Origin of the sequence: Aeromonas salmonicida subsp. salmonicida (assembly GCF_001643305.1) — a bacterium.
Classification (GTDB): Bacteria; Pseudomonadota; Gammaproteobacteria; order Enterobacterales; family Aeromonadaceae; genus Aeromonas; species Aeromonas salmonicida.
Genome location: NZ_LSGW01000056.1, coordinates 1 through 57,671, shown reverse-complemented (window position 1 = coordinate 57,671; position 57,671 = coordinate 1). Strand labels below are relative to the sequence as shown.

Genomic DNA, 57,671 nt, shown 5'->3' with positions numbered 1-57,671 from the left:
GTGCGGGCCGCCTGATAGAGGCTGTTGGCCCGACGGAGCAGCTTTTGATGCTCCTGACGGTGAGTGTCCAGCTCGGCGTACTCCAGCTTGGCCAGAATGGCCTCTTCGTTGTTGAAGTGGCTGGCGGCCAGGGCCAGCAGGGCCTCGAAGTTTTGATGAAACTGGTCTGTATCCTCTTCCATGGTCAGCACACCGTTGAGCAACTGATTGGCCAGGGCAAACAGCTGGCGATGGTCATCATCGATCTGCGGGTGGCCGCAGTCGTGGCTCTGTTTCCAGCCCAGCTGTATCTGGTGGACTGCCTCTTGCGTGATCCCGCCCGCCATCTGGGGCGTGAACAGCTGGATGCGGTTGCGCCCCGCCTCCTTGGCCTGATACATGGCCTGATCGCCGTGATTCATCAACTGCTTCTGGGTGGTGCCGTGCTGCGGATAGAGGGCCACACCGATGCAGCTGGAGATATGGAAATGGAGCGCATCCGTCATGGCAAAGGTCTGGTTGAGACTCTGGTGGATGGCCTCGGCGATGGCGATGGCCCCCGCCTCTCCCGTTATCTCGGGCAGCAGCACCATGAATTCATCCCCGCCGATCCGGGCGACCGTGTCCCCCTCCCGCACACAGTGCAGCATGCGCTTGGCGACGGTGGCCAGCAGCCAGTCGCCTGCCTCGTGCCCATGCTGATCGTTGACCGGCTTGAAGTGGTCGAGATCGATGAACAGCAGGGCCAGCGGCTTTCCGTCCGCCTGTTGCAGTGAATGTTGCAGCCTGTCTTGTAGCAGACGACGGTTGGGCAGGTGAGTGAGGGGATCATAAAAAGCGAGCTGGCGCATCATCTCCTCGCTGGCTTTGCGATCGCTGATGTCCCGGGTTACGCCGAGCACAGAGACGGGGTTGCCATCCTTGTCGGCATGCAGCGTGGTGACCACTTCTGTGTGGATGAGGTGCCCATCCTTGTGAGGCTGATCCACCAGGGTGACTCGCTTGGTATTGATGTGATCCCCCGCCGCCCAGGTTGCCAGCGACTCCTTCATCTGGCGGGCGATGCGGTTGGCAGATTCAGCCGTCATCAGCTCCTCGCCCGTCTGGGCCAGCACCTCCTCGACGGTGAAACCACGCAGGTGCTGCACCGACGGGCTCAGGTAGGTGAAGCGACCACTCTGGATATCCATGGTCCAGATGACGTCGGCACTGTTCTCCGTGATGAAGCGGAAGTGGCGCTCGTTGTCGGCTATCTCCTGGCTTAGCTGATGGCGTGCCTTGCTCTCTTCCCGCAGACGGCGGTTGAGACGAAGGAAGATCATAAGCAATATCAATAGGAAGGCGGTGACCAGCAGGCCGATGGCGATGCCCTGATAGATCATCAACTGCTGTTGATGTGCTCTCTCTTCCTGCTGGCTGTAGAGGAAACTATCCAGATCCGGCATGGCAGTGAGCAGGCCGAGGTCCATATAGGTTTGCGCTATGTGTTGCCAGCGGCCGGGATACATGTAGCCCATCTCCACCAGATCGGCGCGGATCAGCGGCTGCATCTGCTTGGCTTCAAACAGCAGCTTGTTGCGGTCCAGGGCCGGATTATTGGTCGCCGGATATTGGGTGAGGATCCAGGCCACCACCTCTTCCGGATGCAGCATGGCGTAACGCCACCCCTTGAGGCTGGCTTCGCGAAAGGCTCTGACTCTCGCCCCGTGGTCGCGCAATTCACGCTCGGAGGTAAACAGGTTGTCACCGTAGAAGTCGATACCGGCGCTGCGGGGAGTAAAGGTCTGATAGGGCACACCGCTGCGCTGCAATGTGTAGGTTTCATCCGTGTTGTAGGCGCTCATGGCATCCACTTCGCCCCGAATTAGCGCATCTGCGCTCAGGGTATGGGGCTGGCGATGGAGCAACCCAAGTGCAACCCCTTCGTGTTGCAGATAGGCGATCAGCTCTTCGGAGTGATATTCCAGCATCAGACGGCGGCCAACGAGATCATGCACGTTGTCGATATCGGCGCGTGCCAGCAGCACCAGAGGGGAGTGTTGAAACGGGGTGGCCAGGACCACGACAGGTTGGCCGCGCTGGCGATCCAGCAGCAAGTCACTGCTGCCGACTCCATAATGGGCGCGCCCCGAGACGACTTCGTCGACCACATCCGTGCCCGGGCCGGCCTCTTTGAGCCTGACATAGAGCCCTGCATCCCGGTAATAGCCCTGGGCGATGGCCGCATAGTAGCCGGCAAACTGGAACTGATGATGCCACTTCAACTGTAAAACAATCGGATCCTGTGCCGCGACCCTGGCCGGCAGACAGGCCAGTATGATCAGCAGCAACGGCATGAGCAAAGGGCCAATATGCCGGCCCGCGCAATGGAGAAATGCAGGGGGTGAGCTCAAGTAAGGCCGCCTGGTGATGTATCTATGGCTAGCGTCGGGCAATTTCTCTCATGCTGCAAGTGTCAATCCCTCGGTCAGGGGGGATTTTTGCACGGTTGTGACCGTATCGGTGCTTTTGGCGTCATTCTTGTCAATCTTTGATGGTCTATGGCCGCAACCTGGCCTGGTTGAAGACTGCAGGTGAGAAAGAAAGTGGTAATATCGGCCCGCTATTGACTCGATAAAGGCCTGCTCATGACTGCTCTGCGTCTGCTAGTTTCCGACTCTCACGACCCCCTGTTCAACCTGGCGGTGGAGGAGTGCATCTTCCGGCAGATGGACCCGAACCAGCGGGTACTGTTTTTGTGGCGCAACGCCAATACAGTGGTGATTGGCCGTGCCCAGAACCCGTGGAAGGAGTGCAACACCCGCCGCATGGAAGAGGATGGCGTGACCCTGGCCAGGCGCAGCAGCGGAGGTGGCGCCGTGTTTCACGACCTTAGCAACAGCTGCTTCATCTTCATGGCAGGCAAGCCGGGCTATGACAAGAGCATCTCCACCGCCATAGCGCTCGATGCGCTCAAGCTGCTCGGGGTGAGTGCCTTTGCTTCCGGACGCAACGACCTGCTGGTGGCCACCCAGGACGGGGATCGCAAGGTGTCTGGCTCGGCCTATCGGGAGACCCATGATCGCGGTTTCCATCACGGTACCCTGCTGCTCGATGCGGACTTGAGCCGCCTCGCCAATTACCTCAATCCCGACCCCAAGAAGCTGGCCGCCAAGGGGATAAGCTCGGTACGCAGTCGGGTTGCCAACCTGTGCGAGCTGCTGCCCGGGATCGAACATCAGCAGGTGAGTCATGCCCTCATTGAGGCCTTCTTCGCCCACTACGGTGCGCGCGTTTCCCCCGAGCATATCTCCCCGACCCAATTGCCGGACTTGCCCGGCTTTGCCGACACTTTCGCCCGCCAGCGCAGCTGGGAGTGGAATTTTGGTCATGCGCCTGCGTTCACCCATCAGCTGGACGAGCGCTTCGACTGGGGCGGGGTGGAGCTGCATTTCGATGTGGAGAAGGGGGTCATAGGTCGGGCGCAGATCTTCAGCGACAGCCTGGATCCGGCCCCATTGGATGCATTGGCCCAGCGGCTGGTGGGCGTGGCCTATCGCAGCGACGCCATAGCCGCGCTGTTCGGGCAACTGAAGGCCGATTTCCCGGCTCGGCAAGCCGAGCTGGATGCGCTTGCTGGCTGGTTGCAGGCGGCACTGCGCTGACCGCATTGTCCAGGCAGCACGCTCACTGACGAGGTGCCCAAACGCACCTCAAGATAAACGGCGGGATGGAGAGCCCCGCCGTTTATCTTGTCCGTCAATTCACTGTTTTTGCAGCTGGGTGATCGTCAGCTTGCCAGCCGGGTTCTCGGCGTGAAAGCGCACCGCATCTCCGACCTTGAGCCCCTTGATCAGGGCCGGATCGGCCAGCAGGAACACCATTGTCATGGGGGCATCTTGAGGTTGTCGATGGCCTCGTGTTTGATCCCCACTTTGCCGCTGGCCTCGTCGATACGGCTGATGATCCCCTTGGTCATCGCGTTCTCTCCCGTCGCCTGCATATCCATCCCCTCCATCTGGGACATATCGTGGCCCTCGTGGCTCATGGTCATCTCGGCCCGGGCCTGGAGAGAGGCAAGGCCGAGCAGCAATGTCATTGCAAATGTCTTGTAGTTCATGGTCTTTTCCTCGTGATTGATTCAAACACTTCGTTGATTGCAAAAGGGTTAGTCGGCTTCTTGGTCTGCCTGCTTGCCAAGGCTTTGGCTGCGCCACAGGTAGTAGGCGGCGGGCAACACCAAGAGGGTCAGCACCAGGGCGCTCACCATGCCGCCTATCATGGGGGCGGCGATGCGCTGCATCACTTCCGAGCCGGTGCCCTGGCTCCACATGATGGGCAAGAGGCCGGCGATGATGGTGACTACCGTCATCATCTTGGGGCGCAGGGCTGCGCCGTGGATCACAGCACGGTGCAGACCCGCCTTGTCCGGCTTGCCGCTCGCCACCAGCTCATCCCAGGCGTGGTTGAGGTAGACCAGCATCAAGACGCCGGTTTCCACCGCTACCCCGGCCAGGGCGATAAAGCCCACCCCCACCGCCACCGAGAGGTTGAAATCCAGCAGCCAGAGGGTCCAGATCCCGCCCACTACCGCGAGCGGCAAGGTGGTGAGAATGAGCAGTACCTCCTGGAAGCGGCGAAACGCCAGATAGAGCAGCAGCACGATAATGGCGACGGTCAATGGCACCACGTAGGCGAGGCGCGCCTTGGCCCGCTCCATGTATTCGTATTGCCCGGACCAGGTGAGGGCGTAGCCCGCCGGCAGCACCAACTGCTTGTTCACCTCGGCCTTGGCCTGCGCGACAAAAGAGCCGATATCGCGGTCGCGAATATCGACGTAGACCCAGCCGTTGAGCCGTGCGTTCTCGCTGCGCAGCATGGGGGCCTCGTCACTGATATAGACCCGCGCCACGTCCGCCAGCGCGATGCGTGCCCCGCTCGGGGTGACCAGCGGCAGCAGCTCGAGGCTGGCGACCGAATCGCGATAGCTCTGGGGATAGCGCAGGTTGATGGGATAACGCTCGCGCCCCTCTATGGTCTGGCCCACCTCCATGCCGCCCACCGCGGTGGCGAGTACCGCCTGCACGTCGGCGATGTTGAGGCCGTAGCGGGCGGCATTGAGCCGGTCTATATCCACCTTGATGTAGCGACCACCGGCCACCCGTTCGGCGTAGACGGAGGCCGCTCCCGCCACCTTGCCGACGATCTGCTCAAGCTGCTGGCCGAGCCCCTGAATAACCTTGAGATCAGGCCCCGCAATCTTGATGCCGACCGGAGTCTTGATACCGGTTGCCAGCATGTCGATGCGGGTCTTGATGGGAGGCACCCAGGCGTTGGTGAGGCCGGGGAAACGGATAAGGGAGTCGAGCTCTTCTTTGAGCTTCTCCGGGGTCATGCCGGGGCGCCACTGATCGCGGGGTTTGAGCTGGATGCTGGTTTCCATCATCACCAGGTCGGCTGGGTCTGTGGCCGATTCGGCGCGCCCCGCCTTGCCGAACACGTTCTGCACCTCGGGCACGGTGCGAATGAGCTTGTCGGTCTGCTGCAAGATCTCCCGCGCCTTGCCCACCGAGATGTTGGCCGCTGTGGTGGGCATGTACATGATGTCCCCCTCATCGAGCAGCGGAATAAATTCGGAGCCCAGATACTTGAGCGGCCAGAAGCCCGCTACCGTTACCACCGCCGCCAGCATCAGGGTGGTTTTCGGGCGCGCCAGTACGGCCTTGAGCAGCGGTATATAAGCCTGGCTCAAGCCACGGTTGAGAGGATTGGCCTGCTCGGCCAGCACCTTGCCGCGGATAAAGTACCCCATCATGACTGGCACTAGGGTGATAGCGAGCGCCGCAGCGGCCGCCATGGCGTAGGTCTTGGTGTAGGCGAGCGGGTGAAACATCCGTCCCTCCTGCGCCTCCAGCGCAAACACCGGCAAAAAGCTCATGGTGATGATCAGCAGGGAGAAGAAGATGGCGGGCCCCACCTCTATGCTCGCCTCCGTGATGATGCGCCAGCGGTTCTTGTCGGTGAGCGCCTCCCGCTCCATGTGTTTGTGGACGTTCTCGATCATCACTATGGCGCCGTCCACCATGGCGCCGATGGCGATGGCAATGCCCCCCTGCGACATGATGTTGGCGTTGATCCCCTGCAGGTGCATGACGATAAAGGCCACCAGAATGGCGATGGGCAAGGTGATGACCACCACCAGCGACGAGCGCAGGTGGAACAGGAAGGCGAGACAGACCAGCACCACCACGGCAAACTCCTCCAGCAGCTTGCCTGAGAGGTTGTCGATGGCGCGCTGGATAAGGTCGGAGCGGTCGTAGACAGTGACCACTTCTACCCCTTCCGGCAGGCTGCTTTTCAGCTCCGCCAGCCGCGCTTTGACCCCGTCTATGGTGTGCTGGGCATTCTCGCCATAGCGCATGACTATGATGCCGCCCACCACTTCCCCTTCGCCGTTGAGCTCGGCAATGCCGCGCCGCATCTGGGGGCCGGTGACCACATCCGCCACATCCCCCAGCAGCAGCGGGGCGCCGCGCACAGTGGTGCCGAGCGGGATCTGCTTCAGATCTTCGACGCTCTTCAGATAGCCATTAGAGCGCACCATGTACTCCGCTTCCGCCATCTCGATGACGGAGGCGCCGGTCTCCTGATTGCCCTGCTTGATGGCGGTCTCGATAAGCGAAAGCGGGATGCCGTAGGCGCGCAGCTTGTCGGGGTCGACCCGTACCTGATACTGGCGCACCATGCCGCCGACGGTGGCCACTTCGGAGACGCCATTGACGGTTTGCAGCTCGTACTTAAGGAACCAGTTCTGCAGGGAGGTGAGCTGACTCAAATCATGCTTGCCGGTTCTGTCCACCAGGGCGTACTGATAGACCCAGCCCACCCCGGTGGCGTCCGGGCCGAGCTGGGGGCGCGCAGAGGCAGGCAGGTTGGGGGCCACCTGACTCAAATATTCCAGCACCCGGGCGCGAGCCCAGTAGAGATCGGTGCTGTCGTCAAACAGCACATAGACGAAGGAGTCACCGAAGAAGGAGTAGCCGCGCACCGTGGTGGAGCCCGGCACCGCCAGCATGGCGGTGGTAAGCGGGTAGGTGACCTGATCCTCCACCACCTGGGGCGCCTGGCCTGGATAGGAGGTCTTGATGATCACCTGCACGTCGGAGAGATCCGGCAGGGCGTCCACCGGGGTTTGCTTCACTGACCAGAGCCCCCAGGCGGTGAGCATGAGGGTCAACAACAGCACCAGAAAGCGGTTGCCCACGGACCAGCGAATAATGGCAGGGATCATGGCTTGGCCCCCATACCGTGCTGGCTATGGTCCATGCCTTCCATCTCATCTGTTGCCTGCTCCGGAGCGTGGCCGGTGGCCGGGGCACTTTCCTTGGCACTCTCCTGATGGATGGTGGTGATGCGGTACTCATCCCCCTCTTGTATCACCTGCAGATGGAGGGTTTGCCCCTCGGCCAGCTTGCTGATATCGACTCCTTCGGCGACGGTGAACTCCATCTCCATGGCGGGCCACTGCCATTCGGGGATGGGCGGGTGGGCCACCATCAGGGTGCGGCTGGCCAGATCCATGCTTTGCACAGTCCCTTGAGTCCACACCTGCGCCGGGCGCACCGCTGTCATGCGCTGGAAGTCCGAATCGATGGCCGATTCGGAGTCGAGCAGGAACTGGGCCGAGCTGACTATGCTGTCACCCGTTTCTACCCCTGCCTTGATGGCGACCTTGTCGCCAAACTGGGAGCCCAGGGTGACGGCCACCGACTTGAAGTTGCCATCCCCCAGTGCCAGCACCAGCCTGTCCTGGCTGCCGGTGCGGATCACCGCTTCGCTCGGTACCACCAGCCGGGGTTCCCCCTGGCCAGTGCGAATGGCTACCTTGGCGAACATATTGGGTTTCAAAAACTCGTCCGGATTGTCAACGCGCAGCCGCACCTTGAGGGTGCGAGTGGCGGCATCGAGCGTCGGGTAGAGGTAATCCACCCGACCCTGCCAGCTGCGACCGGGGGCGTAGTCGAGGGTCATGGTGACCGGATCCCCCACTTTGAGCTGTGCGGCCTGGCGCTCGAACACCTCGGCGCTCACCCACACTTGCTGCAGGGTGCTGATATTGAACAGGGCGGCGGCGGGCTCCACATACTGACCCTCGCGTACTTTCAGCTCTGAGACATAACCGCTGCTAGGGGCATAGATGCCAATGGTTTCACGTACCTGACGGTTGCGCTTGAGGGCGGCGATTTGATCCGCCGGTACCTGCAGGGATTTGAGCTTGCCCTCGGCGGCGCGCAGCAGCAGCAGCGGGTTGGTCGTGTTGAGGGCTAGCAGGTACTCGTGCTGGGCGTTGACCAGATCCGGGGCGTAGATCTCGTAGAGCAGGGAGCCTTTGGCCACCTTCTGCCCCTCGCTCTTGATGGCGAGGGTGCGGATCCAGCCCGCCATGCGGGCATTGACTGCCTCCAGCCGATCTTCGTCATAGCCGACGTAACCCACTGTCTCGATCTGCTGGTGGATGGGCAGTCGCTCCACTTTGGCTAGCCGCACCCCCAGATTCTGCTGGATCTCGGGGCTGATGGTGACGGTACCCGGCGAGCCGCTTTTTTGCTCCTCATAGACGGGGATAAAGTCCATCCCCATGTTGTCCTTGGCTGGGCCGTCGCGCTTGTCGCGGGGATCCATGGGGTTGACCCAGTAGAGGGGGGTCTTCTCTTTGGCGGTTGCACCGTCGCCAGTCTGTTTGGCGGCCCAGTAGCCGCCACCGGCCCCGAGGGCCAGCAACAGGGCTGAGACAAGCAGCTTTTGGCTTGATTTATGGCTCATAGGGAACCTCCGACCTGCATCAGGCGGGCGCTAATGGCGCAAGGGTGAGCGGCAACAGGTTCGGTCAATCGGGCAGATGACATGTGCATCTTCTCTTCTGTCAGGCCGCCGGCTTGTGATGGTGACAGACGTATAACGAGCGTCTGGTTGCTGCATCTATCGCAGCAGATCACACAGGCTGGGCGGCAAACGGGGCGTTGCTGACGAGTCAGCGGACGCACGGCTCCCTGCTATTGCTGGCGGTGCCAGCCGTCACAGGGTCAGGCAAGGACGTGCAGTGTCGGGCAAGGTCAGCCTTGCCCCATGCACGGGAGAAGATCCTTCTAGTGGCGTAGCACCGACAGCATCAGATGTCGGCGGGGCCAGGAGGGGGGATGAGTACCGCGGCTACGCAGGAAGGGATCCCGCAGCCAGTGATCGAACAGATGGCTGGCGACCCCCAGATGGGGCAGCAGCAAAAGGGGGAGGGCGAGCAAGGTCAGCAGCGCGGCCAGCAGTGGCAGGCCGGCCCCGGTTGGCGAGGTGAGGCCGCCGTGCATCTGGCAATCTCCCTGGCTCATGGCATTGCCTTGCTCTCCATCATCGGCTGCCATTGTGTGACAGGCGAGCCCCTGCATGGCGGTCGCACTCATGGTTGCGTTGTCGCTGCCGGTCGTCATGGTGGAGGAGATGACATCGGTCCCGTGCCAGCTGATACAGAGGGTCAGATTGCAGACAAGCATCAGCGCCAGCAAAAGCCGGGCCAATAGTAGGGTGGGCAATCTAACCAAACTCATCATGTGTCAACTCTGGCAAGGGATGGGGCAAATCTAAACCTTACTCGCGGGAGAAGGTCAAGGCATCTGCTGAGTCTGTCGTTGCTGTTCCAGATAGAGGGTGCTGTATTTGTCCAGCAGTTGATCTATCCACTGACTCATACCTGGGGCCTGCAACATGGGTTCGAGTTTCTCCAGGGTATCGAGGTGGGGGGAGTTGAGGGACACAGAGATGTAGAGTTCTCCCTGTTGCAGGGGCCAGAGCAGATCGGCCAGACCGCTATCCGGGTAATTTTCCCGTAAAAAGAGGCGACCAGAAGAGCGACCGTAGGGCACAAAGTCGACCCTGTCGCTGGCCAGCAGCCCAAAGACCTGCTTGAGGGAGTTGACCCTGTGGATCCGGGTATTCTCTTCCAGAAAAGTGTCCAGCTCGCTGCCAAGGCTGACCCCGATCATCATGGCTCCCCTTAGCCCGGCCAGATCCTCCCGTTGCTCCAAGAGACGAGGGCTGGGCTGGCGAACAAACACGGCCATGTCATTGATGGCCATCGGTGTTTGCGTGAAGCGTGAGTAGCTTTCACGCTCGCCGTTGCGCAGGGCGCAAATATTGATGTCTACCTCGCCGGAGGCCACCTTTTGCTGGCAACGGGCCCAGGGGCCTACGTAGTCAAGGTTAACGTTGAGCCCCAGTCGTTGAAAGAGGGTGCTCACTACTTCGGCGCAGACACCCACGATTTTACCGCCCGCATGCCAGTTCCACGGGGGATAGTCATGGTGACCACAGGCTGTCATGTTTGATCCGGCAAGTGCCGCAGCGAGCCAAAGCTGAACCAGCATAGAAATACTCCCCCTCAAATCTCCCAGAGTTTAGGTGATTGAGCCGAGTTGATTTGAATAAAAACGCCCTCGCAGAGCGAAGGCGTTTGAGCAAATACCATATTGATTGATAAAGGTATTAGCGCTTCTTTTGCGAGCCTTGCATGATCAAGCGGAAGAAGAGCGGGATAAAGAAGATGGCGATAAAGGTGGCTGCCAGCATGCCGCCAATGACCGGCCAGCCGAGGGCATGGCGGCTGGCCGCACCGGCACCGCTCGATGTGATCAAGGGGATGCAGCCGAGAATAAAAGCCAGCGATGTCATGACAATCGGGCGAAAACGCAGGCGCGCCGCCTCTAGTGCCGACTCGGCAATACTCATCCCTTCCTCATGCTTCATCACGGCAAACTCCACGATCAGGATGGCGTTCTTGGCCGCAAGCCCCACCAGGGTGACCAACCCAATCTGGAAGTAGACGTTGTTGGTGAGGCCCACGGCCCAGGTGGCGAGCAGGGCCCCGAACAGCGCGAAGGGAACCGCAGTGATCACCGCAAACGGCAGACTCCAGCGTTCGTACTGGGCCGCCAGAATGAGGAAAATCATCACTATGCCGAAGCCAAACGCCATGCCGGCACTGCCGGCAGAGGCTTTCTCCTGATAGGCAGATCCTGTCCACTCCAGTTTGGCATCGTTGCCGAGGGTACTGTTTGCGATCTCTTCCAATGCGGCAATGGCTTGTCCTGAACTGTATCCCGGTGCAGGTTGCGCCATGATCTTGGCGGCAGGGAACACATTGAAGCGCTCTACCAACTCGGGGCCGCTGGCGTCGCGTACCGTCACCAGGCTGCTAAGGGGGATCATCTCGCCCTTGTCGGAACGGACATAGATGTTGCGAATGTCGCCCTTCTTGGCGCGATAATCCGCTTCTGACTGAAGCTGGACCCGATAGGTACGACCGAACTGGTTGAAGTCGTTGACGTAAACCTGACCAAAGGTGGCCTGCATGGTGTCGAACACAGCATTGATCGGCAGCCCCAACGCCTTGGTTTTTTCCCGATCAAGATCCAGATAGACCTGAGGGACATTGGCGCGATAGGTCGAGGTGACGCTGGCAAACTCAGGCCGTTCTCTGGCTGCTGCCAGGAAATGTTCAACCTCTGCCGAGAAGGTCTTGGCATCGCTGCCGCTGCGGTTTTGCAGATACCCTTCCAGTCCCCCCGTGGTGGACATCCCCTGGATTGGCGGTGGATTGAAGGAGGCCACAAAGCCATCCGCCAGCCCCATCAGACTCATGCCTTGAAAGGTATGCGCCAGGGAGAAGGAGTCTTGTCCTGCGTCTTTTCGCTCGCTCCAGTCCTTGAGGGTGATGAAGCTCAGGCCGCTGTTGCTGATCACAGCACTGGAGAGAATGTCGAAACCGGAGAAGGTGACGACATCCTTCACGTTCGGGTTGGCCATGGCGATTTGGTCAAACTTGTCAGCCAGCGCCTGAGTGCGAGTGAGTGCAGCTGCGTCTGGCAGCATGATGGCAGAGATGAGGTAGCCTTGATCCTCATCCGGTACCAGTTCCCCCGGTACTTTCATAAACAGCAGATAACTGGCGAGCAGCATGGTCACTATGATGCTGAAGGCCAGTGCCACCCGGCGATTCAGGAAAGCCACCCCACGCACATATCCTCTGGTGAGCTGGTCAAAGCGGTGATTGAACCAGACGAAGAAGCGAGCGGGTTCCTGATGGCCGTCCTTGAGCAAGACAGCACACAAGGCCGGTGACAAGGTCAGGGCAATGATGCTGGAGATGACCACAGAGACGGCGATGGTGATGGCAAATTGCTTGTACATCACCCCTGTCATGCCACCCATAAAGGCCACGGGTATAAACACGGCGCACAGGACCAGGGTGGTGGCGACTATGGGGCTGAATACCTCCTGCATGGCGAGAATGGCGGCTTGCGGCGCCGAGAGCTTTCGCTCGCGCATGCTGCGCTCCACGTTCTCCAGCACCACTATGGCGTCATCCACCACTATGCCTATGGTCAGCACCATACCGAACAGGGTGAGCAGGTTGATGGAGAAGCCCAGCAGCAGCATGCCGGCAAAGGTGCCGATCAAGGACACCGGCACAGCGATACAGGGGATCAGGGTGGCGCGGAAATTCTGCAAGAAGAGGTAAACCACCACGAACACCAGCACCATGGCTTCAAACAGGGTATGCACTACCTCCTCAATGGAGAGTTTTACGAACTCGGTGGTGTCATAGGGGATCTGATACTCGATATCCTGCGGAAACCGGGTTTGCAGTTGCGCCATGGTGGCGTGTACGGCATCCGCCACGGCGACGGAGTTGGCACCCGGTTGCAGATAGGTGGCGATACCGATGGCAGGTTTGCCGTTGGCGCGAGCGACTATGTCGTAGTCTTTACCACCCAGCTCGACCCGGGCAATGTCCTTGACCCGGATTTTGGCGCCATTTGGCATGGATCGTATGATGATGTTCTCGAACTCTTTGACATCCTCAAGCCGCCCCTTGGTCTGCACCGTGTAAGTGAAGTCGATGGGCGTGCTGGTGGGCTGAGCCCCTATTTTGCCCGCGGCAAATTGGGTGTTCTGCTCACGGATGGCGCCAATCACATCGCCCGGGGTCAGCTGCAACTGGGCAAGACGATCCGGGCGCAGCCAGATCCGCATGGCGTAGTCAGTGCCACCAAAGAGCATGGTGTCGCCAACGCCAGGTATCCGCTTGAGCTCGTCGATGATGTTGAGCAGGGCATAGTTCGACAGGTAGGTCGTATCAAATGACTGGTTGGGTGACACCAGGGTGATGACCTGCAAGATGGAGGTCGATTTTTTCTTGACCGTGACTCCCTGCTTTTTCACCTCTTCCGGCAGTTGGGCCATGGCGGCCGAGACCCGGTTGTTGACGTTGATGGTGGCCTGATCCGGATCGGTACCGATCTCGAAGTAGACGTTGAGGTTCATCTGGCCATTGGAGGCGGAGCCAGATTGCATGTAAACCATATGCTCAACCCCGTTGATCTGCTGCTCGAGTGGGGCTGCAACGGTTTGAGAGATGGCTTCGGGGGTTGCCCCCGGGTAAAAGGCCGTGACCGATACCACGGGGGGCGTGATCTGCGGATACTGCTCGACGGGCAGGGAACGCATGGCGGCCAATCCTGCCAGTACGATAATGATCGATATCACACAGGAAAAGATGGGGCGCTCAATGAAGAACTTGGAAAACATACGAGCTCCTTACCTGGCCGCTGGCTTGCTGGCCATCTTGTCGCTGATCGCCTGCATCTCTTGGGCCGAGACAGGTTTGACTATGCTGCCGGGTCTGGCTTTCATCAGCCCCTCTACGATGTAACGCTCGCCTGCATCAAGGCCGCTCTCGATCAGCACCCCCTCTGCAATGGCCGGACCGAGCCGGACCGGGCGTGGCACCACCTTGTCATCGCCGTCCACCACCATCACCATGCGATCGGCCTGGGATTGCACAATCGCTCTGGCTGGCACCACTATGGCGTTTTTACGAATACCCAGGTCGATGGTGAGTCGGACAAATTGACCCGGTAGCAGGACCCCCTCTTTGTTGTCAAAGATGGCGCGGGCCCGAATTGTTCCCGTCTGCGGGTCGACCCGGTTATCGGAGAAGTTGAGCTTGCCCGCCTGGGGATAGACGGAGCCATCAGCGAGACGGATATGGGTGCGCCAGTTGGTGGTGTCTTTGGCCTCAATCAATCCTTTTCGCACCGAGGTTTCAAAATTGAGACGGTCCTGTTCCGAGTAGGAGAAATTGACGTAGAGCGGGTTGTACTGGGTGATGGTGGTGAGCAGGCTGCTGTTGGCATTGGTTGAGATAAGGCTCCCCTCGGATTGGGAGCTCTTGCTCGCCATGCCATCAATCGGTGCCGTCACCTGGGTGTAGCTGAGGTTGAGTTCTGCTTCTTTGACTTTTGCCTGTGCGGCCTGGCGGCTGGCAATGGCCGCTTCGTAGTTGGCGATGGTGTCGTCATAGTCCTTGCGGCTCACGACCTGGCGCTTGAACAGCGGTATGATGCGATCCCGATCTGCGCGTGCCTTGTTGAACCGGGCCTGTTCCTGAGCCAGGGCCCCTTTGGCCTGTTCCAGTGCCACCTTGTAGGGGGCGGGATCGATGAGGAACAGCTCCTGGCCTGCTGTCACGGGTTGCCCTTCCACATAAGTACGTTCAAGCAGGATGCCGTTTACCCGGGAGCGAACTTCGATTTCGCGATAACCCGCCGTCTCTCCCACCATCTCGGTCGTCAGCGGCACATCGGTCAGTCTGGCCTCGGCCACTACCACGGGCACAGGGGGGCGTACCTGGGCACTACTGGCTGGTTTGTCGCCGCAGCCAGCCAGCACGCTGACCAGTGCCAGAGCAATGCAGCCACGCTTGAACATACTTTCCCCGACGTTTTGCACCTTCATCATCACACTCCTGTTGAATGGACAGCGATCATCGTGCCCACCCCTGTTCTGAACTGATGTCATCAACTGCATGATTAATAATTCAACTTATTGGATTACAAATAGTTTTTAAATGATAGAGCACAGACATTGAACCCAAGCTGCTCGGTGTTGAATGTTGTCAGCTCCAAGGAGGAGATGGGCGGCAGGCCAGCGACAATGGTTATCCTGGTGGTGCGGGCGTACTCCATTATGAGCATTGCTCATGATCCGGGAGGTTTGTCGGGAATTATAAGAAGGAAAGGGGAGGGGGAAGTGGGGGCTGAGTCACAGTGGGGAGTCAAACGTCCCCACTGTGTGAATTTATCAGGCGAAGGTGGCCCAGATGGGAGCGTGGTCCGAGGGTTTCTCGATACCGCGCAGCTCGTAGTCGATGCCGGTTTCGGTCACTGTGTCCTTGAGTGCATCGGAGGCCATGATGAGATCGATGCGCAGGCCGCGGTTCTCGTCAAAGCCCTTTGAACGGTAGTCAAACCAGGAGAAACGTTCGCACTCCGTGGGGTTGGCTGCGCGGAAGGTGTCGGTCAGGCCGAAACCTTTCAGCCGTTCCATCCATTCGCGCTCGATGGGCAGGAAGGAGCACTTGCCCTCTCGCAGCCAGCGTTTGCGGTTTGCCTCGCCGATGCCGATGTCGAGATCCGTGGGGGAGATATTCACATCCCCGATCAGCACGAGTTGATCATTCGGGGTGTGGTGAGTCTCCAGATAGTGCTGCAAGTTCTCGTAGAACTTCTGCTTGGCCGGGAACTTGGTCTCGTGATCCTGGTTCTCCCCTTGCGGGAAATAGCCGTTCATCACCTTGATGAGGGAGCCATCCTCCCGTTTGAAGGTCGCCATGATCATGCGGCGCTGGGCATCTTCCGGATCGGTAGGGAAGCCTTTTTGTACCTCGACCGGCTTCTGCTTGCTCATGATGGCCACCCCGTAATGGGCCTTCTGACCGTGGAATTCCACGTGATAGCCCATGGCTTCCACGTCTGCCAGCGGGAAGGCCTCGTCGTGTACCTTGATCTCCTGCAGGCCGATCACATCCGGCTGGTGTTTGTCGATGATGGCTTGCAGCTGATGAAGGCGGGCGCGCAGGCCATTGATATTAAAAGAGATGATCTTCATGTCAGGGATGCTCATGTCATTTTTATAAGTCGCTATTGGACTAGGAATCTGCTGCGGATGCAAGTTCAGGGGCCGGCTTGGCCCCGCTTGCGTGGGAGCTTGCCCCGGCGCGAACGCTGGCCGGGGAGGGCGGAGCCACTCACCGTGTCATCTTTTTCACGAACACCACCACAAACAGCGCCAGCGTGAAGCTGCCGGTAAAGGCCTCGAAGGCGGCGCCGGGCTGGTAGATGAGGTACTCCCCCTGGAAGTTCAGGCCGAAGAAGAAGTAGAAGATACTGCAGATGAAGATGAGCAGCAGGGAGAAGAGCACCACCCGCATCGGCGCCTCGCCGTAGCCGCAGAAGAGATCGACGATCCAGGAGGTGAACCTCTGGATTGACCAGAGTGGCAACTGAAGGCGGCGCATGGTGAGCTCTCGCTGTATGTAGCGGCCGGACATGGTGAAGATGCCTTGCGCCTCCGAGGCCTTGCGCAGATCCCGGTAGGTCTCTTCCGCCTCCTTGAACCAGATGCGGGCTTGCGCCGGATCCCGCTCGCTGCGTCCGCGCCGCTCCTGCATCAGTCGTTTGCCGGTATTGAGGTTGTCGAGGCGGGTGTTGTGCCAGCGGATGCCGAGCAGATTGACGTTGTCGAGTTCGGCGCAGTGGAGGTTGGCGTCACTGAGATCCGCCTTCATCAGGCTGCCGCCCTTGATGCGAATGCCATAGAGGTGGGCACCTTGCAGGTTGGCCCGATAGAAGTTGCACTGCTCCAGCAAGAAGCCCTGCGGTGCCCCCTTCTTCACCAGATTGAGCCCGGCCAGGTTGGCACGGGCCAGTTGCAGGCCGTGGCACAGACCGCCTTGATGAATGTAGTGCTCAAGCTCATGAGCCGTCTGGGGGGCCTGATGATCGGCGTGGGGATCGTGCCAGCGGCACAGCTCGTGCTCCCCTGCCTCCTCGCTGCAGTGACGCCCGTCCGCCACCAGATATCGACACATCGCCATTGCGGTTTTCCTCCCCTCGCCGAGTCTGTATCAGCATAGGCGAGAGGAGCCGCTTCCGGGTCAGCTGAGCTGGGTAAACTCCTGACGCAGTTTGCGAAAACGATCCTGCTGGGCGGGATTGAGCGGTATGCCGTCCAGCACCTCCAGCGTCTCCTTGCACTCGGCACCAAACTCCGGGCTCTTGCGATTCTTCTGCATCAGTTGCAGCAGCACCTGGATCTTGTTGAGAGCGGCGCCTGTATTGGCAGGGGCGCGGCGCAGGGCCTCGCGAAAGTGGCCGAGGGCCTGCTCCAGCTCACCGCTCTGATAGGCCTTGATACCCAGTTCGTTGAGCTGCTGGTAACGCTGGCGTCGCTCCAGCACCGTCTTGTCATCCCGGGTGGCCTGGATGCAGGTGGTAAGCAGCCTGTCTTCATCCTCCGCCAGCAGTGCCTGCAGGCTCTCGGCGTATTCGAACTCGCCGAGCTGGTAGAGCGCCAGTATGGTCTCGCCCAGCAGGCTGGGGGGCATGGTGGCCGGTTGATCGAGCCAGTTCTGGTTGGCGCGATAGAGCATCTTCTTGCCCTTGAGCAGCTCCCCCAGGGCGATCTGCACCCTGGCCTGGCAGATCTGCTCGAACACCGGATAGTTGAACTCCGCCATCATCAGCGAATCGCGGATGCGAGACAGGGCCGAATTCACCTGTTTTTGCAGATTGGCGATGTGGTAGCTGTCGTTGCTGTTGAGGGCGTACAGGGTCAGGGTCTGAATATAGGCCCCCAGGTAGTGGGGGGTGCGATGGATGGAGTTGCGCGACAGGTCGATGAGGGACAGCAATACATCCTTGGCCTGGGCGTAGTCGTGACGCAGCAGACACACCTCTGCCAGCCGACGGGAGAGCTGCACCGACTGGGGTGAGATATCCACCGCTCGCCTGAGCTCCTGCTGGGCCAGTTCGCCATTTCCAAGGGCCAGCTGGGATTCCGCCAGCCAGAGGTGGGCCTCCACCATCAGCGGGGTATTCTTGAGGGTTGCCTGCAGGTGGCTCACTGCCTCCTCGTTCAGGCCCAGGGTGTGGCACGCCTTGCCCAGCTGTTCTCTTGCCCGGCCAGCAGTTGGCGCATCAGGCTGCGAGCCTCCTTGGCTTGCCCCAGCTTGAGCTGGGTATCGGCTTGCAGGCAGCGGCAGAAGTTGGCAAAGCGCGGCACCGCATCGGCTCGCTCGGCGCAGATGGCCAGCAGAGCAGGCAGATCGTCCTTGGCAAGGGCTGTGAAGACGCTCTCCAGCGCATGACGGCGGGCGAGGGCACGCTTGAGGCGAAAGGAGAACTGTTCTTGGGAGAAGGGCTTCATCAGGTATTCGTCGGGCTCGGCCTCCAGCGCGCTCAGCACCATGGCGCGGGAGCTGTCAGCGCTCACCATGATCACCACGCTCTGGGGGGGGATGAGATTCTGATCCCGCAGGCTTTCCAGCAGTTGACGCCCGTTCTCGCCGCCTCCTAGTTCGTAGTCGAGCAGATAGATGTCAAAAGTCTCTTTCTGACAGCGACGCCGGGCTTCCTCGGCCGAATTGACATAGGTGATGCGATTGATGCCCAGGTTGATCAACATGGCCTTCATCATCACCTGAAAGGATCGCTGTTCGTTGACCAGCAAGATGCGTTTGGGCTTGGGCTGGGCTTTTTTCTCTGCTTCGGGTTCCGGTGTCTGCATCTGTCAGGGTCAAGGCGCTACGGGCGGATAACAGAAGTGTGCCACCAAAGCGCGCAGACAGGTAATTGAACATGGGCTGGCCCCGCTGTTTTTCAGCGGGGCCATATGGCTTATGGCTTTTCTTGCACCAGATAAGGGGCAAACTGGGGAGTGAATTTCGCGGTAAAGCCTTGCTCCGTCTTGATGATGAGATAGGCCGCCAGCTGGTGTTCTTTGGCGAAGGCCATTGCCTGATCGGGCCCCATCACCATGAGCGCTGTATCGAGGGCATCAGCCTCCAGCGCAGTGTTGGCAATCACGCTGGCGGAGACCAGTTTGTGGGTCACGGGGGCGCCTGTCTCCGGGTCGATAATGTGGGAGTAACGCTGGCCATCGAGCTCGTAGTAGTTGCGATAGCTGCCTGCGGTGCTGAGGGCCATGCCATTGGGGGTCACAACATCGGAGAAGGCGCCGGGTTGATCCGCCGGTTTGACAATGGCGACGCGCCAGGGCTTGCCCTTGCTGTTGTTGCCTTTGCTGCGCACGGCGCCTGCCACTTCGATGAGGTAGTTGTGGACGCCCTTGCTCTCTAGCAACACGGCTATTTCATCCGATGCGGCGCCTTCCCCCAGGGTAGAGAGATCGAGGTAGAGATCCGGGATTGCCTTGCTGAGCAGGAAGTGGTCTCCCTGCGGGGTCAGGGTCAGCTTGTCGATACCCACTATCTGACGCGCCTTGGCGATCTGCGCGTCACTGGGTTTCTTGAGCGGGCGCATGTCCGGCCCGAATCCCCAGAGGTTGACCAGAGGGCCCACTGTGACATCCAGCTTGCCCCGAGTGAGGTGTCCCGTATCAATGCCCTGTTGCACTATGGTTGCCATGGTGGCCGGAATCATCATGGGCACCCGGGCTGGTCCCTGGTTGAAGCGGGAGATGAGGGAGCTCTTGTCATAGGTGGAGATCTCCTTGTTCATCCGCGCCAGCAAGGTATCAAGTTCACGCTGCAGCGCCGCCTCACCGCCCGGATAGGGATCGTTCACCGTCACCACATAGTAGGTGCCCATGGTTTTACCCTGAATGCGGGTCTGGGTGGGGGCTGGCTGGCAGGCCGTCAACATCAGCACCATAGGTAACAGCAGGCCACGCAGGGCCGACACAAAGGTGAACGACATAAGCAATATCTCTATCTCAAACAGGGCGTTGTGCCATAGGGTCGCCAGCTTAGCCAAGAGGCTTTCAGGTGGCGAGCGTCTGGCACACAAAATCGCGGACAAAATTAAACACAGGTGGGCCTATGACGAGGCCGATGCGTATCCATTCAGGCTCAAGGTCTGTTGTTAATAAGCTCAATCTGGTGACTTGACCCGCAGCTTTGCACTAAAGCCATAGCCGATTGACAACACTTGAGTAGAATAAGGTCGATTTTGACAGCATCTTTGCCCGTTGTGGATCACAGCCTGAGGCAATTGTGTTGCCATCTATTGCCAATCAAAGGAGAAGATGATGAAAAAGGCGATCACCCTGCTGTTTCTGAGCACCCTGGCGGCCCCGGTCCTGGCCGATGAGTGCGCGTTGGTCATCGAAGGCAATGATGCCATGCAGTACAACCTCAAAGAGATGAGCGTACCGGCGACCTGCAAAGAGGTGACAGTGACCCTCAACCACACCGGCAAGATGCCGGTGACCGCCATGGGCCACAACTGGGCGTTGTCGAACACCGCCGACTATCAGGCTGTCGCCACCGCCGGCATGAGCGCCGGTGCCGACAACAACTATTTGCCCAAGGATGATCCGCGGGTGCTGGCCCACACCAAGATGATTGGCGGCGGCGAGAGCACCAGCGTGACCTTCAAAACCGACGGTCTTGCCGGTAAAGACCTTACCTTCTTCTGCTCCTTCCCCGGCCACTTCGCCATGATGAAGGGCAGCTTCAAGATCGGCTAAGCCGCTTGTTCTGGTCGTCATGAAGAAAAAAGCCGGGCTGCCCCGGCTTTTTTTATGATGCGAAAATCTTGTGTCGATCGCGGATGTAGATGAGCCAAGCGATTGAATAAATGGTTCATTTCGTGATCTGGCAAGGAGTGGCCGCGCCTTGGACGAGATAAAATAGGCTGCAAGCGAGGCCTGCTGGCCCGGACACTGAATGGATGTGAGATGAGAGCAGTCAAATGGGTTGTCAGCTGTTGCCTGATGCTGGTGTGCGCTCTGGCGCTGGCGGCAGAGCCCCCGGTCAAGAAGAGCCGCAACGGCATCTGCCACCCCCAGGGCGGCACCTACTACAGCCGCACCAAGCACTATGTCCCCTACGACACCATGCAGGCCTGTCTCGACAGCGGTGGCCGAGCTCCCAAACGTTGATCCCGTCTCCAATGGCCTGCGCGGGCCTCTCTCTTATCTGGCTTGCAGGGTAAAGAAGGCGATGGCGGTCTTCTTCTGGCACTCCAGCCGTATGCTCTCCTCACCGGTCACCACCAGGGTGTCGTTGACCGCCAAGGCCCGATCCTGCACCGTGAGCTGACCGCTCAGCAGATGGCAGAGGTAGGTTTTGTCGGCCTCCAGGGTCAGGGTGAGGGGAAACGGCAGATTGAGCACCCGTACGTTGGCGCTGATGCGCGAGGGATCGTAGATGAGCCCCAGATCCGTCACCTCTTTTTTCAGCAAGGCGCAGTGGGTCTCGTCATCCCCGCTGAAATGGGCCGCTTCAAGGGTGGCGTAAGGATGGCCGTTGAGCACGAAGCCGGCGCCGCTGACGGGCAGCAGGATGCGCTGGTAACCCGGGAACCGGGAGAATACACCGGCTTCCTTGATGGGGGCAGAGCTCAGCCGGTAGTCAAAGTCGAGTTTGTCCAGAGTCGCTCCCTTGGGAGAGATGAGGATCTGGGCTGTGGTGCCCTGCTTGTTCTTCCAGGGCATCTTCAGCTGGTCCGACTCTTTAATCAGGGTGATCACAATGGCGCCTCGGCAGATGGATGAGAGAAGTGGTCAATGAGGCCAAGTGATACCATTCCGCACGGCGGCTCACAAGGCGGCAGCTATCCGCGGCCGTCCGGTTGCCCACTATTTCAGCACTCTTTCGCTGCGCAGGCCGGCTGTCAGGTTACCGGCCTGTCTCTGCCACCCGTTCTGCTCAAGAAGACGCCACTCGACCCGGTCTAGGGGAAGGCAATCGTCAGGGTGTGATCACAGCGCTGTTAAACGGGCAGGGTGTCGTTACACTGGCAGCTCCGTTGTTGTCTGGAGGCCCTATGAGCCACAAAATCATTCTGGATACCGACCCGGGTATCGACGACGCCATGGCAATTCTGTTTGCCGAGGCGCACCCCGCCATCGATCTCATCGCCATCACTACCGTCTTTGGCAACGCCACCATCGACAATGGCACCCGCAATGCACTCTGGCTCAAGCAGAAGTACGGCATGAAGGCAGATGTCGCCCAGGGCGCGGCCGCGCCGCTGCTGCGCGATCCCGTGGGGCCGACCACTGTCGTGCACGGCCCGAGTGGTTTCGGCGATGTCGAGGCCGGGGAGGTGAGTCTCGCCCCGGATACCCGCCCGGCGTGGCAATACATAGTCGACGCGGTAAAAGCCGCCCCCGGCGAGATCACCCTGGTTACCATTGGGCCGCTCACCAACCTGGCGCTGCAGGAGGCACCGGAGATCACCGGGTTGGTGAAGCAGGTGGTGGTGATGGGCGGTGCCTTTGGCGTCAACGGTCATCGCGGCAACGTGACCCCCTATGCCGAGGCCAATATCCACGACGATCCCGATGCCGCCGACCGGGTGTTTACCGCCAACTGGCCCGTGGTGATCATAGGGCTGGATGTGACCCAGCAGAGCTTCTTCAGCAGTGGCTATCTGGATGCGCTGCGCGATGAGGCGGGCGAGCCGGGCCGCTTCCTGTGGGAGGTGAGCCGCTTCTATCTGCGCTTCTACTCGGAGCGCATCGGCCTGGATGGTTGCCACGTACATGATCCCTCCGCCATCGCCTACGTGATCGATCCGACTCTGTTCACCCTGAGAAAGGGGCCTGTGCGGGTGATCAACAGTGGCCCCGCCATCGGTCATACCCTGCAAAAGTTCGATGACAAATCCCATCCTCATGACGGCTGGGCCGACTATCGTGCCCAGCATGTGGGGGTGGCGGTGCGGGATCAGGCGCTGCTGGCGCTCTATCGCGACACCCTGGTGGCCTGGGGCAAGGATTGCTGACCTGTGTAGGTGACTGAACGCAAGGTGAGTCGACGGCTGTGATCCGCACCAAACATTCCGGCAATGGGGCCGCTTATACTGTCTGACAGCAAGACGTCAGCGGGGGTGGAAATAGCCTGGAGTGACGTGCTGACACTGAATCGTTAGGAGGGAAGAGATGGCCTGGTTATCCTTGTTGGTGGCAATTGCCCTGATCGGGTGGTTGATGACGCTGGGGCGGGGAGCCCTGTTCGAGATCCGGTTGCAAGCGGACAAGGTGGTGGTCAAGCGGGGCAAGGTATCCCCCGCGTTTTTGGCCCAGGCCCGGTAGATCCTGCACCACGATCCCGTGCGGGGCCGCATCCTGGGTCAGCGGGACGGGCACGGGGTCAAGCTGGTCTTCTCCCGTTCGATCCCTGAGCCAGTCGCCCAGCGTTTTCGCAATATCTTCCCTTATGCCGATTACCACCAATCAGCTGTGTCTACCCAAGGTCCCAAGTCCCGCAAGGGCTGACGCCCTGCTGGCACACAGCAAACGGGCCTCCATGGGAGGCCCGTTTTTTATGGCGAAGATCCGCGGTCGTGCTACTCGTGCAGCTCGCGTTGGGCCTTGACGGCTGCCGGTTTGATGGCGGCTCCTTCATTGCCCCAGGAGGCGCGCAGCGTATTGGCCAGCTCGGCCATCTGCTCGTCGTTGAGGGTCCAGCCATAACCTGGCATGTGGTAGCCGAGATGGCCCTGAGTGATCGGGGTCTCGGCGCCGTGCAGCAGCACGTTGAGCAGGCTGGAGGGGTCATCGGCCAGCACAGTCTGGTTGCCCACCAGTGAAGGAATGACGTGGTCATTGCCCTCACCGTTGACCCCGTGACAGGTCGAGCAGTACATGGCGTAGTCTGCCTTGCCGCCCGCGCTGGCGTAGGCCCGGTTGCCCTTGCTCACCGGCGTGTCGTCACTGAGCTCGGTGAGATAGGTGGCGATGCTGGCCAGATCGGCGTCGCTGAAGTACTGGCTGCTGTGAGTGATCACTTCCGCCATGGGGCCAGAAACGGCCTGATGCTGGCTGAGGCCGGTTTTCAGCAGATCGATGATCGCCTGCTTGTCGTACCGGGCACCGCGGATATTGGGGGCATACCAGCCATCGAGCGTTGCACCGCTCAGATAGAGGGGGTCTGCCTCGGTCAGGGCCTTTTCCTGCATGCCGAGCCCGCGCGGGGTGTGGCAGCTGCCACAGTGACCGGCACCCTGCACCAGATAGGCGCCGCGATTCCACTGCTCGCTCTTGCCCGCTACCGGGGTGAAGCGACTGTCATCGTGATAGAGCCAGTTCCAGCCCATCAGCGGCCAGCGCATATTGAGCGGCCAGGGGATGTCGCTCTCCTTGTTGGCCACCGCCAGCGGGGGAACCTCCTTCATCAGGTAGTGATAGAGATCTTCAAGATCCTTATCGCTCATCTTGGCGTAGGCAGTGTAGGGCATGGCCGGATAGAGCTGGTGACCATCCCTGGCCACCCCTTCGCGCATCACCTTGATGAACTCCGGCAGGCTGTAGTTGCCGATGCCGTGGGTCTTGTCAGGGGTGATGTTGGTGGCGAACACTGTGCCTATGGGAGTCGGGAAGCCCTTGCCACCGGCAAGCGGGGCACTGGCCTCGCTGGTGTGGCAGGCGGCGCAATCCCCCAGCTTGGAAATATACTCGCCTGCCGACATGGCGGAGCCCGCCAGCGCGGGTTGGGCCGCCATGGCTGCCAGCAGGGCGGTGGCGGTCAGTGACAGGGTGCGGATCATTGGGCACCTCCTTTTTGCATGGCGACCAGCTCGTTGACCGCGCGCCAGGCCTGATCGATGGCGGAGTGGGCGTAGGGGCTCCAGTCGGAGTCGGAGTTGGCGATGGTGATGTTGCCGATGGGCTGACGACCCAGCTCAATCCATTTTTCGCACTGCGCCTCGTCATCAAACAGGGTATTGGTGATGTAGGAGTAGCCGTGGGACCAGCGGTTGACCGTGATGGCGAGGATGTCCTGCTCATGGTTGAAACCAGCGCTGCCCAGCATTCCCTGCAGTTGTTCGCGGATCATCTGTTCGTGCTGCTCGAACGGCATGCCGAGGATCATGGCGCGTCCCTTGCGGGACTGTTCGCGAGCCGAGAGGCCGCTGCCCGGCAGGGTCGGCACATAGACCATGTGCAGACACATGGGCTGATCCGGATTCTTGGGATGCTCATAGCCGCCGAGGTTGACCGGGTAGTCCAGCTTGACCCGGCTGTAGGGCGCCGCGGGGGAGTAGACCTCGTGCACTCCCAGCTTGACGAAGGATTGCCAGTTCTTGATCACCACCTTGGTGTAGACCAGCGGCGCCTTGGCGTTCTGGCGCAGCGCCTCTTTCTGGGGCTCTGCCATCTCGGGCACCATGTAGGGGATCATCATGTTGTAGCCGGCCATGACTGACTGTTTGGCCCGTACCCTATGGAGTTTGCCCTCCTTGATGTAGGTGACATCCACCCCAGTGCTGCCATCGGTGCGGCGGATGTTCTTCGCCTGCAGCGCCGTGCTGCCAAGGCGCAGTTGCACCTTGTGTTCCGGCAGATCGAGCTTGCCGTAGTCAAACTTGGCCAGTACCACATCCTGCATGGTGTGGCCCGGCGCCACCTGAGGGATCAGCTTGCGTACCATCAGGCGGGTGAGGCCGGCGTTGCCATCCGGGAAGTGGAAGATGTAGGGATCGTCCAGCTCTGCCTGCTCCTCGGCATCGAGAGGAGTGAGATCCAGCCCGTCGAAGCCAGGCAGGGCACAGAGGCGCGCATCGGCGCAGGCGGTGGCATCGATACCGACTGCCTGGAAGTCGTTGGTGCGCTGCTGGAAGTAAGTGATTGCACGCTCGCTCAGGCCCACCTTGTCTCGCAGGAAGCTGGTGTAGCTGTTGCGGGTCATCCAGAGGTCTTTCTCCTCCCGGCTCATGCCACTGAGGTAGTCGATCTTCTCTTCGTGCAGGGCCAGCAAGGCTGCACGGTCGCGCTCATCGAGCGGGAAGTCACCGATGAATTCGGCCAGGGGGCGGCCGTTGAGGCGATCCCGGGGGATGTCGTCGGCCACGTTGTGGCCAGGGTCACCGCTCACCACCTTGTTGACGCCAAAGTGCTTCTCGTCGAAGTAGACGCCGCGGCTCAGGCCCAGATCCGGATAGAAGGTCTGCTGGAAGCCGGCGGCCAGTTCGTCGATGTTCACCTCGAGCGTCTTGAGCAGGCCGAGCGCGATGGGGCTGTAGACGGAGCGCGGCGATTGCAGGGATTCGCTGCCGCCGTAACCCAGCCGCAGGCCATCGGGCGTGGTGAATTCGTTGCGCTTGGCGTGGCCGCCAAAGTCGTCGTGGTTGTCGAGCAGCAGGATCTTTTTATCCGCGCCGAGCAACTGTTGATAGAAGCAGGCGGCGGCCAGACCGCTGATCCCGGCGCCGACGATCACCAGATCGTACTCCCCCTCGAGGGGAACATTGGCGAAGTCATACTGCTTGCCGTCGCGGGCTATGCTGTGGGCCGGTTCAAAGGAGCCCGGGTGGTTGCCGCGCAACCCTGTGAGGGCGGGCGGATAGGCAAGCGTCTTGTCGGCCAGCGCCTTGCCGCCCTCTGCCGCCTGCAACAGATTGATGGGGGCGATGCCTGCCGCTATGGTGATGGCTACGCCGTTGAGAAAGTCTCTGCGTGTGATACTCATGGCAATCCCTGTGGTATGAAGAGTCAAATGGGGAATGGGATAGGGTCGGTTTCGTTACTGGCTTGGCAACGAAGGGGCGCAACCTAACGCCATATCCGGATGGAGTCCATGGGTTTGATAATAACTTATTAAACAAGATGATGACGGTTGTGATGAAGCAGACCCGATGAAATGCATGAGACAGGTATGTTCAGGATATAGTCTCACCAAGAGCATGGAATTAACTTGAGTGTATTTTGATTAATTAAGGGTCTGTAAGAGTCTTTATATCTGCTTTTTATGTGGTTATTTCCATTGTTGAAAACAGGGCCGCTTGCAGCTGATGTAAATACAGGAAAAGTCATTTAACCGCATTAAATAAAGGGTTTAAAACTGACTGTTCACTTGCTGAGCTAATTCTGATTGAAATGAAATCAATGTTGCTGGTGAATAATTGCACAGTCATTATGAAAATGGCGACTGTCAAGGCATTAACATACATCACAGGTCACCTCCAAACAGAAAACAACTTGCAGATTAATTTCCCACCTTGTTTACATCCATTCTCAATGCAATATAATGATGCGCTTTTTTTATACCTTTACGCCTGCGAATGATGAGGACACTGCATGAGACCTTTTGAATTAAAGAGGGGCTTGGGTGCTTTGCTGTTGATCGCATCGGCCAGCTTGCTGACCGGCTGCGACATGGCGTTGATGAACCCCAAAGGGCAGATTGGTCTGGAGCAGAAATCACTGATATTAACCGCCTTGGGGCTGATGTTAATTGTGGTGATCCCTGTGATTATTATGGCAGTGGTATTTGCCCGTAAATACAGGGCATCCAATACCGACGCCAAATATACCCCGGATTGGTCTCACTCCAACAAGATTGAAGCGGTTGTCTGGACCGTTCCCGTCATTATCGTCGTCATTCTGGCGACCATCACCTGGAAAACATCCCACGAGCTGGACCCTTACAAGCCGCTCGATTCCGAGGTCAAACCGATCCTGGTTGATGTTATTTCCCTCGACTGGAAATGGTTGTTTGTCTACCCGGAGTTGGGGATTGCCTCGGTCAATGAATTGGCCTTCCCGGTCAACACGCCGGTGAATTTCCGGGTGACGTCTGACACCGTCATGAACTCCTTCTTCATTCCCAAACTGGGCGGGCAGATTTATGCCATGGCCGGTATGCAGACCAAGCTGCATCTCATCGCCAATGAAGCCGGGAAATATGACGGCATCTCCAGCAGCTATAGCGGTGCCGGTTTCTCCGGGATGAAGTTCAAGGCCATCGCCACGCAGGATCAGGCAGGTTTCGACGCCTGGGTCGCCAAGGTGAAACAGTCGCCCAAGCAGCTCACCACAATGGCGGAGTTCGATGCCCTGGCCAAGCCGACCGAATACCATCCGGTGGAGTATTTCTCCAGCGCCGATCCGGCACTGTTCGTCAACCTGATCAACAAGTTCATGGGTGACATGGGCCACGGTGAGCATAAAGGGATGGCGCACGGCGAGACCATGGATCACACCACCATGGATCAGCAAACAATGAACCATGACGCCATGGCGCATGACGCACAAATGGATCATGCCGGGCATATGACGATGCCGACGGATGACAACTCTGTGAAAGCGGGATCCGAGGAATAACTGATGTTTGGAAAATTAACGCTCGATGCCATTCCGTACCATGAACCCATCATCATGGTGACTGTGGCCGGTATCATTCTGGGTGGCCTCGGCATTGCCGGGCTGATCACCTATTTCGGCAAGTGGCAGTATCTGTGGAAAGAGTGGTTCACCTCGGTCGACCACAAGCGTCTGGGGGTCATGTATCTGATCCTCGGCATGATCATGCTGCTGCGCGGCTTTGCCGATGCGGTGATGATGCGTACCCAGCAGGTGATGGCCTCGGCCGGTGGCGATGGCATTTTGCCGCCCCACCACTACGACCAGATCTTCACCGCTCACGGTGTCATCATGATCTTCTTCGTGGCCATGCCGCTGGTAATAGGTCTGATGAACATAGTGGTACCGCTGCAGCTCGGTGCCCGTGATGTGGCCTTCCCCTTCCTCAACAACATCAGCTTCTGGTTCACCGCCGCCGCCGTTGTGTTGATCAACGTCTCCCTGGCGGTCGGCGAGTTTGCCCAGACCGGCTGGCTGGCGTATCCGCCACTCTCCGGTCTGGAATACAGCCCGGGGGTCGGGGTGGATTACTGGATCTGGAGTCTGCAGATCTCGGGGCTGGGTACCTTGCTGACCGGCGTCAACTTCTTCGCCACCATCATCAAGATGCGCGCCCCCGGCATGACCATGATGCGTCTGCCGGTGTTCACCTGGACTGCCTTGTGCGCCAACATTTTGATCATCGCCTCCTTCCCGATCCTGACCGTCACTGTGGCACTGCTCACCGCTGACCGTTACCTCGGCACCCATTTCTTTACCAATGACATGGGTGGCAACATGATGATGTACATCAACCTCATCTGGGCCTGGGGCCATCCCGAGGTGTATATCCTGGTACTGCCGGTGTTCGGGATTTTCTCGGAAGTGGTGGCGACCTTCTGCAAGAAGAAGTTGTTCGGTTACACCTCGCTGGTGTGGGCGACCATCGCCATTACAGTGCTCTCCTTCATCGTCTGGTTGCACCACTTCTTTACCATGGGGTCCGGCGCCAACGTGAATGCCTTCTTCGGCATCACCACCATGATCATCTCCATCCCGACCGGGGTGAAGATCTTCAACTGGCTGTTCACCATGTACCGTGGTCGCATCGAGTTCACCTCGCCCATGCTGTGGACCATAGGGTTCATCATCACCTTCACCATAGGTGGCATGACGGGGGTACTGCTGTCGGTACCGGCTGCGAACTTCGTGCTGCACAACAGCCTGTTCCTGATCGCCCACTTCCACAACGTCATCATCGGCGGCGTGGTGTTTGGCTGCTTCGCCGGTATCACCTACTGGTTCCCCAAGGCGTTCGGCTTCACCCTGGATGAAACCTGGGGCAAGCGCTCCTTCTGGTTCTGGATTGTCGGCTTCTTCGTGGCCTTCATGCCGCTCTACGTGCTGGGCTTCATGGGCATGACCCGTCGGGTCAGCCAGCAGCTGGATCCGGCCTTCCATCCCTGGCTGGTCGTGGCCGCCGTGGGTGCCGGCCTGATTGCCATTGGCGTCTTGTGCCAGGTGATCCAGGTGGTGGTCAGTATCCGTGACCGCGAGAAGAATCGCGATCTGACTGGCGATCCCTGGGGTGGCCGTACCCTGGAGTGGGCGACCTCTTCACCGCCGCCCTTCTACAACTTCGCCATCGAGCCGACCATCACAGGTCTGGATGCATTCTGGGAAGCCAAGCAAAACGGCACCGCCTATCAGCAGCCCAAGCAGTATGCGCCGATCCACATGCCCAAGAACACAGGGGCGGGTGTCATCATCGCAGGCTTCAGTGCCCTGTTCGGCTTTGCCATGATCTGGCACATCTGGTGGATGGCGATTGCCGCCTTCGTCGCCATGATTGCCACCTGGATCATCCACAGCTTCAACGATGATGTGGACTACTACGTGCAGGTTGACGAGATCGAACGCATCGAAGGTCAGCATTTTGCCAACATCAACAAGGGGGCGTGACGCCATGGCGACCGACGTTCTACATCACACTCACGAGGGTGCCCATGACCATGGGCACCATGATGCCGGAGCCAACAAGGTATTCGGTTTCTGGATCTACCTGATGAGTGACTGCATCCTGTTTGCATGTCTATTTGCAACCTATGCAGTCCTGGTCAACGGCACCGCCGGCGGCCCCAGCGGCAAGGATATTTTCGAACTACCGTTCGTGTTTGCGGAAACCATGCTGCTGCTGTTTAGCAGCATCACCTTCGGCTTTGCCATGCTGGCCATGAACAAGGGCCGTGCCGCTGCCGTCAATGGCTGGCTGCTGGTGACCTTTGTGCTGGGCGCCGGCTTCATCGCGATGGAAATCTACGAATTCCATCACCTTATTGCCGAGGGTTATGGCCCGGATCGCAGTGCCTTCCTCTCCGCCTTCTTCACCCTGGTTGGCACTCACGGCATCCACGTGACCAGCGGTCTCATCTGGCTGATCGTCATGATGGTGCTGGTAGCCAAGAAGGGGCTGACTGATCGCACCCGTTCCCGTCTGATGTGCCTGAGCCTGTTCTGGCACTTCCTGGACGTGGTGTGGATCTGCGTGTTTACCGTGGTCTATCTGATGGGAGCAATGTAAATGAGCACTCATAGCGTTGACAATCATGGCGCCAGCCACGGCAGTGCCAAGAGCTATCTGATCGGCTTCGTGCTGTCAGTCATACTGACAGCCATCCCGTTCTGGATGGTGATGGACGGGGGCTTCACCCACCAGACCATGCTGATCACAGTGGTGGCCATGGCGGTGGTGCAGATCTTCGTGCATCTGGTTTACTTCCTGCACATGAACACCTCGTCCGAGGAGCGCTGGAACCTGGTGGCACTGGTGTTTACCGTGCTCATCATCGCCATCGTGGTCGTGGGTTCCCTGTGGATCATGTACAACCTCAACATCAACATGATGGTTCACTGAGCAGGTTGGCAATGATGATGAAGCAATACCTGCAAGTGACCAAGCCGGGCATCATCTTCGGTAACCTCATCTCGGTTATCGGGGGATTCCTGCTGGCGTCCAAGGGGAGCCTGGATGTGCCCCTGTTCATCCTGACCATGGCCGGTGTCTCACTGGTGGTGGCCTCCGGTTGTGTGTTCAACAACTACATAGACAGGGACATCGACTGCATCATGGAGCGTACCAAAAACCGCGCTCTGGTGAGGGGGCTTATCGCCCCCGGCGTCTCGCTCTGGTATGCGAGCGCGCTCGGTGTTGCGGGCATTGCACTGCTCTACTGGGCGGCCAATCCGTTGGCCGCCTTGCTGGCGGTGCTGGGCTTCATTGTCTATGTGGGGGTCTACAGCCTCTACATGAAGCGCCATTCTGTCTATGGCACCCTGGTTGGCAGCCTTTCGGGTGCCGCGCCACCCGTCATCGGCTACTGTGCCGTGAGCGGCCAGTTCGACTCGGGGGCCCTGATACTGCTGGCGATCTTCAGCCTGTGGCAGATGCCGCACTCCTATGCGATTGCCATCTTCCGCTTCAAGGATTATCAGGCGGCCAACATTCCGGTACTACCGGTGGTGAAGGGGATTGTCGTGGCCAAACACCACATCACCCTCTACATACTGGCCTTCATGGTGCCGACCCTGATGCTGTTCCTCGGCGGTTACGCCGGTTACAAGTATCTGATCGTGGCGACTGCGGTCAGCGTCTGGTGGCTGGGCATGGCGCTGTCGGGTTACAAGCAGGCGGTCGATGACTCCCTCTGGGCCCGCAAGCTGTTCATGTTCTCCATCGTCACCATTACTTGCCTGAGCGTGATGATGTCGGTGGACTTCCAGCCAGACGCGACGCCGGTATTGGTGAGCATGCTGCCCTGATGGTCCGTGTCTCCAGCCCCCGAGGCTGTGATGCAACCCAGGAAAATCAATAGAATCCAGAGCCGGGAACCTTCCCGGCTCTGTTATTATGAGGCCCGCCCTTTGGGGCGCATTGTCGGCTTTTTCGGGTGTGGCGTGCCTTGTCATCCGCCCCTTTTCTCTTCTCTCTCTTTGACCTATCGAGGCCATTATGAATGATTTCACCATGACGAGGGGCGAGCGCCGCGCCACCTGGGCGCTCGGCTCCGTCTTCTCTTTGCGCATGCTCGGCATGTTTATGGTGCTGCCGGTGCTGACTACCTATGGCATGTCACTGGCCGGCGCCTCCGAAGCCCTGATTGGTCTGGCCATCGGCATCTACGGCATGACCCAGGCGTTGTTCCAGATCCCGTTCGGCCTGCTCTCCGATCGCATCGGCAGAAAGCCCTTGATCGTCGGCGGCCTGCTGATGTTTGCGTTGGGCAGCGTGATCGCGGCACTGACTCACTCCATCTGGGGTGTCATCCTCGGCCGCGCCTTGCAGGGCAGCGGTGCCATCTCGGCCGCCGTGATGGCGCTGCTCTCAGATCTCACCCGTGAGCAGAACCGCACCAAGGCGATGGCTTTTATCGGGGTGAGCTTTGGCATCACCTTCGCCATTGCCATGGTGACGGGCCCCCTGATTACCCATGCGCTGGGGCTCTCCGGCCTGTTCTGGCTGATAGCCTTGCTGGCCTTTGGGGGCATTGGCATCACCCTCTGGCTGGTGCCGACGCCGACCAGTCATCTGCTCAACCGCGAGTCCAGCATGGTCAGGGGAGGGATGCGCACAGTGCTTACCAACCCGCGCCTGCTCAAACTCAACCTCGGCATTTTGTGCGTCCATACCCTGCTGATGTCGAGCTTCGTGGCATTGCCGCCACTGCTGGAGCAGGCCGGTCTGCCCCGCGACAGTCAGTGGCAGGCCTATCTGGTCACCATGCTGGTCGCCTTTGTGAGCGTGGTGCCGTTCATCATCTATGCCGAGAAGCACCGCCAGATGAAGCGGGTATTCCAGATCTGCGTGCTGGTGATGCTGATCGCCGAAGTGGTGCTGTGGCAGGCCGGGTTGCAGCTGTGGGGCCTGTTCGCCGGGTTGCAGCTCTTCTTTATCGGTTTCAACGTAATGGAGGCGCTGTTGCCATCCCTCATCAGCAAGGAGTCGCCCCCCGGTCACAAGGGCACCGCCATGGGGGTCTACTCCACCAGCCAGTTTATTGGCGTGGCTCTTGGTGGCAGCCTGGGCGGGCTCTTTTACAGTCTGGGAGGCGGTGCACTGGTGTTTGGTTGCTGCGCCCTGCTGGCCCTGATCTGGCTCGGTGTGAGCCTGACCATGCAGGAGCCCCCCTATGTAAGCAGTCTGCGCATCGTGCTGCCGGAAGGTGTGGAGGCGAGTCCGGCGCTGGAGCAGAAGATCCGCGCCTGCGATGGGGTGAGCGATGTGATGCTGGCCAGTGCAGAGCGCTCTGTGTACGTGAAAATCGATGCCAAGCGCCTCACTCGCCAGGATCTGGAGCAGTTGATCGCCGCCTGATCTCTTTGTGCCATCAATAAAGAAGCCCGCCAATTCGGCGGGCTTCTTGTTTGGTTTTTTATGAGTCAGGGCAAGTGCTCAATCAGCCTTGCAGCTTTGCTCCCGCATCAGTGTTTGCCTGTCGCCCAGCAGCAGGGTGCTGAGGGCCTGATTGGCACATTGGACACTGCCCAGCTGAACATGGAAGTTGCTCTGCTCTGCTCTGCTCGACTCTGACCAGACGGGCCGCCTGCCCAAAGGCGGCCTGCATCTGGCGCGTATTGCTGAAAGGGGTTATAGGGTCATACTCTGCCCCCAGTACCAGTACCAGTGCCAATGATCCAGCTGGGAGCGCAATCTCTCCGGCGTCCACAGTGGGCACTGGCTTGCGGGGATAGGGCCAATCTGCACAGGCATGGAAGCTGTTATCCAGCATAAAAGTCCCCGCACCCTGGAAGCTGGCATCTTCCGGATCCAGATCCTGCCAGCGGTAAGATTGGCCGTTGTCGGTGCAGTGAATGGCGGAGAAGAAGGGACCGCCCATGATCTCCTCGTAGGGATTGTTCCCCTCTTGCTCTTTGGCGAGACGAGCCAGCAGTTCGCTGGCATCGTCCTGCAGCCAGAACGCCAGCTGGTCGTAGCCCTCTTGCCCGGTGAGCGCATCTCCCATGACCGCCTCCCACTGCTTGTGATCCAGAGTATTGCCTTGGTTATCGACATACTGGCCCTTGTCGCGCACCTGCCGGGTCACCTCCACGCTGCGTTGCAGCGCCTGGGCGCCAAAGCGCCAGTTGAAGACTCGGCCCGCATTGGCGGCATCCTCCCGGAAGATGGCCGGATAGCGATCCTCGCTCGGAGACATGGAAGAGTCGACGATCACATCGGCCACGTGGCTCGGGTAGCGCTGGGCGTAGAGAGCTGCGAGGCGGGTGCCGTAGGAGAAGGTGAGGGGGGTGATCTTGTCATGCCCCAGGTGTTGGCGCAGGCGATCCATGTCCTGCACTATGGCCTGGGAGCCCAGATGGGGTGCATAACGACGAAATGGCTCGTCGCAGCGCTCCTGTATCAGTTTGCTGAGAGCCTTGCCGTGATCGCCGCTATTGTTCAGTGCCGGCAGGGCGCCCTTGTCCCGTTCAATGAATAATCTGGCGAGCTCACTTGGGGTCATGTCAGGTTTGACGCCGTTTTTGTCTTTTAGCAGGCAGCTTCTGAGCTCGTGTCCGAGTGCACTGTAACCAGCCCCTCTGGGGTCCATGGTGACGATATCGTAATGTCTGAGAATGTCAGGATCGGCATTGCGCAGCGCGGTGAGCAGGGGGCCCATCCTCGGGGTTGCTGAATCGGGGCCGCCCGGGTTGAAAAAGAGGGTGCCGCGATAGTCGCCGGTGGCGCGATAGTGCACATAGAAGAGATCGATGCTGTCACCCTTGACCTTGCGGGTCTCCTGCTTGACCTGACCCAGGTTGGTGCCGTTTGACCAGGAGGGAGTCGAGAACCGGGTTGTGCTATCTGACCAGGAAGGGGATGAGAAGCGAGTCGTGTTGCCGGAAAGGAAGGAGGTTGCTGTGGTGGGTGCAGGGCGCTTCTCCCATTTGGTCTGTTTGACCTCGACCCACTCCTTGTCGTAATCCAGCGGTACCGTCAGGTAGTGGCAACTGAGCTGACTGGCGATGTCATCTTGCTGCCACTCTTGCTGCAATTGGCGACAGACGACACCTGTGTCATAGGCGGCGGTGATATGTTGTCCCTTGAAGGGGGGATCCTCTTTCTTTTCCAGTTCGCAGCCCGCCAACAGGGTGGGTGCCAGTAGAGAGATCATCAGCGTGTATTTCATCGTTTGTTTCCATCGTATTGCCTGAACAAACGGATGGTAAGCGAATGAACGAGATGAAGCGCAGCGATTAATTGTGTGAAAATATTGCTGTTGTTTATATCAAAAATAAATGAAAGACATTAAATAATAAGATAGATAGTAACTGTTGTGTGCAGAGCCATTATTTTCAATTTACTCATCCCTGCATCAGAGATTTAAAAGGTATAATTAAACAATTGGTTAGGTGTTTTTTGTGGGTTTCGTTACCTTGTCTGCCAGGTTGCTAATATAGTTTTAAATATAGGCGACTTGATGATAGCCGCTATCTGCTGGCGGCTGTTGCATTCTGTATTTTGGTTGCCTTTTCGCCACCCTAGCGGCCTCTTCCTGTGGATGGTAAATAAGATAATAGTGAGCTGTCGCCACCCGGGTGAGAGCGGAAAAAATAAAAACGCCCACTCATGAAGTGGGCATTTTTATTTTCTGGCCGGGTGCTGGCGATTAGCGCTCCAGCAGGGGGGCGGAGCGGTAACTCCAGAGGCCATAGGTGCGCAGCGCATCGCGGTAGATGCCGAGCAGTTCGCTGTCGCTCACCTTGGCCAGTGCCGAGAGCGGCTTGTCCGGGTAGCTGACGCTGTCTATCTGGATCCCGGTGGGACCGCTCTGCCAGCAGGCGATCTCCAGCAGGGTCTGGCCACGGCGAACGTGGCTGGCGGAGCTCACCAGGGTCGCATACTGGATCTGGTGACGGGCCAGGGCATAGCCGCTGTAGAGGGCATTTTCCACCGTGCTGGTGGCGTAGTTCTCCTCAATGATGCGCGAGCGATCTACCCCTTTCTTTACCAGCCAGTCGGCCATCAGCTTGCCTTCGGTCTGGCGGTTCTGGGGCACGCCACCTGTCAGTATGATCAGCGCAGCCGGATTGGCCTGTGCCAGGGAGCGGGTGGTCTCCAGTCGGCCCAGCAGGATCTCGTGCATGCTGCCATCCGGGTTGAGGGCATACCCCAGGGTGACGATGGCTTGCCGCCCCTTTTTCTTTTCCCGTCCCTGACGTTCCTTGAGTGGAGTGGCATTGACTCTGTCTATGGTGTCGAAGATGCCTTTCAGGTCGGCGGCGCGGCCGCTGTTGAGCTCGCTCACCCGTTTGAAATAGTCATCAGCCTTGCCCTGATTGCCTTTGAACCGCTGCCAGGTGGCGAGATAGGTGTTCAAATCCAGATCGTCTGGTGCCGTGCTGAGACCCTGCTCGAACAGAGTGATGGCCTTGTCCACGTTGCCGTTGTAAATCTGGGCGTTGGCTGCCGAGATCAGCAGATCGGTGCGGTAGGGTTCGAGCTGATAGGCCTGCAGCAGCAGCTCTGTGACCTGCTCCATGTTGCTTGGCATCTTGGCGGTGAAACCGGCAGTGGAGATACGAGCCGGCGACTTGAAGACCTGCCAGGCATCCGCCAGCAGTTGATCAACCACCTGGCGCTTGCTGATGTACTGATCGTAATTTTGCTCCTTTTGCAGGGAGCGCACAGGGGCCGCCCAGGCATCGGAGGGGATAAACACTGGCAGCGCCAACAGGCTGGCCAGGGTCAGGGCAATCGCATTTTTCTTCATCATGGCGTTCCACCGAGGGTTAAGGGCACCAGGCCATTCCATCACCCGTAGGGGCTTTTTCAATAAAAACATCAACTTGGTGATTGCTTACTCTACTCCCTTTCAGATGAAAAAAACGTGAACCGCTTCGGTTATCGGGGGATGGGCTGTGGTGGTGCGGTCAAAGAGATCAGCAAGGTCTGTGATGCAGAGCAAGAACCCGATATCCATGCAGATACCGGGGCTGGGGGTATTTGCCACCTGACCCCCCGGCGTTTTGCCGGGGGGTCAGGTGCCGAGGTCACTTTGGCTTTGCAACCTTGTCGAACCAGGCTTTCCACTGGGGGACTGCGGTGGCGAAGGTGCCGCGATGGGTGGTCGGGCCGGTCGAGATGGCCTCGACGTTCTGGTTGCCCGATCCCATGGATTGGGCATACGTCATCGCCATGCGACCGACTCCCGGTGTGATTGCCTCATCGGTTTCCCCGTAGTAGTTGCGTACTGGTGACTGTATGACCCAGCGGTAGGCGTGTGCTGAGCCGATCAGCTTGCCAAACGCCGAGTTGGCAAAATAGTGAGGGTCGAAATAGGCCGGGCGGATCAGCTTGTGCAGATCCGTGGTGATGTCGGACGGATTGAAGGGCTCTCTGTCATAGGCCTTCTTGGCAATGTCGTAATACTCGTCGGTCAGCAAGGAGCGGGCGAGCCCAGGTATGCCGTAGTAATGCTCGTAGGCAAAGGATGAGAGGATCATGATGCTGTTGAGCCAGACGGCATCGAACTTGCGCGGGTAGACCAGAAAGCCCTGCATCAAGGCGTAGACATCCAGCGGTGCGCTGGCGGCGCCATCGACCTTGACCCCGGCTGCTTCGAGTTTCTCGAGGAAGGCCATGGTCACGAATCCCCCCTGTGACCAGCCCGCCAGAAACAGCTTGTCGCTGACGATCTGCATGTGGGCGAGCACGGCGCGGCTGGCCATCAGCAGATCAAATGTGGCCTGTTGATGGCTGCCCTTGACCATATAGCCTTCCGGCTCGGTCGAGGTGCCGAGGCCAAAGTAGTCGGCACCGATGAGCAGGTACCCCTGACCCGCGAACTGCGCGATCATCAACTGGGTTTCCGGTGACTGATCGGCAAAGGAGGGCACCTCATTGTGACCATAGACGGTGCCGTGCTGATAGGAGACGGTTGGAAAGTCCTGGCCACCGGTGTCAGGCACAGCCAGCAGGCCAGAGGCCACTGTGGGTTTGTTGCCCATCTCGGGGATGACGGAGTGGTAGCTGATGCGATAGAGGCGCACGGCATTGCGTGCGGGTGTATACGAGACAGTGATGCCGGCAAAGGCCGGTGTGTCACGGGTCAGGATCTTGTTCAGCTGATCCTGATCCCAGCGTGCAATCAACTGGTATTGGACGCCTGACGTTACCTGAACCGGCTCGCTCTGTTGAGCAAACGCCGGTGACACGCCTATGTGCAAAAGCAGGGTAAAAATACCGAGACGAATCCAATTTCTCATCCTGAAGACTCCATTTTCCAGTAAAGATACGCAATGTGGCGCGGTTCATTGCCCGGCTTTCTGCGTCTGCAGGGCCTGGGTGTGCCAGCGTGAAAACAAGGCAGAGACAGAGCCTGACCACCGTCAGTTTATTCCTGTTAGCCAGCCCAGTGTGATCCATCCGCGCCATGGATGCGACCCCCTTGAGGCTTGATTGCTCACTGCTCATGTCACGAGCTAAACCCGAAAGGGACAGCAGCGCGTGGTGATAATCGGTTCCCGATCATCCAATGGCCTGTTTGTTGATGGCACCCGGCATCTGGGGGGGTGGGGGACATGACAAGGCGAGGCCGCATGGCGCGACCTGCCTGGTCAGGCTGATGCCCGCTTCTGCAGATGGGGGGCGATGATATGACGATTGGGGGCAAGCTCCGGTTGCTGCATCCGGGTCAGCAGCCGCAAGGCGGCCTGGCGGCCTATTTCCCGTGCCGGTGAGCTGACGAAGGTGAGGGCGGGATAAGTGAGTTCCGCCTCTGCCACGTCGTCAAAGCCGAGCAGGGCTACTTGCTGGCCTATGTAGTTGTCCTTGCCCACTGTGCGTCCGCTCGCCTCCACCCCGTAAATGCCGCCGAGCGCCACCTCTGGGTAGTGGCAGAGAATGGCCGTCACCTTGGGGTGCTGGTGCAGCAGTTGGGCGATAGTGTCGGCTGCGCTGCGCTGGGTGCGCTCGCACTCCAGTACCCACTCGGGTTTGAAGGGGAGGCCGTATTGCAGCAGGCTGGCGCAGTAGCCGCCGATGCGCTCGGCGCGGGTGAGGGAGTCGGCCCGCCCGCCCACGTAGGCGATATGGCGGTGGCCCTGCTCGATGAGATAGGTGGTGGCCTGCTGGGCGGCATGGGTGTTGTCGGGACCGATAAAGTCCACGTCATCCCGGTAGTAGGAGCGGGCGGCGCACACCACCGGCAGCTGTGAGCCCAGCAGGGTCTCCAGGGTTTTAGCCGCCGCGCCGCGCACCGGATTGAAGATGATGCCCGCCACCCCCTGGCGTGACAGGGACTGGATGCTCTGCTGCAATCGCTCCGGGCTGTGGCCGCACTGGGTCAGAAACAGCAGATAGCCCTGTTGCTCCAGCACCTCGCTCACCCCGGCCGTGACCTCGGTATAGAAGGGATCCGTGATGTCGCGCAGGATCAGTCCCACCAGGTTGGATTGCTGGCTGCGCAGGTTGGCGGCGGCGCTGTTGGGCACGTAGTCGAGCGCTTTGATGGCCTGCTGAACCCGCTCGGCGGTCGCCGGCGAGATACGCCCCTTGCCATTGAGCACCATGGAGACGGTAGTGACCGAGACTCCCGCCAGCTGGGCGACATCGGTGATCTTGACGTTTTTCGATACAAGCGGTTTGGACGACATAGGTTTGGACGGCATGGGTTGTGACGACATAGTGCGAGTGCTGCAGCCATGGGCAAAGAGACCGGAGAACCACAGCATACCCCCTCGTATACCCAAGTGAAACGTTACATCACAGCTGTGCCGATCTGGCTCACAGATTTTGATCCACTCGCCATTCAGGCCTGCCATTCTGTGATCCTGTCGGCACTTGTGAGTTGATAAAACGTTTTATCATCAACAAAACCTGATGCGGTCTCTCTCCCCTGCCTGCCCTCCCTGAGTGCAGTACGGGAGATCGGCATCGAGACGTGACCTTCACTTCACAAGGATCAGACACATGGCCAAGTCCCCCGCTAAATCCACCATATGGGAGTTCCTGCAGAGCCTCGGCAAGACCTTTATGCTGCCGGTCGCCCTGCTGGCCTTCTCCGGTATCTTGCTCGGTGTCGGCAGTTCGCTCACCAGCGATGCGGTCAAGCAGAGCATGCCCTTCCTCGACAACATGGTGCTGCAACTGCTGTTCCTCTGGATGACCAAGGTGGGGCTGGTGGCCTTTATCTACCTGCCGGTGATGTTTGCGGTCGCCATTCCGTTGGGGCTGGCGCGGGAAGAGAAAGGAGTCGCGGCTTTTGCCGGTTTCGTTGGCTATGCGGCGCTCAACCTCTCTATCAACTTCTATCTCACCGTGGCCAACGTGATCGGTGATGCTGCGGCGGAGAAGGCCTACGGGGTGAAATCGATCCTAGGCATCAGCTCCATCGACACCGGCATTCTGGGGGCCATCATAGTCGGGGTGATCGTCGCCAAACTGCACGCCCGTTTCTACACCTACAAGATGCCGGATGCGCTCGCCTTCTTCGGCGGTGCTCGCTTCGTGCCCATCATCACAGTGCTGGTGTTGGGTGTGGTCGGTCTGGTAGTACCGTTCGCCTGGCCCTGGTTTGCCGCCGGCATCAACGGTATCGGGGCGCTGATTTCCCACGCCGGCCCCTTCGGTCCCTTCCTGTTCGGTACCGGTGAGCGTCTGCTGCTGCCGCTTGGTCTGCACCACATTCTGGTGGCGCTGATTCGCTTTACCGAAGCGGGTGGCACCCAACTGGTATGCGGTCACGAGGTGAGCGGCGCCCTCAATATTTTCTACGCCGAGCTCTCCTGCGCCGACACTTCCGGCTTCTCGGTATCTGCCACCTCTTTCCTCTCTCAGGGCAAGATGCCAGCCTTCCTCGGCGGCTTGCCGGGTGCAGCGCTTGCCATGTATCACTGCGCACGGCCGGAAAATCGCGGCAAGATCAAAGCGCTGCTGGTCTCCGGCGTGGTGGCCTGCGTCATCGGCGGCATCACAGAGCCGCTCGAGTTCCTGTTCCTGTTCGTGGCACCTGTGCTCTACGTCATTCACGCCATCCTGACCGGTCTCGGCTTTATGACCATGGGGCTGCTCGGCGTTACCATAGGCAATACCGACGGTAACCTCATCGATTTTCTGGTGTTCGGCGTGCTGCAAGGCACCGCCACCAAGTGGTATCTGGTGCCGGTCGCGGCCGCCATCTGGTTTGCCATCTACTACAGCGTGTTCCGCTTCGCCATAGTGCGCTTCAACCTCAAGACTCCCGGCCGTGAGGTTGAGACCAGCGAGGCTGCCCAGCCCGCAGGCAAGAAGGCAGGCAACAGCGGTTACAACGGTGAGGTGATCCTTAACGCCTTGGGCGGGGCTGATAACATACTCGCGCTCGATAACTGCATCACCCGCCTGCGGATGTCGGTGCAGGACATGAGCCGGGTCGATGACAAGGTATTGAAAGCGAACGGCGCCATCGGGGTGATCAAGCTCGATGAGCACAACCTGCAGGTGGTGATCGGCCCGCAGGTGCATCTGGTGAAAAACCAGCTGCAGAGCCTGATGGGGGCCTGAACCGGCCAATGAAATCCGAACGGGGGGCGCAAGCCCCCTTATTTGCCTCTCCAAATATGTCTCCTGTTTATGGATGGAGAAACTTCATGCGCAATATTGATGACTTCGACCGCGTGGTCGACCGCCACGGCACCTACTGCACCCAGTGGGACTATGTAGCCGACCGCTTTGGCCATGCCGACCTGCTTCCTTTTACCATCTCCGACATGGATTTCGCGACCGCCCCCTGCATTTGCCAGACGTTGGTAACCCGGCTCGAACACGGGGTCTTTGGCTACAGCCGCTGGAATCACGATGACTTCAAGGGGGCGGTGAGCGACTGGTTTGCCCGCCGCTACGGTGCGCAGCTCGACTCCGAAACCCTGGTCTACGGCCCCTCGGTCATCTATGTGATTGCCCAGCTGGTGAGCCTCTGGTCGGCGCCGGGTGAGGGGGTGCTGGTACATACCCCCGCCTACGACGCCTTCGGCAATATGCTGGCCGCCAACGACAGGGTGCTGCTGCCTTGTCCGCTTAAAAAAGAGCAGGGGAGTTATCAGATCGACTGGCAATGTTTCGAGCAACAGGCGGCCCGCTCCGATTGCCGGATTTTGCTTCTGTGCAGCCCTCACAACCCCACCGGCCGGGTCTGGACGCGGGACGAATTGAGCCGGATGGCCGCCATCTGCCAGCGCCACGGAGTCAAGGTGATCTCGGACGACATCCATATGGATGTGAGTTTTGCCCGCTATCTGCCGTGGAGCGAAGTAGCGCAGGACGATAGCTGGGCGCTGGTGAGCTCGGGCTCCAAATCCTTCAATATCCCTGCCCTTGGCGGCGCCTACGCCTTTATTCCCAACGCAGATGCGCGGGCAGCCTATCTGCAGCGGCTCAAGGCGGCACATGGGCTATCTTCGCCGCCCATTCTCGGGGTGCTGGCCCATATCAGCGCCTATCGGGATGGAGGTGCCTGGCTCGATGCGCTCAAATCCTATCTGCACGGCAACCTCACCCAGGTGGCGGCGCGGCTCAACGCCGCCTTCCCCGCCATTGACTATCGGGCGCCCGAAGGGACCTACCTTGCCTGGATTGACTTAAGCGGCCTCGGCATCGACTCGACCGAGCGGATGGATGCGCTGCAAACCTTGCTGGTGGAGAAATACCGGGTCGCCATCATGCGCGGCGACACCTATGGCCCCGAAGGCACAGGCTATCTCCGCCTCAACGTCGGCTGCCCGCGATCGAAGGTAGAGCAGGGACTCGATGCCCTGATAGGCGCGCTGCAGGATCTGCTTGCCGGATAGAGAACCGCCGCCCTCGGGCGGCGGTTGTTATTTCGAGGCCGCTTTTTCAGGCTTGTAACGGGTCTGCTCTATCTGATCGAAGCGCAGGATCAGGGTATCGCCGTCCTTGAGGCGGTAGGCGCAGTGGGAGTTGTTGCAGGCGATGCGGATATGGGGTTCATCCCCCAGCAGAGGGGATTGGCTATGGGCCTCGGTTAGCGGCCAGTTGCCTTGTTCGAGGTGGGTGATTTGGAGATTGGCCTCCTCTTCTCCCATTGGTTTGGTGTATTCGGATGCCCAAACAACCAGCAGGAGAGGAAGAATAAAAAGTGCAAATTTTAGATAGGCGCTTTTTAACCAAATCAAGCAATTAAAAGTAAAAGGTGCTGGATAGTTGTGAGCAATTTCTCCTCCCTTCAGCACGATCGGTTGTAGAGCAAAAAAACGGATCGCCCACCAAGAAAGCGTCAGTCGCCACTTAACCTTGAAAAATAGGACTGAGAGTATGACGAACAGTATCCCCACGGTCATAACCAGAGGAAGTACGCAAGGTAAAAACAGCTTGAGTAGTAGAACGAATCCGTGGAAGAGAGTGACATCTGCGGGTGGAGAAAACTCAGTTGACTCCAGGCTGAATTGCCCCAGGTAACCTTGGTAATAGCGCATTCCCACAAAGTACACAGTTGCCGTCAGCAAGGGGATTAGAGCGCATAGAATGCCGACAAATCCCAGCATGCCTCCTTTTTCTTGATCCTCGTCCTTTGAAGCCCGCAGCTCTTGTAGATGTTTCTTAAGCCATTTCCGCTTCAAGGCGGTTAAATCTATCTCCATGTGACGACTCCCTGTCTCAAGTGAGTTGGGTTGTGTTCATCTATTCATGAGTTCCAGTTCGTGCCATATCAATGAAGAGAGGACGAGGGTTTAGGGTTATTCAACGGGGTTCTTCGGTACGATACAGCACCTTGCCGCAGGCGAGGCAGATATGGCGAAAGCGGTTGTCGTACCAGCCGGTCTGGGGGTGACCCAGTACCTTGTCCGAGCCGCAGGCACAGCAGCGGGCTCCCAGTGCATCGTCGGTGGTGCACTCGGGGTGGGTGCTAAGGTACTCGGCGCGGGTAGGCAGCCGTTGCCAGTCGGGATGGGCATGCCGCCGGTCCCAGAAACGCATGGCATAGAGTGTTGCTCCCATGGCGAGCAGGCCAAACAGTAAGAGCAGGTCCATGCAGGGGCTCCGAATGGAAGGATGGATCAGTATGTTAGCGAGTCGGCAAGGGGGCTGCCATCCCCACCTGGGTCGATCGCCAACAGCCGGGCAGGTTGCCGGTCAATCGCCAATATGATCGCAAGACAGCGGATGCTCTGCTGTTGCCCGGTCGTATCGGCGGCGCCAAGAGGAGATCAGGGCGTCTCGTCAGCGGGGAGGCGCATCAGCAAGCCAAAAGGGGCCTCGCGGCCCCTTTGTTATATCTGCGTGGCTAATCCAGCCTCGTCAGGCTACCTTGCTGCCCGTTAGAGTGCGAGCCAGCAGCCCTTCCGGGTTGTGGATGGCCTCCCTGGTCTTCACATCGATAACCTCGATATTGGCGAAGCGCTCCCGGTTCTTGATGGCCACATCGTGGGCCAGGATGACGCAGCGAGCATTGGCTACGTCCTTGGCGCTGATGCGGTTGATGATGCCGTTGGCGCCCTGGGTCTCTACTTTCAACTTGATCCCGGCCTTGGCGGCCGCCTTTTGCAGGCTCTTGGCGGCGAGGAAGGTGTGGGCCACCCCTGAGGGGCAGGCGGTGATGGCGAGCACGTCCGCTTCCCCTTCCGCTTCGATGATCTGATAGCCGCTATCGTTGGTTGTCACTGTCTCATCTTCGGTCACCGGCTTTTTCAGCAGGTTGACGATAAGGGCCGTGGTCAGAGCGCCGAGCAGGGTTCCCAGGATATAACCCATCTTGCCTTCCACCACAGGTAGCACTATCCAGCCACCTCAAGGGGCATGGTTGATGCTGTGCATCATGAAGCCTGTGATGTTGCCGACGATGCCGCCTGCGACTATGGCCGGAATGACGCGCACCGGGTCGGCGGCGGCAAAGGGAATGGCCCCCTCGCTGATGCCTATCATGCCCATGATAGCGGCCGCCTTGCCCGCTTCACGCTCTTCCTTCTTGTAGCGACGCGGTGAGAGCAGGGTCGCCAGCGCCATGCCGAGCGGTGGCACGCAGATGGCGATACCGACCCCGCCCATCAGCCAGGGCTGGGTGTTGACCTGGGTCTGGGCGAACAGGGTCGCTACCTTGTTGACCGGGCCGCCCATGTCAAAGGCGGTCATGCCGCCCAAGATGGCACCGAGCATCACCTTGCCGGAGCCCGCCATGCTGGAGAGCCAGTGGTTCATCCCCTCCATCATGGCGGCGATGGGCGCCCCTATCACCCACATCACTATGCCGCACACCAGGAAGGTACCGATGAGGGGGTAGATGAAAATGGAGCCGAGCGAACTCATGGAGTCCGGTAGCTTGATGCGTTTGAGCTGATTGACGATGAGGCCGGCGATAAAGCCCACCAGGATGGCGCCGAGAAAACCGGTGTGGAACTGCTGCACTGCTATCCAGGAGCCGATCATGCCCGGCGCCAGACCCGGCTTGTCCGCCATTGAATAGGCAATGTAGCCGCCGAGCACGGCGGTAAAGAGGGTGAGCCCCGCTATCCCCATGTCCGCCATGTCCTTGAGCACGCCCGCCTCGGGCACGGCGCCCTTGCCGCTCATCATCACGGAGAGTGACAGCAGCACGCCCCCCGCCACTATGAAGGGGATCATGTGGGAGGTGCCAAACAGCAGGTGCTGCTTGAGGGTATTGAGCTGGGCCTTGATGCTGCGATCCTGGGATTCAGGTGCATTTGCTCTCGGTTGAGCTGTTGCCTCGGCGCGCACCGGTTGCTTGCCGGCTACGCCGACAGGCACCGTGGCCGCCAGCAGTGACAGCACCTCGGTCTTGCTGGTGGCCGCCTGCATCCGGGGGATAAAGCCGGGCTCCAGCAGCTTGGTGGAGAGCTCGGCCAGCACCTCGATATGGTGGTTGGCGCCGCCCGCCGGGGAGGCAATCATGAAGAACAGTTTGGAGGCCAGCCCATCTTCGGCGCCGTAGTCGATCCCCTGCCGGCTGATGCCGATGACGATGGCAGGTTGCAACACGGCTTCGCTCTTGGCGTGGGGCAGGGCAACTCCCTGTTCAAAACCCGTGTTGTCGAGGTTTTCCCGCGCCCAGAGGTCGCGCACGAACTGATCCTGATTGCCTATCTTGCCGCAGGCTTTGAGGCGGGCGGCCAGTTCGACAAACAGTCCCTGCTTGTCGTTGGCCGCTATGTCGAGGCAGATCAGCCCTTCATCTATCAAGGTGGTGAGCATAGGTGTCTCCTGGCTCTGCGAGCCCTGGTGATATGAGTAACGAATGGAGCAAACGATTGACCCGCCTATTGTTTCGCCCAAGCCATGTCACCGAAATCGGATATATGTGCCCTTTACTGGATTTTTGTGTCAATGCCCCAGCCCTGTGAGCAGGCTCGCACTTTGATTGTCAGGTGAGCGCTGAACTGAATGGATTTAAATGTGTTTAAAAACAAATGCTTGAGTTTTTTTCTGGAATGAGGGGCAAGAGGAACCGCGGTTCCCCCCTCTTGCAAAAGGGGAGGTCGGGAGGGGGTGTTGAACCCTTTAACCGCCTCTTGAATGTGAGCCGTTTGGCAAAAGTGCTGCCGGGGAGGGGGATCTTCTTTTGCTGCCTATGTCTGTACTGGCAAACTGGGGCAAGGAAAGGAGACCAGGCATAAGCCGTCGCAGGGGATTGGCCTCCTTGGGTATATGCATAGCCCCTTGATATTGCAGCACAATCCGGGTGGGCAGAATGGTCCTCTTCCGGCTTGGGGAGCGTGGGCCGCATGGCCTCACAAGAAGCTATCACCCATTTTTTAGATTGGTTTATAGATAATCAATCGTTTATTTCGTTGGGTGGTTATGGGGATCGGGGTGTCTGACTAAGTGAGCAGGTTGGCCAATAGCGCCGTCAGCCAGTCTTAACCTTGTCATGCTAACCCAATGATGTAAGGAGACATTCTGATGGAAACACTTGACCAGAAGATCGACGCCATGAGTGAAGAGCTCAAGCAACAGGAGCTCAAGCAGGCCCACGACAAGTGGCAAGTCAGAGTCGATGAACTGCAACAGATACGGGCAGGGGAACGGCAACCGGAAGAGGAAGAGGTTGAAGAGTAGCCCCTGATCCGGCCACTGGCCGATAGCCACGCCAGTTGTCATCGTCATCAAGCAGAAAAGAACAACCCCCGCCACCCGCAAGGGCTGTGGGGTTTTTATTAGCCAGGCGGTATGCGCCATCAAGGGCAGACTAACGGTGGAGATGATTTCCAAAGAAAAACAACAAGGGCCATCAGTGATGGCCCTTGTGCGTTTATTCAGTCATTGAACCCGTGCCGGGTTCACGCCTTAGCAGCGGTTGCCGGCGCGGGCGACCCGGCCTTCGGCCAGCAGCTGGTAGTGGCCGGTGGCGGCGGGGACAAAGGCGGACTGGCCCTTCTCGAGGCGCAGCGTCTCGTCGCCCTGCTTGAGCGTCACTGTGCCATCGATGGCAAACAGGATCTCGGCGCTGGCGGTGGTGAGCCCATGCTCGCCTGCCGGATAGACGCTGAAGGTGAAGTCCGGTACCGGCTCATCGAAGTGCTGCACTGCCCCTTCCACGCGGGGGGCAAGCAGGATCTGGTCATCCGGCTTGGGCAGGCAGCGAGTACAATCCAACAGCTCTGCCACGTCTATGTATTTGGGGGTGAGACCGGCGCGCAGCACGTTGTCCGAGTTGGCCATGATCTCGAGGCCAGTGCCGCGCACATAGGCGTGGGGGGTGCAGGCATCGAGGAACATGGCCTGACCCGGCTGCAAGGTCACCACGTTGAGCAAGAGCGGCGAGAAGAGCCCCACGTCCCCCGGGTACTGGGCGGCCAGGTTGGTGATGAGGGCAAAGGTCTCCTCATCCTGATGCGCGCTGGCATAGGTCAGCAGGCCCGTCAGGGCGTCTTCCTTGCGCGCACCTTGTAAAATCAGCAGCTTGTGGAAGAAGTGCTGCAGGCCCGCTTCGTTCTGGTTGGCGGCAAAGGCCGCGACCAGATCGGCGATGGCCGCCAGCTTGACCCGCTCGAACAGCGCCAGGATGGCGGGAATGGCGCGAAAGCCGTTCATCGCCTGATAGGCGGTGAGGGCAAACACCAGCTCCGGCTTGTGATTGGGGTCTTTGTAGTTGCGATTGCCCGCCTTGATGGGGATGCCAGCGGCTTCTTCTTTGGCAAAGCCAGCTTCGGCCTGGGCCTTGCTCGGGTGCACCTGGATGGAGAGGGCCTTCTCGGCGCACAGCACCTTGAACAGGAATGGCAGGCTGCCGAAGTGGGTGACAGTGGCCTCACCCAGCGCGGCGGCCGGGGCTGTGTCGATCACCGCCGAGAGCTTCTGCGTACTGCCCACCAGGGTCACCTCGGAGCAGCCGTTGGGGTGGGCGCCCATCCACAGTTCGGCCTGGGGTTTGCCCGTTGGATTTGGGATGCCAAACAGTGTGGTGAGGGAGTCATGGCTGCCCCAGTCGTAACCTTGAATCGGATTTTGCATTAACAAAAAAGAGGGCAGATCGCGACTGCTCATAAGGGATGCCTCATTTAGTGTGAAGAAAGTCGGGTGAAGAAAAGGGTGGCATTGCTGCTGTGGGCCGGACTATAACATGGGCGGTTGTGGCCGCCGCAACCGCTTGCCTCTCTCTATTTGATCAGGATCAGCATGTCACTTATCTTCAGCCAACTGCTCGATGGCGCCCTCCATGAGCAAGCTCCTTTTGAGCAGATCTGGTTTGCCCAGGATCAGGGGGTGCCGCCCGGTTTCAGCTATCAGGTCAACTTTCCCCGCCTCGAACTGGTGTTCAGCGGCGAATACCTCAACCAGGTCTGGGACAAGGAGCAGGGCTGTAAGGAGATAAGCGTACTGCCGGGACAGGCGCTCTACATCCCCCCCAACGGTTGGAACAAGCCGCTGTGGACCACGGACTGCTCGGTGCTTAGCCTTCTGTTTGGCAAGCGCCAGCTCGGTTTCAGCCTGGTGAGCAAGCGACGGGAAGACCCGGATTTTTTCGATGTGCAAAAGCACAGCATAATGGCGCGGGCCGGCCACGTGATCGAACACATACTGGCGGCGCTCAACGTGCTGACCGAGGATCCCGGCCGCTCCCCCACCGACAACCACTTGTTGCAGGCGCTGCTCACCAGTGCCCTCCAGCTGCTGGCGGAATCCGCCGCCGAGCGGCCAAGAGGAGCAGACCTGTTTCATGGCATCTGCATCTATATCCAGGAGAATTTTCACCGCCCCATCACCCGCGACTCCATCGCCCACCGCTTCAATGTGTCGGCCAGCCATCTCTCCCACCTGTTTCGCGAGCAGGGCCACATGCGCCTGGCCGATTACATCAGCTGGGTGCGGATCGACAGGGCCAAATTCATGCTGAAAAAGTACCGCTTCCGGCTGGAGGAGGTGGCGAGCCGCTGTGGTTACGGCGATGTGAACTATTTTTGCCGGGTGTTCAAGCAAAAGACCGGGCTGACCCCCTCCCAGTATCGCTCTCTGAGTCAGCCGCAAGGGCAGGGGGATAGCCTGGTGGTATGAGTCATGCCGCCGTTTTGGCCCGAGTACAACAGGGTTGGATGGCGCCGAATGTATGCAGGGGCGAGCGAGCCGGCCGCATTGTGATCCAGTACTCGACTATGGTCTGACATGCGTGCTCGCCATTTGATTATGAAAACGAATGGGCTAAGATGGCCGCGCGCAACTTACAGATTGATAACAAACGGAAGTTAGGAGATGCCGATGGAAAGCAAAGTAGTTATCCCGACCCAGGGCCAGAAAATCACAGTCGATGCCAACGGCAAGCTGCAGGTTCCCAACCATCCGATCATTCCGTTTATTGAAGGGGATGGCATCGGTGTGGACGTGACCCCGGCCATGTTGAATGTGGTCAATGCCGCGGTCGAGAAAGCCTACAAAGGCGAGCGCAAGATCGCCTGGATGGAGATCTATACCGGCGAGAAGTCGACTCATATCTATGGCGAAGGTGCCTGGCTGCCGGCCGAAACCCTGGATTTCATTCGTGAATACTGCGTGGCCATCAAGGGCCCGCTGACCACTCCGGTCGGCGGCGGTATTCGCTCCCTCAACGTGGCCCTGCGTCAGGAGCTGGATCTCTACATCTGCCTGCGCCCGGTCCGTTACTACGAAGGCACCCCGAGCCCGGTCAAGCGTCCTGACCTGACCGACATGGTGATCTTCCGCGAAAACGCCGAAGACATCTACGCCGGTATCGAGTGGAAGGCGGACAGCGATGAAGCCAAAAAGGTCATCGCCTTCCTGCAAAACGAGATGGGCGTGAAGAAAATTCGCTTCCCCGAGTCCTGCGGCATCGGCATCAAGCCCATGTCCAAGGCCGGTACCGAGCGTCTGGTGCGTGCCGCCATCGAGTATGCCATCGACAATGATCGCGACTCCGTGACCCTGGTGCACAAGGGCAACATCATGAAGTTCACCGAAGGTGCCTTCAAGGATTGGGGCTATGCCCTGGCCCAGAAAGAGTACGATGCCCAGCTCATCGACGGTGGCCCCTGGTGCTCCTTCAAGAACCCGAAAACCGGCAAGACTATCGTGGTCAAGGACGTCATCGCCGATGCCTTCCTGCAACAGATACTGCTGCGTCCGGCCGAGTACGACGTCATCGCCTGTATGAATCTCAACGGTGACTACATCTCCGACGCCCTGGCCGCTCAGGTCGGTGGTATCGGTATCGCCCCTGGTGCCAACATCGGCGACGGTGTGGCTCTGTTCGAGGCGACTCACGGCACTGCGCCCAAGTACGCCGGTCAGGACAAGGTCAACCCTGGTTCGCTGATCCTCTCTGCCGAGATGATGCTGCGCCACATGGGCTGGGTCGAAGCGGCCGATCTCATCATCAAGGGCATGGAAGCGGCCATCGCCAACAAGACGGTCACTTATGACTTCGAGCGTCTGATGGAAGGCGCCACCCTGCGCTCCTGCTCCCAGTTCGCCCAAGACATGGTCGACCAAATGTAATGGGATCCAGAAGGTCTTGAAAAGCAAAACCGGCGCCATGAGCGCCGGTTTTTTATCGGTGAAGAGTCAATTGGCTTACTGCGCTTGCTCTGCGTGTTGCTGATAGCGCTGCTGCCATTTGCTGCTTTCGGCTTCGTCACCCTGCGTCTGCCAGAACTCGCAGATGGAGTTGGCGAGCTCGGATGCCATGGCGTGATCTCCATCGCGGCGACTCATCAGATATTGTCCCAGCCAGCTTTGATATTGTTTCATTGCCCGATCTCCTTATCTAAGGTGCCCTTGGGTGTTGCCCGTCTGGCAAAACAGCCTCTCGACCGCGGCCAGACCTGACTCAACAAGGTCACTGTTTTTCTGCGCACCTCTGTTCGGTGTTATCACCGGATTGGGTAGCGATCTCGCCGGATAACGGTGTGAACGGGGCGCAGATGTCAAAAAACGGACCCTATCCTATCACAAAATAACCAACTTGGGGGGATTGGCAGCCGAAGGAGGAGACGTGATGTGCTCATGTTCAGGGCAAAGGATGTGCCATCTTGCTGATCCATGAAGAGAAAAACCCGCCAGGGTGGCGGGTTTTTCGGGTGAAAAAAGATCAAATTTCGGCGGTGGCCAGGTATTTTTCCATCTCCTCGGCGGGCACCATGCCGCCGCCGGTGGCCCATACCAGATGGGTGGCCCGGGCCAGGGTAGCGGCATCGAAGCCGCGTTCCGTCTGCCACTCGCGATCGGCCGCGATGCGCCACGGGCCCGGCATGCCGGCCAAGGCTGAGGGTTCGAGTTTGATCTGCTCATCCCGCGCCAGCAGCCCCAGCAGGTCATACATCTCCTGATCGCTCAGGGTATAGAAACCATCAAGCAGCCGCTCCATGGCGCGGCCGACGAAGCCGGATGCACGCCCCACCGCCAGACCGTCGGCGGCGGTGAGGTTGTCTATCCCCAGATCCTGCACCGAAATCTGATCGTGCAGGCCGGTGTGGACCCCCAGCAGCATGCAGGGGGAGTGGGTCGGCTCGGCAAACAGGCAGTGGACGTTATCCCCGAACGCGAGTTTCAGGCCAAAGGCCACGCCGCCCGGGCCACCGCCGACGCCGCAAGGCAGATAGACGAACAGCGGATGCTCGGCATCCACCTTGATGCCCATCTGGTCGAACTGTGTTTTCACCCGCTCACCGGCTACCGAGTAGCCGAGGAACAGGGTGCGGGAGTTCTCGTCGTCGATAAAGAAGCAGTTGGGGTCGCGTTCGGCCTCCTTGCGGCCCTGCTCCACCGCCACCCCGTAATCCTCGGCATACTCCACCACTATGACGCCGTGTTCGCGCAGCTTGCGCTTCTTCCACTCCCGCGCATCGGCAGACATGTGGACGGTGACGGTGAAGCCGAGCTTGGCGCTCATGATGCCGATGGACATGCCGAGGTTGCCGGTCGATCCCACGGCAATGCTGTACTGGCCGAAGAACTGGCGAAACTCCTCGCTGAAAAGCTTGCGATAGTCGTCCTCTTCGCAGAGCAACCCGGCCTTGATCGCCAGCTGTTCGGCGTGGGTCAGCACCTCGTAGATGCCGCCGCGTGCCTTGATGGAGCCGGAGATGGGCAGGTGACTGTCTTTTTTCAGCAGCAGTTTGCCGGTGACCTCGACACCGTAACGCGTATTGAGCGTTGCCTGCATCGCCGGGATGGCGACGATCTCGGACTCCAGAATGCCCTTGCTGGCGCGGGTCTCGGGGAAGGCTTCGCACATGTAGGGGGCGAAGCGGGCAAGCCGGGCGGAGGCATCCGCCACATCGCTGCCATCCAGTCCCACATAGGGCAGGCCAACCGCCAGCGTGCTGGCCTTGGGGTTGAACCAGGTCACGGGCTCGAGCGCGATCAGGGATTGTACCAGCGGGAATTGGTTGGTGAGCTGTTGTACGTCGATGTTTTTCATAGGGTTCTCGGTCTTGTTACACGATATAGGAGAGCAGGAAAGTACCGGCCAGCGCCATCAGGGAGGCGACAAAGGTGGCGGTAGTGTAGTACTTGAGCGTTTCGTTCAGGGTGGCGCCGCAATACTGCTTGACCAGCCAGAACAGGGAGTCGGTCACCATGGTGCAGCCAATGGCGCCAGAGCCGATGGCGAGCGTCATGATCTCGGGGCTTATCTCGGGGTAGTGCACCATGATGGGGGAGACGATGGCAGTGGCCCCCATCATGGCGACCGTGGCCGAGCCTACGGCTGCGTGCAGCACTATGGCCACCAGCCAGGCCAGCAGGATAGGGTGCATGTCCAGCTGGGAGAGGATGGTCGCCAGGCTGTCCCCCAGGCCGCTCGCCTTGAGCACGCCGTTGAAGGCGCCACCTGCCCCTATGATCAGCAGGATATTGGCGATGGAGGAGAAGCACTGCTCGGTCTGGTTCAGCAGCCCTTCCATCTTCATGTGCTGACGGATCCCCAGCACGTAGTAGGCGGTGAAGGCGGCGATAAACATGGCGGTGATGGGGTTGCCGATGAACTCCAGCAGGGTATAGAGGCCGCTTGCGTGATCCATGTTGAGCTCGGCCACCGTCTTGGCCAGCATCAGTAGTATGGGCAGCAGCACGGTGAAGAGGGAGGCGCCCAAGGTCGGGAGGGTCACCTCATCGCGCGCCTCTATATTCGCAAAGGCGGCGGGTACCTCCTTGAACGGCACCCGTTTACCAAGCAGCTTCAAAAACAGCGGGCCGCCCACCAGGGAGGCAAACAGCCCGACCGCGAGGCCATAGACGATGACGGAACCTATGTCGGCACCCAGCTGATTGGTGACGTAGAGCGCGGCCGGGTGGGGCGGCACTATGCAGTGCACGGCCATCAGGGCGGTGCAGAGTGGGATGGCCAGGGTCAGCAGCGAGGTTCTGGTCTTGCGGGCGATGGAGAAGGCAAGGGGAATGAGCAGCACGACTCCCACTTCGACAAACAACGTGATGCCGCACACCAGACCGACCAGCACCATGATCACCTGAGGCGAGAGCCAGCGGCACTTTTGCAGGGCGAGACCGATACGTTCCGCCGCCCCCGATACTTCCATCATCTTGCCGAGTATGGTGCCAAGGCCGATGACGGCGGCGAGAAAGCCCAGGGTGCCGCCTATGCCTTCCTCCATGGCGTTGACCATCTTGACCGGGTTCATCCCCATCATGGTGCCCACATAGAAGCTCGCCAGCAGCAAAGCCAGGAAAGGATGTACCTTGCCCTTCACTATGGTGAAGACAATCAGAATGATGCTAGTCAGCAAGGTACCGACGACCCACACTTCAGAATTCATACTGCGCCTCTATGTGTCATGAGTGATGATTAGGCGCCTATTGAATGAAAATGACGGGCGGCTGACAAATGATGAAAATGGCGTCTTGGATGATCCAGGTTGATGCAAAGGTGCCACATTCATCACATTTATCTTCTTTGATGAAATTTGAGTTGTTTGGCTGCATCCAAAGACGGGATTTCTGGCTATCATCTGTGCGTTTTTTGGGGCGAAGAGGCGTGCCTGATGTATACCGAAGACAACTACGTATCGAGAAACAAGCTGCTGAACGGTTATCAGCTCTCCAAGCTGCATACCTTCGAGGCGGCGGCCCGTCACAGCTCGTTTGCCCTGGCGGCGGATGAGCTGGCGCTGAGCCCGAGTGCGGTGAGCCACAGGATCAGTGCGCTGGAAGAGGAGCTTGGTTTCAAGCTGTTCCAGCGCTTTCACCGCAAGGTGATGCTGACCGCAGAGGGACAACGAGTCTTCTGGGCGCTCAAGTCATCGCTGGAGTTCATCAATCAGGAGATCCTGGAGATCAAGCATCAGGAACTGTCCGGTTCCCTGACCGTCTACTCCCGCCCCTCCATCGCCCAGTGCTGGCTGGTGCCCAGACTCGCGGATTTTTCTCGCCAGCATCCCCAGATCGATCTCAACGTCATGACAGGGAACGAGAACATCAATCTGCACGGCTATGGCATAGACCTGACGATCTATTTCGATGACAAACTCCCTGAGCGGCTCGCCATCCACCCGCTAATGGATGAGTACATGGTGCCGGTCTGCAGCCCCGAATATGCCGAGCAGCATGGGCTGCTGGACAATCCTGACCACTTGCCTCGCTGTCGCCTGCTGCACGACAGGCAGGCCTGGGGCTATGACTCGGACAGCGACGAGTGGAGCAGTTGGGCTCGCCAGTGCGGCATCTCCCTCGATGCCTGTCAGTCGAACATGGGGTTCGATCGCTCCGATCTCGCCATCATCGCCGCCATGAACCATGCCGGGGTCGCCATGGGACGCAAGAATCTGGTGAGCAAGCGGCTGGCCAGACATGAACTGGTTGCCCCTTTCCCTGGCATGGAGGTGCGCTGCGAGCAGCGTTACTACATAGCGACCTTGCCCAACCGTCAGTGTCCCAAGATCCAGGCCTTTATCGACTGGGTCTGCGCCCAGGCACAGGAGACACAATAAGCGGCAGGGCCAAGCGCCGTTTTATTCCTCGTCTGGCGTGCGGGATGGAGGGCGAATACCCGGCAAAGAGCGGTGTAGATGGCAGTAGAGGAACCGGAGATTTCGGGGAAATTTGTCTGACATCTCAGCGAGTTAGCAGAATGAACTGTCAGTAAAGGCTCAATCGTTCGATACGGGGTGGAAACAGGATGCAAATAAAAAGGGCCACTTCTTGCGAAGTGGCCCTTTCCAAACGTTTGGGCTGGGGGAGTCTGAATTTAAGGTGTAAGTCATTGTTTATGTTGACAACTATGGCTTGAAGTTTGGTCTTGGTGTGACCGTTGGTGTTACTGTTGGCGAAAGTCCCCCCTCTGCTTTTGGTGTTTGAACCACTGGTACCACCTTTCCTGCACCACAGAAGGTGGGTTCAAATTCCTCGGCGGATGCGGGTTCAAATCCCCGTGCTCAGAACCTCATTTCCCCCTTGTGAGCAATTCACCAATCAGCGCAGTTCTGCGCACTTCGGAATGCGCAAATTGCGCAGTTCCCTACTCGCCTTAATCCCCCGCAATCCCGTGCCCAGACAGGGATGCCAGCTAATGAGTAACAGTTGTGTGCAACTCGCGGTTGTTTTTCGTTTTTGGCTGAATTGCGCAGTGGGAAGATCGACAAGGTGCCTACCAGAGAGAAGGGTTTTCCCTGGCTAGCCTTCTCTGGCTCATGGTCGGGGTGTCGCCAAGTTGTCGAGGGTGTCACCAAAACAGTGACAGTGTCACTAATACAGTGACAATCTGAGCGACCGGCTGAACTTTCAGCCCTGATGGGGTGGGGGGATGTCGGGGAAGTTGGGGCTGGGTACTCACAGCCGGAGTATCCCGCCACCGGTCAGGATCTCCGTGCGCTCATCCTGTTCCCGGTCAGGGCGGCGGCTTGTTGAGTGGTCACGGCTGTATCTCCTGTTCTGGCTTCTCGCCCTCTAGCTCGGTTGGCATCAGGCGGGAGAGGTCCATCGTCTCGAGCGCTTTCATGTTCGCTTCGTGACGACTTTTGCGGTCCCGCCGCAGCGACTCGATCTCTTCCGGTGTTAGGTGCCTGGGTGTAAATGGTGGCGTCTTTGGTTTAGCCATGATGCGCTCTTATCCACTGGCGTAACCGTGCCCAGGCCGTAGCGGCCCAACGCTTCATGGCATAACGCCTCGATGAGATCCGCTTTCGCTCCAGCGCTGCCAACAGTGCGTTCTCACGTGCGGCCAGTTCCGCGTCTATCTCGGCTAACCTCTCGGCCTGCCTCCTGTCCAGCTCAGCCCGTACCGCCTCGTCCATCAACGTCAGGCTGTGGGGCCAAGGTAGCGGCAGATACCCCTGCGCGTAGGTTGTCAGCCTCTCGAACAGATATGTTTCGAACGGGTGCGGCGGCGGAAATATCGGGGCAATCCTAAGTTCGGCCTCGGGCCTTCCCTGAGACGATGGCGAGGTGGCCTCTTGAAGGGGAGGCTCCTTTGATTTGGTCATGGTCATTGCTCCATCGCACGTGCTGGTGGGCGTCTATCTTAGCGTACCGGTCGGCGTACCGCTCTACCGCGCAGATATGACGGAGTTGGTTTTCGTCTGCCAACACTTTCCTGCTGGTAACATTGTCTCGCTAGCTGGGCAAAACTGCCCGGATTTCTGGGTAAAACTACCCGGATGCGCGGGCAGAGCTAGCCGACCAGGTTATCCAGGATCCGCTCAGCCTCTGGGGCGTCGTCCCGCTCACTACCCATCAGGTAGCGCAGAGTTGCCCGCGCTTCTTCCCTGTTTCTCGGTCGCAGTTCGGCCAGTAGGCCAAATACAAACCAGTCGCGGGCGTGCGCCTCTATGCTGTTCTCGTAATAGCCTTGGGTGTCGCACGCATGGCGCAGCCGGTACAGCTCGTTCCAATAGGCCAGCTCATGAAGGCAGTCGCTCAGGGTGTAGTGGTCTAATCATCCCGGACACCATTTTAGGTGGTAGAGTCGCCACCATAATCTGAGGTGTTCAATGACAAGATTGCGTCGCTCATTTACTGCCGAGTTCAAACTGGAAGCCGCATCCCTGGTGGTCGACCAGGGGTATTCAGTCCCCGAAGCCAGCCGTTCGCTGGATGTCGG

Annotated in this window: 41 protein-coding genes and 4 pseudogenes (1 of these 45 running past the window's edge); 18 read left to right on the top strand and 27 right to left on the bottom strand. The window is 59.2% G+C overall.

Features of this window, described 5'->3' with window-relative positions; genetic code table 11:
- Nucleotides 1–2,315 carry the 5' portion of a diguanylate cyclase domain-containing protein gene (locus AXW79_RS09095; protein WP_005312640.1) on the bottom strand. The gene continues 178 nt to the left of window position 1, outside the view, so the window shows 2,315 of its 2,493 coding nt (coding positions 1–2,315); it begins with the start codon at nt 2,313–2,315; its stop codon lies beyond the left edge, outside the window.
- A 291-nt stretch (nt 2,316–2,606) separates the two neighbouring features.
- Between AXW79_RS09095 and AXW79_RS09090 the strand changes: the two genes are divergently transcribed.
- Entirely contained in the window at nt 2,607–3,623 is a 1,017-nt protein-coding gene (locus tag AXW79_RS09090; protein WP_005312643.1) for a lipoate--protein ligase A, read from the top strand.
- Nucleotides 3,624–3,722: 99 nt separating this feature from the next.
- Here the strand turns inward: AXW79_RS09090 and AXW79_RS09085 are convergent.
- The 11 genes and pseudogenes from AXW79_RS09085 to AXW79_RS09035 form a co-directional block, all read right to left on the bottom strand.
- Nucleotides 3,723–4,078: pseudogene (locus tag AXW79_RS09085) on the bottom strand (copper-binding protein).
- Between the two features lie 48 nt (nt 4,079–4,126).
- Nucleotides 4,127–7,249 carry an efflux RND transporter permease subunit gene (locus AXW79_RS09080; protein ID WP_005312647.1) on the bottom strand — a complete coding sequence of 1,041 codons (3,123 nt, stop codon included), beginning with the start codon at nt 7,247–7,249 and terminating at the stop codon, nt 4,127–4,129.
- A complete protein-coding gene (locus tag AXW79_RS09075; protein ID WP_005312650.1) occupies nt 7,246–8,781 on the bottom strand; it encodes an efflux RND transporter periplasmic adaptor subunit in 1,536 nt (511 codons plus the stop codon). Before AXW79_RS09075 ends, AXW79_RS09080 begins: the two co-directional genes overlap by 4 nt.
- A 323-nt stretch (nt 8,782–9,104) precedes the next feature.
- Entirely contained in the window at nt 9,105–9,560 is a 456-nt protein-coding gene (locus tag AXW79_RS09070; RefSeq protein ID WP_011898950.1) for a hypothetical protein, read from the bottom strand.
- Between the two features lie 54 nt (nt 9,561–9,614).
- On the bottom strand, nt 9,615–10,373 hold the full coding sequence (locus AXW79_RS09065; protein WP_005312656.1) for a substrate-binding periplasmic protein: 759 nt from the start codon (nt 10,371–10,373) through the stop codon (nt 9,615–9,617).
- A 118-nt stretch (nt 10,374–10,491) separates the two neighbouring features.
- Nucleotides 10,492–13,596 carry an efflux RND transporter permease subunit gene (locus AXW79_RS09060; RefSeq protein WP_005312660.1) on the bottom strand — a complete coding sequence of 1,035 codons (3,105 nt, stop codon included), beginning with the start codon at nt 13,594–13,596 and terminating at the stop codon, nt 10,492–10,494.
- A 9-nt stretch (nt 13,597–13,605) separates the two neighbouring features.
- The gene (locus tag AXW79_RS09055; RefSeq protein ID WP_005312663.1) at nt 13,606–14,805 is read right to left on the bottom strand and encodes an efflux RND transporter periplasmic adaptor subunit; all 1,200 of its coding nucleotides are present in this window, start codon (nt 14,803–14,805) and stop codon (nt 13,606–13,608) included.
- Between the two features lie 345 nt (nt 14,806–15,150).
- Nucleotides 15,151–15,957, bottom strand: a complete 807-nt coding sequence (xthA, locus tag AXW79_RS09050) for an exodeoxyribonuclease III (protein ID WP_005312668.1) — start codon at nt 15,955–15,957, stop codon at nt 15,151–15,153.
- A gap of 139 nt (nt 15,958–16,096) precedes the next feature.
- Nucleotides 16,097–16,945, bottom strand: a complete 849-nt coding sequence (locus AXW79_RS09045; protein WP_005312671.1) for a pentapeptide repeat-containing protein — start codon at nt 16,943–16,945, stop codon at nt 16,097–16,099.
- Between the two features lie 60 nt (nt 16,946–17,005).
- A pseudogene (locus tag AXW79_RS09040) lies at nt 17,006–18,636 on the bottom strand (response regulator).
- 110 nt (nt 18,637–18,746) lie between these two features.
- Nucleotides 18,747–19,787 carry an FAD:protein FMN transferase ApbE gene (locus AXW79_RS09035; protein ID WP_005312674.1) on the bottom strand — a complete coding sequence of 347 codons (1,041 nt, stop codon included), beginning with the start codon at nt 19,785–19,787 and terminating at the stop codon, nt 18,747–18,749.
- Between the two features lie 331 nt (nt 19,788–20,118).
- Here AXW79_RS09035 and azu point away from each other — a divergent pair, with 331 nt between their 5' ends.
- The gene (azu, locus tag AXW79_RS09030) at nt 20,119–20,559 is read left to right on the top strand and encodes an azurin (protein ID WP_005312677.1); all 441 of its coding nucleotides are present in this window, start codon (nt 20,119–20,121) and stop codon (nt 20,557–20,559) included.
- A gap of 210 nt (nt 20,560–20,769) precedes the next feature.
- Entirely contained in the window at nt 20,770–20,973 is a 204-nt protein-coding gene (locus AXW79_RS09025; protein WP_005312679.1) for a hypothetical protein, read from the top strand.
- A 33-nt stretch (nt 20,974–21,006) separates the two neighbouring features.
- Here AXW79_RS09025 and AXW79_RS09020 read toward each other — a convergent pair whose 3' ends face one another.
- Nucleotides 21,007–21,564: a HutD family protein gene (locus tag AXW79_RS09020; protein WP_005312681.1), complete on the bottom strand. Its 558-nt coding sequence runs from the start codon at nt 21,562–21,564 to the stop codon at nt 21,007–21,009.
- A gap of 296 nt (nt 21,565–21,860) precedes the next feature.
- On the opposite strand from AXW79_RS09020, the gene AXW79_RS09015 reads away from it, so the two are divergent.
- Both AXW79_RS09015 and AXW79_RS09010 read left to right on the top strand, forming a co-directional pair.
- Entirely contained in the window at nt 21,861–22,823 is a 963-nt protein-coding gene (locus tag AXW79_RS09015) for a nucleoside hydrolase (protein WP_005312684.1), read from the top strand.
- 157 nt (nt 22,824–22,980) lie between these two features.
- Nucleotides 22,981–23,316: pseudogene (locus AXW79_RS09010) on the top strand (DUF3634 family protein).
- Between the two features lie 71 nt (nt 23,317–23,387).
- Here AXW79_RS09010 and AXW79_RS09005 read toward each other — a convergent pair.
- Both AXW79_RS09005 and AXW79_RS09000 read right to left on the bottom strand, forming a co-directional pair.
- Nucleotides 23,388–24,587, bottom strand: a complete 1,200-nt coding sequence (locus AXW79_RS09005) for a c-type cytochrome (protein ID WP_005312690.1) — start codon at nt 24,585–24,587, stop codon at nt 23,388–23,390.
- A complete protein-coding gene (locus AXW79_RS09000; protein WP_005312693.1) occupies nt 24,584–26,509 on the bottom strand; it encodes an NAD(P)-binding protein in 1,926 nt (641 codons plus the stop codon). Before AXW79_RS09000 ends, AXW79_RS09005 begins: the two co-directional genes overlap by 4 nt.
- Nucleotides 26,510–27,117: 608 nt before the next feature.
- On the opposite strand from AXW79_RS09000, the gene cyoA reads away from it, so the two are divergent.
- From cyoA to AXW79_RS08970, 6 genes are all read left to right on the top strand, one after another.
- Nucleotides 27,118–28,143, top strand: coding sequence for a cytochrome o ubiquinol oxidase subunit II (cyoA, locus tag AXW79_RS08995; protein ID WP_011898946.1), 1,026 nt, complete (start codon nt 27,118–27,120; stop codon nt 28,141–28,143).
- 3 nt (nt 28,144–28,146) lie between these two features.
- Nucleotides 28,147–30,123 carry a cytochrome o ubiquinol oxidase subunit I gene (cyoB, locus tag AXW79_RS08990; protein WP_005312699.1) on the top strand — a complete coding sequence of 659 codons (1,977 nt, stop codon included), beginning with the start codon at nt 28,147–28,149 and terminating at the stop codon, nt 30,121–30,123.
- Between the two features lie 4 nt (nt 30,124–30,127).
- A complete protein-coding gene (locus AXW79_RS23435; protein WP_005312702.1) occupies nt 30,128–30,742 on the top strand; it encodes a cytochrome o ubiquinol oxidase subunit III in 615 nt (204 codons plus the stop codon).
- Nucleotides 30,743–31,075: a cytochrome o ubiquinol oxidase subunit IV gene (locus AXW79_RS23430; RefSeq protein ID WP_005312705.1), complete on the top strand. Its 333-nt coding sequence runs from the start codon at nt 30,743–30,745 to the stop codon at nt 31,073–31,075. It begins immediately after the preceding gene.
- A gap of 11 nt (nt 31,076–31,086) precedes the next feature.
- Nucleotides 31,087–31,980 (top strand): heme o synthase, encoded by an 894-nt coding sequence (cyoE, locus tag AXW79_RS08975; protein WP_005312708.1) that lies wholly within the window; start codon nt 31,087–31,089, stop codon nt 31,978–31,980.
- 190 nt (nt 31,981–32,170) lie between these two features.
- A complete protein-coding gene (locus tag AXW79_RS08970) occupies nt 32,171–33,532 on the top strand; it encodes an MFS transporter (protein WP_005312712.1) in 1,362 nt (453 codons plus the stop codon).
- An 82-nt stretch (nt 33,533–33,614) separates the two neighbouring features.
- On the opposite strand, the gene AXW79_RS08965 is transcribed toward AXW79_RS08970, so the two are convergent.
- The 4 genes from AXW79_RS08965 to AXW79_RS08950 form a co-directional block, all read right to left on the bottom strand.
- Nucleotides 33,615–35,345: an alpha/beta fold hydrolase gene (locus AXW79_RS08965; protein ID WP_005312715.1), complete on the bottom strand. Its 1,731-nt coding sequence runs from the start codon at nt 35,343–35,345 to the stop codon at nt 33,615–33,617.
- 480 nt (nt 35,346–35,825) lie between these two features.
- Nucleotides 35,826–36,929: a YdcF family protein gene (locus tag AXW79_RS08960; protein ID WP_005312718.1), complete on the bottom strand. Its 1,104-nt coding sequence runs from the start codon at nt 36,927–36,929 to the stop codon at nt 35,826–35,828.
- Nucleotides 36,930–37,209: 280 nt separating this feature from the next.
- Nucleotides 37,210–38,424: an alpha/beta hydrolase family protein gene (locus AXW79_RS08955; RefSeq protein ID WP_005312721.1), complete on the bottom strand. Its 1,215-nt coding sequence runs from the start codon at nt 38,422–38,424 to the stop codon at nt 37,210–37,212.
- A gap of 351 nt (nt 38,425–38,775) precedes the next feature.
- Complete coding sequence (locus AXW79_RS08950; protein ID WP_005312724.1) at nt 38,776–39,813, bottom strand: Mal regulon transcriptional regulator MalI; 1,038 nt, start codon at nt 39,811–39,813, stop codon at nt 38,776–38,778.
- A 316-nt stretch (nt 39,814–40,129) separates the two neighbouring features.
- Between AXW79_RS08950 and malX the strand changes: the two genes are divergently transcribed.
- Nucleotides 40,130–41,701 carry a maltose/glucose-specific PTS transporter subunit IIBC gene (malX, locus tag AXW79_RS08945; RefSeq protein ID WP_005312727.1) on the top strand — a complete coding sequence of 524 codons (1,572 nt, stop codon included), beginning with the start codon at nt 40,130–40,132 and terminating at the stop codon, nt 41,699–41,701.
- An 86-nt stretch (nt 41,702–41,787) separates the two neighbouring features.
- Nucleotides 41,788–42,984: a MalY/PatB family protein gene (locus tag AXW79_RS08940; protein WP_005312730.1), complete on the top strand. Its 1,197-nt coding sequence runs from the start codon at nt 41,788–41,790 to the stop codon at nt 42,982–42,984.
- A gap of 27 nt (nt 42,985–43,011) precedes the next feature.
- On the opposite strand, the gene AXW79_RS08935 is transcribed toward AXW79_RS08940, so the two are convergent.
- The 3 genes and pseudogenes from AXW79_RS08935 to AXW79_RS08925 all read right to left on the bottom strand — a co-directional run bounded on the left by AXW79_RS08935 (nt 43,012) and on the right by AXW79_RS08925 (nt 46,360).
- Nucleotides 43,012–43,794: a hypothetical protein gene (locus AXW79_RS08935; RefSeq protein ID WP_005312733.1), complete on the bottom strand. Its 783-nt coding sequence runs from the start codon at nt 43,792–43,794 to the stop codon at nt 43,012–43,014.
- Nucleotides 43,795–43,894: 100 nt separating this feature from the next.
- Complete coding sequence (locus AXW79_RS08930; protein ID WP_005312736.1) at nt 43,895–44,185, bottom strand: hypothetical protein; 291 nt, start codon at nt 44,183–44,185, stop codon at nt 43,895–43,897.
- Nucleotides 44,186–44,452: 267 nt separating this feature from the next.
- Nucleotides 44,453–46,360, bottom strand: a pseudogene (locus tag AXW79_RS08925) (PTS fructose transporter subunit EIIC).
- Between the two features lie 708 nt (nt 46,361–47,068).
- On the opposite strand from AXW79_RS08925, the gene AXW79_RS23305 reads away from it, so the two are divergent.
- A complete protein-coding gene (locus AXW79_RS23305) occupies nt 47,069–47,224 on the top strand; it encodes a hypothetical protein (RefSeq protein WP_005312738.1) in 156 nt (51 codons plus the stop codon).
- Nucleotides 47,225–47,452: 228 nt separating this feature from the next.
- Here AXW79_RS23305 and manA read toward each other — a convergent pair whose 3' ends face one another.
- The gene (gene manA, locus AXW79_RS08920; RefSeq protein WP_005312743.1) at nt 47,453–48,652 is read right to left on the bottom strand and encodes a mannose-6-phosphate isomerase, class I; all 1,200 of its coding nucleotides are present in this window, start codon (nt 48,650–48,652) and stop codon (nt 47,453–47,455) included.
- Nucleotides 48,653–48,784: 132 nt separating this feature from the next.
- Here manA and AXW79_RS08915 point away from each other — a divergent pair, with 132 nt between their 5' ends.
- Nucleotides 48,785–49,660, top strand: a complete 876-nt coding sequence (locus AXW79_RS08915; RefSeq protein WP_005312747.1) for a helix-turn-helix transcriptional regulator — start codon at nt 48,785–48,787, stop codon at nt 49,658–49,660.
- Between the two features lie 201 nt (nt 49,661–49,861).
- Nucleotides 49,862–51,115 (top strand): NADP-dependent isocitrate dehydrogenase, encoded by a 1,254-nt coding sequence (gene icd, locus AXW79_RS08910; protein ID WP_005312750.1) that lies wholly within the window; start codon nt 49,862–49,864, stop codon nt 51,113–51,115.
- Nucleotides 51,116–51,190: 75 nt separating this feature from the next.
- Here icd and AXW79_RS23300 read toward each other — a convergent pair whose 3' ends face one another.
- The 3 genes from AXW79_RS23300 to dsdX all read right to left on the bottom strand — a co-directional run bounded on the left by AXW79_RS23300 (nt 51,191) and on the right by dsdX (nt 54,393).
- Nucleotides 51,191–51,367 carry a hypothetical protein gene (locus tag AXW79_RS23300; RefSeq protein ID WP_005312753.1) on the bottom strand — a complete coding sequence of 59 codons (177 nt, stop codon included), beginning with the start codon at nt 51,365–51,367 and terminating at the stop codon, nt 51,191–51,193.
- A gap of 340 nt (nt 51,368–51,707) precedes the next feature.
- Nucleotides 51,708–53,039 (bottom strand): D-serine ammonia-lyase, encoded by a 1,332-nt coding sequence (locus tag AXW79_RS08905; protein WP_005312755.1) that lies wholly within the window; start codon nt 53,037–53,039, stop codon nt 51,708–51,710.
- 16 nt (nt 53,040–53,055) lie between these two features.
- Nucleotides 53,056–54,393 carry a D-serine transporter DsdX gene (dsdX, locus tag AXW79_RS08900; RefSeq protein WP_005312758.1) on the bottom strand — a complete coding sequence of 446 codons (1,338 nt, stop codon included), beginning with the start codon at nt 54,391–54,393 and terminating at the stop codon, nt 53,056–53,058.
- A gap of 225 nt (nt 54,394–54,618) precedes the next feature.
- Between dsdX and dsdC the strand changes: the two genes are divergently transcribed.
- Complete coding sequence (dsdC, locus tag AXW79_RS08895) at nt 54,619–55,563, top strand: DNA-binding transcriptional regulator DsdC (protein ID WP_005312761.1); 945 nt, start codon at nt 54,619–54,621, stop codon at nt 55,561–55,563.
- Between the two features lie 920 nt (nt 55,564–56,483).
- On the opposite strand, the gene AXW79_RS08890 is transcribed toward dsdC, so the two are convergent.
- Entirely contained in the window at nt 56,484–56,669 is a 186-nt protein-coding gene (locus AXW79_RS08890; protein ID WP_005312764.1) for a hypothetical protein, read from the bottom strand.
- A gap of 892 nt (nt 56,670–57,561) precedes the next feature.
- Here AXW79_RS08890 and AXW79_RS08880 point away from each other — a divergent pair.
- Nucleotides 57,562–57,671, top strand: a 110-nt coding sequence (locus AXW79_RS08880) for a transposase (protein ID WP_155736672.1), incomplete at its 3' end; no start/stop codon positions are given.

Excerpts from the sequence above, each read along its gene's own strand:
- malX (WP_005312727.1), top strand. The coding sequence starts at position 40,130 with ATGGCCAAGTCCCCCGCTAAATCCACCATATGGGAGTTCCTGCAGAGC.
- AXW79_RS23305 (WP_005312738.1), top strand. The coding sequence starts at position 47,069 with ATGGAAACACTTGACCAGAAGATCGACGCCATGAGTGAAGAGCTCAAG.
- AXW79_RS08955 (WP_005312721.1), bottom strand. The coding sequence starts at position 38,424 with ATGAGAAATTGGATTCGTCTCGGTATTTTTACCCTGCTTTTGCACATA.
- xthA (WP_005312668.1), bottom strand. The coding sequence starts at position 15,957 with ATGAAGATCATCTCTTTTAATATCAATGGCCTGCGCGCCCGCCTTCAT.
- cyoE (WP_005312708.1), top strand. The coding sequence starts at position 31,087 with ATGATGATGAAGCAATACCTGCAAGTGACCAAGCCGGGCATCATCTTC.
- AXW79_RS08930 (WP_005312736.1), bottom strand. The coding sequence starts at position 44,185 with ATGGACCTGCTCTTACTGTTTGGCCTGCTCGCCATGGGAGCAACACTC.
- cyoA (WP_011898946.1), top strand. The coding sequence starts at position 27,118 with ATGAGACCTTTTGAATTAAAGAGGGGCTTGGGTGCTTTGCTGTTGATC.
- AXW79_RS23430 (WP_005312705.1), top strand. The coding sequence starts at position 30,743 with ATGAGCACTCATAGCGTTGACAATCATGGCGCCAGCCACGGCAGTGCC.
- AXW79_RS09055 (WP_005312663.1), bottom strand. The coding sequence starts at position 14,805 with ATGAAGGTGCAAAACGTCGGGGAAAGTATGTTCAAGCGTGGCTGCATT.
- AXW79_RS23300 (WP_005312753.1), bottom strand. The coding sequence starts at position 51,367 with ATGAAACAATATCAAAGCTGGCTGGGACAATATCTGATGAGTCGCCGC.
- AXW79_RS08915 (WP_005312747.1), top strand. The coding sequence starts at position 48,785 with ATGTCACTTATCTTCAGCCAACTGCTCGATGGCGCCCTCCATGAGCAA.
- AXW79_RS08905 (WP_005312755.1), bottom strand. The coding sequence starts at position 53,039 with ATGAAAAACATCGACGTACAACAGCTCACCAACCAATTCCCGCTGGTA.
- AXW79_RS09000 (WP_005312693.1), bottom strand. The coding sequence starts at position 26,509 with ATGAGTATCACACGCAGAGACTTTCTCAACGGCGTAGCCATCACCATA.
- AXW79_RS09035 (WP_005312674.1), bottom strand. The coding sequence starts at position 19,787 with ATGTCGTTCACCTTTGTGTCGGCCCTGCGTGGCCTGCTGTTACCTATG.
- AXW79_RS09005 (WP_005312690.1), bottom strand. The coding sequence starts at position 24,587 with ATGATCCGCACCCTGTCACTGACCGCCACCGCCCTGCTGGCAGCCATG.
- AXW79_RS09065 (WP_005312656.1), bottom strand. The coding sequence starts at position 10,373 with ATGCTGGTTCAGCTTTGGCTCGCTGCGGCACTTGCCGGATCAAACATG.
- AXW79_RS09015 (WP_005312684.1), top strand. The coding sequence starts at position 21,861 with ATGAGCCACAAAATCATTCTGGATACCGACCCGGGTATCGACGACGCC.
- icd (WP_005312750.1), top strand. The coding sequence starts at position 49,862 with ATGGAAAGCAAAGTAGTTATCCCGACCCAGGGCCAGAAAATCACAGTC.
- AXW79_RS09075 (WP_005312650.1), bottom strand. The coding sequence starts at position 8,781 with ATGAGCCATAAATCAAGCCAAAAGCTGCTTGTCTCAGCCCTGTTGCTG.
- AXW79_RS08940 (WP_005312730.1), top strand. The coding sequence starts at position 41,788 with ATGCGCAATATTGATGACTTCGACCGCGTGGTCGACCGCCACGGCACC.
- AXW79_RS08970 (WP_005312712.1), top strand. The coding sequence starts at position 32,171 with ATGAATGATTTCACCATGACGAGGGGCGAGCGCCGCGCCACCTGGGCG.
- AXW79_RS09025 (WP_005312679.1), top strand. The coding sequence starts at position 20,770 with ATGAGAGCAGTCAAATGGGTTGTCAGCTGTTGCCTGATGCTGGTGTGC.
- AXW79_RS23435 (WP_005312702.1), top strand. The coding sequence starts at position 30,128 with ATGGCGACCGACGTTCTACATCACACTCACGAGGGTGCCCATGACCAT.
- cyoB (WP_005312699.1), top strand. The coding sequence starts at position 28,147 with ATGTTTGGAAAATTAACGCTCGATGCCATTCCGTACCATGAACCCATC.
- dsdX (WP_005312758.1), bottom strand. The coding sequence starts at position 54,393 with ATGAATTCTGAAGTGTGGGTCGTCGGTACCTTGCTGACTAGCATCATT.
- AXW79_RS09060 (WP_005312660.1), bottom strand. The coding sequence starts at position 13,596 with ATGTTTTCCAAGTTCTTCATTGAGCGCCCCATCTTTTCCTGTGTGATA.
- AXW79_RS09090 (WP_005312643.1), top strand. The coding sequence starts at position 2,607 with ATGACTGCTCTGCGTCTGCTAGTTTCCGACTCTCACGACCCCCTGTTC.
- AXW79_RS08960 (WP_005312718.1), bottom strand. The coding sequence starts at position 36,929 with ATGAAGAAAAATGCGATTGCCCTGACCCTGGCCAGCCTGTTGGCGCTG.
- dsdC (WP_005312761.1), top strand. The coding sequence starts at position 54,619 with ATGTATACCGAAGACAACTACGTATCGAGAAACAAGCTGCTGAACGGT.
- AXW79_RS08965 (WP_005312715.1), bottom strand. The coding sequence starts at position 35,345 with ATGAAATACACGCTGATGATCTCTCTACTGGCACCCACCCTGTTGGCG.
- AXW79_RS09070 (WP_011898950.1), bottom strand. The coding sequence starts at position 9,560 with ATGATGAGTTTGGTTAGATTGCCCACCCTACTATTGGCCCGGCTTTTG.
- AXW79_RS08890 (WP_005312764.1), bottom strand. The coding sequence starts at position 56,669 with ATGGCTAAACCAAAGACGCCACCATTTACACCCAGGCACCTAACACCG.
- AXW79_RS08935 (WP_005312733.1), bottom strand. The coding sequence starts at position 43,794 with ATGGAGATAGATTTAACCGCCTTGAAGCGGAAATGGCTTAAGAAACAT.
- AXW79_RS08950 (WP_005312724.1), bottom strand. The coding sequence starts at position 39,813 with ATGTCGTCCAAACCGCTTGTATCGAAAAACGTCAAGATCACCGATGTC.
- AXW79_RS09080 (WP_005312647.1), bottom strand. The coding sequence starts at position 7,249 with ATGATCCCTGCCATTATTCGCTGGTCCGTGGGCAACCGCTTTCTGGTG.
- azu (WP_005312677.1), top strand. The coding sequence starts at position 20,119 with ATGAAAAAGGCGATCACCCTGCTGTTTCTGAGCACCCTGGCGGCCCCG.
- manA (WP_005312743.1), bottom strand. The coding sequence starts at position 48,652 with ATGAGCAGTCGCGATCTGCCCTCTTTTTTGTTAATGCAAAATCCGATT.
- AXW79_RS09045 (WP_005312671.1), bottom strand. The coding sequence starts at position 16,945 with ATGGCGATGTGTCGATATCTGGTGGCGGACGGGCGTCACTGCAGCGAG.